Origin of the sequence: Vibrio sp. HENC-03, assembly GCF_000305755.2 — a bacterium.
Lineage (GTDB): Bacteria > Pseudomonadota > Gammaproteobacteria > Enterobacterales > Vibrionaceae > Vibrio > Vibrio owensii.
On the sequence record NZ_JH976049.1, the window covers coordinates 90,204 to 147,874 of the forward strand.

Sequence of the window (57,671 nt, forward strand, 5' to 3'; positions counted from 1 at the left end):
AACCCCGCCGTTATTTTGAATAAAGTAACGGCGGGCTTTTTGTTTAGTCCTGAATCGGATTAGGTCGACACTGTATGTTGGTTAGAGGGACAAACTTGTCGCTCTTTTCGTAATACACACCGCAATCCTCACCACGAAGCTGCAATGTATATTGGTCTGGCATCTCGGTTTCTGCACCGTTCAATGGCATGTTGTAGCTTTCCATGAGTTGCCCCGAAACGATCAACAAATGTGAGTTTGTTTCAAACGTATTGGAGGCAATTTTGGGTGGTACTTGGTTGCCTTGAATCGTTGTGATAGCTTGCTGGATTTCCGTAACGGTATCGCCAGAAGTCTTAATACTTAAAGCATTCACCATATCGTCATTGTGATTTGATGATGAACATCCCATTAGCATCATGCTAAAACCCGCACCGGTAAGTAAGGTCAATGTTTTAGTTAATTTTGACATGAATAGCCTCTTGTCGCAGTGGATCAAGCTGTTGATTTAGTGGAGTACCACCTAGCATAGGCATCGCTCTTGGAGTTGCCGCTACAGCCGGTGCAGGAGGACAAGTTCCTGTGTTCATGTAGTTTAGCGCTGCAGACAGCATGCCTTCAGAGCTGTTACCCAATGGCTTGGTCAAGTCATCTGCTACAACACAGCCTTCCACTTTGTCATCTATACCAATATTAGACGATACTAGACTTTTTGCTGTCGGTGTAAAGCCATCGGCAAAATCACCAAAGCCTTTTGCGTTAGAAGACTTGAACTGAATGGTGTAGTACATGTTGCCGCAGTTTTGTTCTGGAGAGAAGCCGTATGGCTTACCCGTTGTCGTGGTACCAATTTGAACCACTTCAACATCAATACCGCGAAGACCATTGATAAGAAGTTCACTTGAAGACGCGGTGTTGTCCGTAGTCAGAACATAAACACGTTTCGCACTTAATGTCGGAAGAGCCTTGGCAGTCAAGATCCCTTTACCCCAATCAATTTCGGTGTCGACAAAGTGATAAACGTTATTTTCTAGCTCGTCAGAGTTCATGATCTTGTCGTTGTAAATCAGCTCAGCGAAGGTGGCATTAGAATGTGTGCCTGCCAACATATAGCCGACTTGCGCAGACTGCCAAACTAAACCACCACCGTTGTAGCGTAAATCCATCACGATCTCTTCAACGTTTGCCGCTGACAACTGATTAAACGCATCGATAAGCGGCTGTTGCGCAGTCACTTCAAAAGCGTTGTATTGCATGTAGCCGACTTTTGTTCCGTTGTTGTCGATGACTTTTACATTACGAACTGGGCTAGTTGCGACATCTGCTGATGTCAGAGTCACCACCTTCGGAGCGCCATCAACGGTTTCAAACGTGAAGGTGTAGTTTTGACCTAGCGTAGGGGAGAAAAGCGTATTGTTGATGAAATCAATCTCAGAGCTCGAAGATGTATTTACAACATCAACATCATTGATTTTCAATAGCTTGTCACCACGAGCAACGCCGTTTGAAGATGCTGGGGAGTTATCTTCTGTGTAAGAAATGATGATTTCTCGTGGTTCATAGCTTTGAACGAATTTCCAGTTAAAGCCGAAACCAGCAACAAGACCCGCTTGTTGTGATTTCATGAAATCGTCGTAAGAGCGAGTGAAGTGGAAGCGGTCTTTATATTGGCCAGAAGCCGTTCTTTCTGTAGTCACCAGCGAATCAAAATAAGCAGCAACGCTGATGAAGTTGTTTGGATTGATATCTGGGATCTCGTCATACCAAAGATAGGTTTCATTACTGAAGGCACGTAAGAACATTTTTTCGTGCAGAGTTGAGCCAGCTTCATCTGGGTATTCTTTTCCTGTGTAAGGATCTTTACCCGTTCTTGCGATACTACATTTGTTAGCAAAACTGCTAGCAGGGACAGAAAAATCTCCAGATTTCCATGTAACAATATCTGTTGGCGCAGTACTCGTAGGTGTATTGCTGGAACTACCGCCGCCTCCACAGCCTTGTAACAATAGAAGAGGGAGAGTTGCCACCAACGCTGTGTTCTTATACTTCAACATAAATTTCCTTATTTCTGTGACATTTATAGATTTGAATTGTTTTTAATAAATTGCCTATAAGCCACTCGAATGTATAGATCTTGTTCGTTGCTGTGCAAACACTAAGCAAATTAGTGTGATTGGTGTCATATAAATTAGAGTAAAAATTCAGTTTGCTAATTTAGTTAAATCTAAAAATTCATTAATAAATAGCAAGTTAGTGCTATTTTTGACGCGAAAATTCACGATGACACTTCTGTAATTTTAGACGATTGAAAGTGGCTTCAGAAAAGCATTGAACGACAGAAGAATGCTAGGCAAACAGTCCGAGCATGACGAGAGTCGACGCTTTGTGGTCGACGCTTTGTGGTCGACGCTTTGTGGTCGACTCTTTGAGTTTATGGAGTTAAGAAATTTGATCGAGTTGATACTGATACTTTCGCTCTAAGGCTTCATTGCCTGCAGCACGTTCTAGTTCCACCATTAGGCGGAGAGAGGGTTTCTTGACTCCGTACATTTGGTTAAAGCGCATCAAGCGAATACGAGCATCGGTGTAGTTTCCGCTGTCGATCTCTAACTTAGCTAATTGAAGGATAGATTTAGGACGGTGAGGGTCATGGTCGATAGCTCGAGCGAAGTAATACTTTGCCTTTTCAGCTTGATTCGATTTTAGTGCACAAAATCCGGCGTTCTCGTAACTAGCAGGGATAAGGTAATAGTAAGGCTGTTCGATCGCACGATTGAACATTTTATCTGCTTGGCTGTATTCGCCTTGTTTACACAGGAAGGTGCCGTAATTGTTCAGCACATTACCATTTTTAGGATGCTGACGAAGAGAGCGTTTGTACATCTGTGCTGCTTTTGAATCTTCACCTACGGTTTCGTAGTAATGCGCCATCGAAAGTTGAGCTCGATAGTAGCTAGGTGCGTGGGTAAGGGCTTGCTGCAGATTATCGTGTGCTCGGATCATGCTGCCACTCTCTAAATAGCCGAGACCGAGAGCGATTCGTGACTCTGCCATAGAAACCGGATCGGCTTTCACAACTGGACTGTTTCCATCTTCATTGACGGTGACACACCCAACCAAACCTAGTTGGCTTGCTAACACTAATGCACCGAGTTTTCCAAGCTTCATATATATGCCCCACATCCCTGATTCACACAGCATGATATGAATTACGATGCAAAAGCCTATTGGGGAAAAAATACTATGCGATCAGGTTAGCAAACTGATACAAAAAAGCCGCCAGTTGGCGGCTTAGTTCACACTCTAAATTCAGGCAGTTAGTCGTCTTTAGTGAAGGCGTCTTCGCTGAAATGGTCCAGATCGTATGGCGTTTGTTGGTAAACGCAATAGTTCAACCAGTTCGAGAACAGCAAGTGTCCATGGCTGCGCCAACTCGCACAAGGTGGATTGTCTGGGTTGTTGTTCGGGTAGTAATTGATTGGAATGGCAGGTTCCATCCCTTCGCCCAAATCTCGAATGTATTCATTATGGAGTGTGTGAGAGTCATATTCTGGGTGACCAGTGACAAACACATTGCGTTTGTCTTTTGTGGTTGCTAGATAAACACCTGCGACATCGGACGTTGCGAGAATATCGAGGTCCGTATGTTCTTCTAAAAACTCCGGCGAGAAATCTGCATAACGAGAATGTGGTGCTAAGAACGTATCATCGAAACCACGTAGAAGAGGGTGGTACTGATGATGGATAGAGTGATGGTACACGCCCGATAGCTTTTCTTTGCGTGTTTTCTTTGGCAGGTTGTATAGAAGCTTCAAACCCGCTTGTGCAGCCCAGCAAACATAAAGTGTGGACGTGACGTGATCTTTTGCCCACTCCATAATGGTCTTCAAGTGATCCCAATAAATCACATCTTCAAACTGGACCAAACCTAATGGAGCACCAGTAATGATAAGGCCATCGAAGTTCTTGCCTTTTACCATTTCAAATTGACGATAAAATGTGTCTAGGTGCTCCGTTGGTGTGTTCTTACTTGGGCGATTATCGATTCGTAACAGTTCCACGTTCACTTGAAGTGGGCTATTAGAAAGTAGGCGAAGAAACTGAGTTTCTGTCTCAATCTTCTTTGGCATCAAATTGAGAATAAGCACTCGCAATGGACGGATTTCCTGACTCGCCGCTCGACTTTCGCTCATCACAAAGATGTTCTCTGTCCTTAATACATCGCTAGCGGGTAACTGATCTGGAATTCTAATTGGCACGGCTTTCTCTCCCTAAGCTTGACTTTTTAGACGTCTATACTTCTAAAGCTAACGTAATTACTGACGGATGTCGATATGAAATGTGACATAAACACGAAAAAAGCCCAGCGGATGCTGAGCTCTTCTTTGCTTATTGTTGTACTCAATGAATTTATACGATTTGTTCGCTATGCCAGCTGGTCATTACCTTCGATCAAGTAGTGATTGCTGTTTGAACCAGCGGTTCTAGCGTTTAGATGAGGCACATACTCTGGGTCATTCATAAAGTCGAGTGCTGCTTGGCGAGAAGGCCATTCGATGATGATGCGAAGTGCAGGAGCTTCACCATTGCCTTCTAGTCGTTCGTGCACGTTTGTTCGTGCGATGTACTTGCCACCGTGTTTTTCCACCAGTGCGTTCGAGACGCTGACATAAGCAGGTACCCAGTCTTGGGCTGTAGGGGTTACATCTAATACTGAATAGTAAGTCACGGTATGCTCCTTGATTGCACGTTAGCCGATGAAATTTAGCTTAATGCAGTCTGGTCATTTCGATAAGAGAGAGCGGAATCGAAACACTTTTTAGATTCCATTGAAAATCCAAATCGATTCGGGGTTATTGCTCAATTGGTATGAATTGTCGACTCAAACTGACGCTCTGCAATTGTGATTGCGGCAAGATTTCTGAGTACATTTTTGTGTAACGGATACGGTTGCGTTTGAAGAGAATTATGAGATCGAGTTAGTATAAATTTTGAGCCTTAATACCAATAAAGACACTAATTGGCTCGCCAACACGTACTTAAATACGTTGTATGGAAAATCATCGTCAGTGGAGGACATTATGTTCGGTATGTTTAAAAGAAAAGAGACCATTCAGAGCATTGCACATCAAGTTCCTAACGTCTTGCTTAGGGAGTTTGGCGATAAGGACGTTTATCTGCCAGACGAAGTCGACCAAGCGTTGGCCGAACTTGGGCACGACAAGTTGGAAGACATGACGCGTTATCAATACGCTTACGGTATGTTTACCAGTTTGGCGAGCTATGAGCAGTTAGGTTTAACCGAGGAGCTTGGTAATTACGGCCACTTCCAGCGTGAGGTTGGCAAAATGCTTCTCAACACACCAGAACCGATTGATATGCATATCTACTTTGAGCTTTCACAGCAGCATCACTTTAACCATGCCAAAGCGGATGTTGGCAATGAAGCGACTGTGGTCGATAGTGCAGATGGTGGCTATTAATAGTGGCAGAAAGGGCATTCCAAATTCACTTTCTCGCTGACTTCCCCCATGAGTCTGATCTTATTGCACAATGGTACTTTGACGAGTGGGCTTACACTGTTCCTGGTGTGACGCCCACTCAAGTTCGCGAGAAGGTTTTACTCAAAGCCAATAGCCGCCATGCATTTCCACTTTCATTTGTGATTCATGATGAAAACAATGACCTTGTAGCAGTCGCTGAACTCAAGATCCGAGAGAACATTCATTTCCCTGAGTATGAGCACTGGTTAGGTGGAGTCTACGTCGATGCCTCATCACGAGGTAAAGGTTATGCTGCTGCGCTGGTCGTTCGTGCACAAAATCACGTGTTTCAACTTGGCATTCCAAAATTGTTTTTGCAATGCGAGCCGCATAATGAAGCTTTGTATCTGAAATACGGTTTCCGTCCTCTGCATAACGCTTCACACAACGGAGTCCAGACCATCATTATGGTTTGGGAGTCATCCGAGCTAAGTTCTTGATATCTTTCATCCCCCCCATGTTAGTGCAATTTAAATCGCCATTCGCTAAAAAATAATAGGTTATAAGTAACAATATGCATATTTTGACGTTGGTCAAAAATGTGCCACTTTCTCCATCGTTTTTATTCAACTTGTTCAATACTAATTTGAAGTTGGATGTCGAGTTTTGGAATGAAGATCATGGAGAGGGATATGCGAAAGTGGCTAGGCGCACTCACGCTCACTGGGTTATCAGCGTGCAGTTTATCTGATGATATCTACATGGAAGGTCGAACACTTTACTTTAATGGCGAAATAACCGCGGAGAGCGTGCGAGAAGCCATCGAGCTTGCCAATGTTCAACCGCAGGGTGTTGTTGCCTTGATGATAGACAGCGACTCAGGCGAGTATCGACCAGCGATGGAGCTAGGACGTTGGGTTTACAACAATCAGGTTCATTTAATCGTCAATGGAACGTGCGCTTCTGCCTGTGCGAATTATGTTCTAACAGCGGCACCGAGTACTTTGGTTATGAAAGGCTCAGAAGTGCTTTGGTTTGGTGGCGCGATGCAAGATGAATGGGACACCGATGGCTTTGATCAACAAGAACTCGAACAATGGCGCCAATCTTTGAGTTTATGGCGTCAGCATGAAGAAGCCTTTTTTGCGCTGGTGGCGGTAAATCCAAAGATCACCATGTTTGGACACTTGAATAAACGTGAAAAATTACACAAAGCAGGTTGCGATACCAGCAACGCGGTTTGGATGTATCACATTGATGATATGCAAAAGTTGGGGCTGGACAACATCGTTTATGCGGACCCAGATTCGTTACTCACAGCCAGAAATGATACGTCTGCCTGTGTGATCAATTTGGAAGAGACCGACTTCTAACTGCGATTATTACGCTGGTGTAAATGTGAGTTGCATCACTTTTTATAGCGTACTGACGGATTTTGATTATAATGCGCCGCTCAGAGATTCGATATGTCATCGAGTTCAGGTTAATTGAGCGTTGTTTGCCTTATGTTCAAAATGCTTGTTTCTATGCCTCCACTGGTTGCGCTGTCTATTGCTATCGTGTGTGAGGTGATTGCGACTTCTTCTATTCCAAAGACAGAACAGTTTACTAAATTGATGCCGAGCACCGTGGTTATCATCGGTTATGGTATCGCTTTCTTCCTACTGTCTGTGACCGTAAAAAGCATGCCAGTTGGTATTGTATATGCGATCTGGAGCGGGGCGGGGATTGTACTTGTGGCTGCTGTTGGTTACTTCCTATACGGACAAAAACTCGACCTTGCTGCACTCGTTGGTATTGGTTTCATTCTTACTGGCGTTATGATTGTGAACTTGCTGTCTAAGACCGTCGGTCATTAATCCATAGATTTACTAACAAAAAGCCGCGAATAGTTCGCGGCTTTTTGCTATCTGCAGAAACATTTTCTGGCTATGTAAAAGAGACATGGATGCGGCTAATTCGCCATCGCCTCAATCAATTGGCCTTCTCGACGACGCTTACGATTTCGGTACATTACGGCACCAATCGCTGGCAAACTGAAGGCGATAAAGCCAAGAATCAAAGCAGATGCGCCTGTTTGAGCGCTGATACCTGCTGGCACATCGAATGATACGAAGATGGTCACCAGACAGCTAACCAAGCCTAGTGTCGCCACCAACATCATACCGAACTTGCCACCAGGTACGCGGAACGGACGCTGAATATCGGCGTGTTTACGGCGTGAGACCAAGAAGCTAACGAAGATACAGACGTACATTACCATGTAGAGTTGAGTCATCAGAATATTCAACAGCCACATGCCTTGGTTCACGTTTGGCACCAAGATGAACACCAAAGAAAGCACACTTACAATCGCGCCTTGCAGTAACAGAAGTGGAACAGGCGCTTGGTTCTTGTTCTCTTTTGATAATGTCAGCGGCAGGAAATGGTCTTTCGCAGCGACATGTAAGCTCTTAGTTGGTGCAATGATCCAGTTATTCAGGCTCGCCAAGCTACCAAATACAATCGCAAGCGCGATAACTGGTAGCATGAATGACATGTTCAAATCATCGAAGAACGCTTTGAACGCCAGAATAACCCCTTCGCTCAAGCTTGAATGATCGCTCGATACTACGGAAGATATCGAAAGCGAACACGCGGTTAGAGAAACCAGAATCAATGCGGTTGAAGCAATAAGTGCTTTTGGATAAGTCTTTTGTGGGTTATCGACTTCACTCGCGTAAGAGGTAGTGATCTCAAGCCCTGTTAGAGAAAGCACAACCGCGGTAAAGCCAGCGCCAATGCCATCTTGTGAGAAATCAGGTAACCAGTCGGATGCATGACGAAGTGAGATATGTGATTCACTCGGATTAGTATAAGCCCAGTAGCCGCCCAAACCGATGATCAGCAGGATAGGGAAGATAAGCCCAAGCGTACCGAACACATTAGTAATGAGCGAAGACAAACGCAGACCGAAGATATTCACCAAAGTCAGCGCCCAGAAAATCACGTTAATCATGATCAACATAAAGATGTTGTTCTGGGCTAGTTCAGGGAAGAAAGGATACGCACCGGTTGCGACGATAAACGAGATGAGAGGTGGGTAGTACACGATGTTCTCAGCATACTGATACCACACGGTCGCAAAGCCAAAGTTTGGGCCTAACGTCTCTTTACCCCACAAATACACACCGCCTTGTTGCGGGTAGGTGGTACTCAATTCTGCACACACTAATGCCGTAGGGACGAAGAAGCAAAGACCTGCCAGTAAGAAGAAAGAGATGGCGTGACTACCAAATAAGGCGGCACCCGGAATGTTCCTTATGCTGTCGACGGAAGTAACCGTAATCATGATGACAGAAAAGACACTGAGTTTGACGGCGGATTTGGCGATATTGCTCATTCGATACCTTTAATTATTGAGCCACGTGTCTCGGACGGAGAACCCGCGTGCTACAAGTAAGACGGGCGTATTGTAGGGCTGCACGAATCTGCCGGTATATAGCCAAAAATGGTATGTATTTACTCAAAAATGAACCGAAATCTCAGTGGTTTAATCGTAATCAATTTAAACGTTTGCTCTGGTCAAAAAACGCAAGATTGCGTTAAAAAATGCATATTAAGAAATGTGTTTATAGCGAATTATTTATTACCAGAATCCTAGAAATTTGGTCGAAATACGCCATTGTTTGACTCTAACCTTGGGGGAAGGTCTAGATTGAGGGCAGTTAGAGTGATTTAAAAAGTGGAGAAAACCATGGGATGTTGTAATCAAGCGCCAAAAGGTGGCACCGGAAAACTCTCTTATTTGTTGGGATTGGTGGCGGTGCTATTTGTCGGGATCTTAGTATTGGCCGCAGTTTTTGGCTAACAGAACAGTATTAAAAAACACGCCCTAGAGCGTGTTTTTTGTGTCTGTCATTGGGGGTTAAAAACGGGTGTTAGCTAACCCAATACCAAAGAAGATAAACAGCCCACCACTCACGTAGTTCAGCCACTTACTGGTTTTGGAAGAAGTGAGCAGTGCTTTCACTTTGGTGGCAAAGAAGATCACAAACAAAAACCAACTCGCGACGATGCTTGCCTGTAGCGCACCCAACGTCATGCTTTGTTCCAGAATGTGTTCAGGTTGTACAAACTGAGGGAAGATAGATAGGTAAAACAACACAATTTTTGGGTTCAGCAGGTTGGTCAGTAATCCTTTCGCAAAAGCTTGTTTCAGCGTCTGCTCTTCTATCTTGCGGTCGAGCTTTAGCTTTTGGTCTGCCAGCTTAAGGCCACTTTTCAAGTTATTGATTCCCAGCCATACCAAGTAAGCGACACCCATCCACTTTAAAATATTAAATGCTAACGCGGACTGAGAAAGCAGCAGGCTCAAACCTTTCGCCGATACAAACGCATGGATCAGAAAGCCTAACGCCACACCAAGAATATTGGCTATCGCGAAGCGGCGACTCTGCGTCAGAGCGGTAAACAAAATCAGCAAAGCGTTAGGGCCGGGTATCACGGCCAGAAAGAAAACGATGCCGCCAAACGCCAACAAGGTATCGAAGTTCATACTTGTTCCAATTAAAGAGAATGTCTCATAGCTATTATGGCGAGACTTTACACCCGCATGTGTTGAAAAACAAACGATTAGAGTGCGACGTCATCGTCAGTTTTGACCGGATAAAAACGCTTCGATATAAGACTTTTTCTCTCTTATAAAATCGATAAACAGTTGCGACTTCTGCGGTAAGTGTTTTCTGTCCTGATATACCAAGAGCATGGTTTTATCTTGAGGGACCCAATCATCCAAAATCACTGTAAGCTGTTGGGTTTGCAATTCTTGGTAGAGCATAGACTTTGGCAGATAACAAACGCCTGCACCGTCTAAGCAAAGTTGTTTGCTAACAAAGAAATCATCGGTTGTGACACTGCCAGCTTCGGTCACTTCGACCACTTCATCTTTCGAGCTAAACCGCCAAGGTAAAAAGTATCCCTCCACGTGATTGCGGATGCACGGCGCTGCATTCAATTGACGCGGGTGTTCGAACTTGGGGAGAGCGTTAGCCAGAGCATTTGAAATGGCCAAAACATACTTCACGGGAGAGAGAGAAATCGCCACTAAAGAAGAATCGCTCAATGGGCCTAAACGGAAGGCGAAGTCCAAACTCTGTTTCGTCATATCCTGATATCGATTAGACGAAGCAAGGTTGATCTTAATCGTGGGATAGCGTGCTTGAAACTCCGCAAATAGGGAGGCGAGTAGGTTCTGACTGAGTGCACGAGGTGCAGTGATATTGAGTGTGCCAATCGGCTTGCTCGCGGCATCTTCCGCTTCATGATAAAGCTCGCTGACCGTATCTGCGATTAACTGTGCTTTGGGCAAGACTTGTTGCCCGAGTTCAGTGAGTGACAGTGATCGAGTAGAGCGGTTGATTAACTTGCCGCCTAGCTCTGCTTCCAACTGCTGAATTTTCCTACTCACGGTTGTCGTCGGCACATTGAGTTGCCTTGCCGCTTCAGCAAAGCTATTGAGCTCAATGACGCGCGCAAATAAAGGCAAGGCTGATATCTCTTTCATGTTAACCCTATTTTTCTTCATCCCGAATATGGGATAGTGAAGCCCAGATTATCTATCTAGTCAATTTTTACGGGATTAACTAAAGTTACTCCATACCGCAGCGGCATGCTGCAAACACAGAATATACGCTCAACCTCGGTAGGAGAACATCATGGACATTCTAGTTTTAGGCGCAACAGGTAACACAGGCTCAGAAGTGGTTCGTCAACTACAACAAACAGGTGCAAATTTTGGTGTCATGGTAAGAAATGCCAACTCAACAGCAACCATGAATCTTCAGCCAGAACAAGTTCGTGAGGGTGACTTTACCGACGTTGCTGCGATGGAAAAAGCGATGCAAGGTGTAAAACGTATTTACGTTTCTATGCCGATTCATCAAGACAACAAGCTTTGGGTGGAGAACGTTATTGCAGCGGCAAAAGCAGCAAATGTTGAGCACGTTGTTAAGCTATCGGGCATGGGTGCTAAGAGTGATGCGGGCTCAGAAATCATTCGTACCCACGTGGTGACCGATGATTTAGTCAAAGCATCAGGCTTGGCTTGGACCATTATTCAGCCAAACTCTTTTTTCCAGAACCTCTTTGGTAGCTTAGCGACCATCAATGCAATGGGTAAATTCTTCTTACCGCTTGGTGATGCAAAACAAAGCGTGGTGGATATTCGCGATGTAGCGGCAGTGATTGTTGAATCGCTTATCGGAGAAGGTCACGATGGCCAAACTTATTTACTCTCTGGTCCTGAGGCTCTGACTTTTGCACAGCAAGCGGAAGTGATCTCTCAAGCGTCAGGCAAGCCAATCGAATATGTGGCTGTTTCTGAACAAGACGCGGCCGCAGCGATGAAAGAAGCAGGAATGGATGAATGGTTCGCCAATGCATTGGCTGAAATCATGGCTTGGTTCGGGACGGGGGCTTACACAGAAGTGACGGACACCGTTGAGCGAGTGACTGGTAAGCCAGCACGTAACTTCAATGATTTTGCGAACGAATTTGCGCATGCGATTGAGAAATAACATCCTAAGAATTTGATGACAGGGGAGCCAAGTGCTCCCTTTGTCGTTTTTTGAATGTGAGATTTCAAACAACCTTATCTCTTCTAAAGCTTTATAATCATCAAGAGATTATCAAATAGGATTAGATAATATGTTGCTTGAAGATCTTCAAGTAGTGCTCAAAGTCGCTGAGTTTCGTAGCATTACAGGAGCCGCGACCGCATTAGATATGAGAACCGCCACGGCCAGCGCGGCGGTAAAAAGAGTCGAAGCTTCTTTAGGGGCTGAGTTGTTTGTGCGAACAACGCGCCATTTGCGTTTATCCAGTGCGGGTGAGCGTTATCTTCCTCAGTGTGAAAAAGCACTCGAACTGTTAGAACACGCGAAACAAAACATGCGTGAAGATCTCGACATTATTGATGGGGAAGTGCGAGTCGCGCTTTCTTCCGATTTAGGACGAAACTTAGTTACTCCTTGGCTCGATGAGTTTATGGACAGTTATCCGCAGGTGACGCTAAGAAGCAACATCAGTGATAGCAACGTGGACTTCTATCGAGACTCTGTCGATATGGCCCTGCGTTACGGTGCACCGACAGATTCCAGCATGTACGGGTTTAAAATCTGCAATGTGCCAAGGTTATTATGCGCAACACCAGAATATCTTGCGGAACATGGAACGCCTAAGCACCCACAAGACTTAAGCGAACATAATGGTTTGTTGTATCAACTCCACGATACGTTGCAGGATGTTTGGGGATTCAGTGATGGTGATAGCGAACACAAGGTCAAACTCAAAGGCAATCGAGCTTCCAATGATGGCGATTTAGTCCGACGTTGGTGTGTCTCTGGAAAGGGCTTGGCTATCAAATCGTGTTTGGATATGTCGCAAGATTTGCTCAAAGGCAACGTAGTGAATGTCATGAGTGAATACAAGCCGACACCAACGGAACTGTGGCTGATTTGTCCGAGCAGACAATCAATTACGCCAACCGTAAGATTGTTGCGCGATCTGTTCAGAGAAAAAACTAAAGTCATTCTTACTGATCTGGTTGAAGGTGGTTTATTGGAACAAAGCGTACTTAAAAACTGACTCAACAAGGGGGCCTTTTGCTCCCTTTTTCCTTTTATTGGGCGATAGACGAGAAGGGCACTCTCGGGACACTCACTCTTTCAAATTCATATCTCGAAACGCAATTACTCGCTGCGGCGGAACTATCGCTTATCGTCAGTACAGTAAGCCGCATTTTTATGACAATTCGACGAAAATCACGGCATTTTTCTTAGATTTGATAAAGTCGCCCACAATCTCCGAAAGTTCTTATTGTGTAGTGTGTCAAAGAGGCCTACACTCCGCGCGCTTTAGTTTTTAATAAGCACAGTCAATGATAATAACTTTTCGTATTTATCGTTGTTTTTAAGGATTTTTATAGACGAATTCGTCTGATGACACACTCATGAACAAGCACAAAGCACCAAAATTCAAGGCAGAATTTTTGGCACCTCGCTACTGGGGCACATTGATCATAATTAGCATCATGTACCTTCTTAGCCTCCTTCCATTTCGTGTACAACTCGCGCTCGGAAGCGGAATTGGTCGCATAGCGATGCGATTAATGAAAAAACGACAAGTCACGATAAAACGTAATTTAGAGCTGTGTTTTCCAGACATGAGCGACCAAGAGCGTGAGGCGATAATAAAAGAAAACATCGACAACGCGGGTATCGCACTGTTTGAAACCGCGATGGCGTGGTTTTGGTCAGATAAACGTGTCAGCAAGCATGTCAACATTGAGGGGATGGAACATATCGAAGCGTTAGAACAACAAGGTAAAGGTGTTCTGATGTTAGCGGTGCATTCCATGAATCTAGAACTTGGTGCGCGAGCATTTGGGATCCAAAAGTCGGGTTCTGGTGTTTACCGCCCAAACAACAACCCATGTTTTGACTACTTCCAATACAAAGGACGTTCTCGCTCCAATCGTACTTTGATTGATCGTAAAAATGTAAAGGGCATGTTGGAAGCACTGAAAACAGGCCAGCGTGTTTGGTACGCACCTGATCACGACTATGGTACACGTCGTTCGACGTTTGCGCCTTTGTTTGCGGTAAAGCGTGCCTGTACAACAACGGGAACCAGCTTGCTGGTGGATGCTACGGATTGTGCCATTGTGCCATTTACTATGGTTCGTGAAAGCAATGGGCAATACACTTTAACCATTAGCGCGCCAGTTGAAGGCTTCCCTAAAAACGATCCAGTCCAAGCGGCAGCGTTTGTAAATAAGATTGTCGAGAAGTCGATCATGGCATGCCCTGGGCAGTACATGTGGCTGCATCGTCGCTTTAAAACTCGTCCGGATGGGGAATGTTGTTTGTATAAACCCCAACTTGTACCTGTGATGTAACCTACGAGCCCAGACATTTGTTCTGGGCTTTTTTTTATCTGTCGATTCAATTCTGCTTGGTTGTTTGCCACAATGGCGATGTTGGATGACCAAGGATGAACCATGTTGACAGGATTGAACCACATTACGATAGCGGTGAGTGATTTAGAACGCTCGCTCGATTTCTATATCAACGCGCTCGGTTTTAAGGGACACGTGAAGTGGAAACAAGGCGCGTATCTTTCTTTGGGTGATCTCTGGCTTTGTTTATCGGTTGATAAGCCAGACGAGAAGAGTGATTACTCCCACATCGCTTTTTCTATCTCACAGCAAGACTTCACGGACTTTTCTCACAAGCTTATTCAGCTCGATATTGCTCAATGGAAAGAGAACAAGAGTGAAGGGGATTCGTTGTATCTTCTAGATCCTGATGGGCACAAATTAGAAATCCACAGGGGTGATTTGTACTCGCGATTAGAGAGCATAAAGCATCAACCTTATGAAGGTTTAGAGTGGTTGTAGGAGCGTTTAGATGAGATTATTTTTCGCCCTCACGTTTGATCAACGCAGTAAGTCACAGCTCAAGCAGATTCAAGACAAGCTTCAACAGCAAGGGATAGAAGGGCGCTACACTTACGAAGATAATTTTCATATCACGCTAGCTTTTATCGGTGAATCGACAGAAGAACAAACGCAGCGTCTTATTGATATTCTTCATCAACTTAGCTGCCGTTGTGAACAGATGACGGTCGATCACCTAGGTTCATTTCGCCAAAGTGGCAGGCAACTGGCTTGGTTAGGGATTAAAGATAATTTAGCGGTTACAACACTGCAAAACGAACTCATAGAGGCATTAGAACTGCATGGCTTTGTGACGGAGTCACGTGACTATGTTCCTCACATCACACTTGCTCGACACGTCGATAAACAAGCACCACTTGATGCTGTTGAGATATCACCTTTACCACTCCCTATTTACTCAATCTCTTTAATGGAAAGCAAAACGGTTGATGGGAAGCTCGTTTATCACGCGCTAAAAGAAGTAGTTTGCTAGCACTTTCTATACATTAGTTCAGCCAGTAATCAATAATGGCTGAACTGATTTCTAAATGATTACCATTTTTTAGCTTGGCTTTTTCGACAGGTTTTCTGCCAGTTTCCCAGCGACAAGTTGGAACGCTTCTAGCTCTTCCTCAGACACATTGAACGTCATCTTTTGAAAGATCTCAGCATCGACGGCTTTGATCTTCGCCAACACCTCATTGCCTTTTTCGGTGGTCAACAAACACTGGCTGCGTTTATCTTCTGGATTCGGTCTCTTCTCAATAAAGCCTTCTTCAATCAATGTCTTAATTAAGCGTGTGACTTGTGCTTTATCTCGGTTTAAGAAGTTCACCACATCCATTGCCGTACATGGTGACTGTTTGCTAATGATTTTTATCACCCGTACATGCATAGGCGCGATAGGGAGTTCTAGTTGCTCAATTTGCTCGTGCAATTGACGCTTTAAGACGTGCACAAGATGGAACAGATTATCCAGCGATTTTGGATTCGACATGTAACACTCCAAATAAAAGTGGTTGACATTATCAACTAAATAACTATAGTTGACATTATCAACTTAATTGAGCGTAACTTCAAGAGCGAGAATTGAGTGACAGAATCCTTAGCAATGGTGTTGATGACCATTACATCCATGACCATCAAACCAAAGATTGAACGCTTTCTAAAAAGCGAGTGAATATTGATTGGAGAAATGAGATGAGAAAAGACAACCACTACCGCATTACTATCGAAGAAGTAAACGTAGAAGAAGGCCGTGAAGCAAAAAGCTTGAGCTTTGAAGTCCAAGATCGCGAAGACATGTTGAATATCGTAGATAAGATCGGCCAAAGCAGCGGATTAGAACCTGCAGATGCGACACGCGTTGGTGTTGCCCTTCGTCTACTTGGTCCTGTGATGATGAAAGATCGCAAGCATCCTTTGTTCGTTGATTTCATGCCGCACTTCAGAAACTTCATGCAAAACATGAAGAGTACGGTGAAACGTAATCTAGCTTAATTATAAGCTTCTGGGCGCTTTGAGTAGACTCTAGCGCAAATAAAAAAGGCTGGTATTAAACCAGCCTTTTTTCGTGTAATGACTTGGCGAAAGTTATTTACCCAAGTATCGGCTTTCTAGGTGTGCTTTGAAGTGTTTCGCGTTCAACACTTCGCCTGTTGCTTGCGTCACCAAGTCATCGGTCGAGAACAAGCTGCCTTTGCTCCAGATGTTGTCAGATAACCAAGTAAAGATTGGCGACAGATCGCCAGAGCGAATCGCGGCATCTACGTCCACGGTTTTCTGCATCGCTGCCATAAATTGCGCCGCGTACATCGCGCCAAGCGTGTATGATGGGAAGTAACCAAAGGCGCCATCTGTCCAGTGGATATCCTGCATACAACCGTTCTTGAAGTTGCCTTCTGTTGACAGACCTAAGTAAGCCTTCATTTTTTCATTCCAAAGCTCTGGAACGTCAGTGTGCTTGATCACGCCGTTCATTAGGTCGCGTTCAATCTCGTAACGTAAGATAACGTGAGCAGGGTATGTCAGTTCGTCAGCGTCAACGCGGATAAAGCCTTTTTCTACGTGCGTGTAGATTTTCGACAAGTTGTCTTGAGCGAACTCAGGACCTTCAAAGTGGTTAGAAGCCAGACGAGCAAGGTGCTCAACAAAGGCTTGGCTGCGACCCACTTGCATCTCGAAGAACAGAGATTGAGATTCGTGGATGCCCATTGAACGAGCTTGGCCAGCCATTGTGCCTGCTAACGACTTTGGAAGACCTTGCTCATAACGCGCGTGACCTGTTTCATGCACGATGCCCATCAATGATTGCACGAACTCTTTTTCGTCGTAGCGAGTGGTAATACGAACGTCGGTAGGAACGCCACCACAGAATGGGTGAACGCTTTCATCAAGGCGACCATGTTCGAAGTCGAATTGCAGCAGTTTCATGACTTCCAGTCCCAGTGCTTTTTGTTTTTCAGCAGGGTAATGGCCGTTCGGAAGCAGGATGTTGTTGGCTTTTTGCTTTTCGATAGCTTCATCAATCATTGATGGTAACCAGGTTTTCACATCCGCAAATAGCACGTCTAGAGACGCTGACGTTGTACCTGGTTCGTACAGTTCTAGCATTGCATCGTAAGGTGACGTGCCAGCCGCTTCTGCGCGAATTTGAGCTTCTTCTTGAGAAAGCTTAACCACTTCAGCCCAGTTCTTTTCGAAGCCAACCCAATCGTCATTGCCACGTTGGGTACGCCAAGCATGCTCACACTTAGAGCCTGCTAATGACTGTGCTTGCACCAAAGATTCAGGCAGTAGGTTTGCTTGTTGCCAATCGCGTTTCATTTCACGCAGTACGGCTTGATCTTGCGTTGATAATGACTCTTCTTCTGCTTGTGCAAACAGGTCACCTAAATGAGGTTGAGTCATAAGAGAGTGCATATGCACCTCTAGTTCAGCCATCGCGTTAGAGCGGGCTTCCGCACCCCCTGCTGGCATGACGGCAGCTTGATCCCAACCTACGATTGCAGATAGGTGACCAAAGTTAGAGACTTTTTTTGAATGTTCGACGAGTTTTTGAAATGCGCTCATGTGACTACTCTTTGTTATGTTCTTTCCTTAAACGCCCCAAATGGGGTCCTTGAACGTACGTTCGTATCTCTCGACACCGATGCAGAGAAAAAGGCAGCATCAAGACAATGCCGATAGAGAAGTGTGTCTAATTTACTATTTATTAACAAATAATGCAGGTCTATTGTGCACAAATTCAGTCACTTGTACACCTAATCGAAGGGAATGTTGAGAAACAAGACTAGAGTCAGCGATGGCTAATGTTCTTGAGTTTCTTGCTTAAGAGGACGGCTGAATTTTTGAATGGCTTCTTTGCGACAACTCACATTGAGTTTCTTGTAGAGTTTGTAAACATGAGTTTTAACTGTGCTTTCCGCAACAAATAGAGCGTCAGCAATTTCTAAATTTGATTGTCCTTGAACGATACGATCGAGGATTTGCTTTTCTCTTTTCGTTAGCGTGTTGCTGATTTCTTGAGAACTGATGGCATAAGGACGGAAATGAATCAGCATTTTTGCCATCAGTTTTCGAGGCAACCACAATTCACCACTTAACACGGTATCGATACAGCGAGTTAAATGCTCTATCGGTGCATCTTCATACAGTACACCTTTGAGGTTGAGGCAAGAAAAAAGCCGAAGGTCGGAGCTAGTTTTAGGCACATCATAAACCACTAAGTCGGTGTTTTTTGTTTTTGGTGAGATATAGTCAGAGTGCGGTCTTTCTTCTAACAGATAGTTAGAAATCAGAACAACATTATAATTAGACAATTGAATTTCATCGCCCAAGCAATGGATGCTTTTACGGGTAAGTTTGTTTTGGGGATTCTTTTCTAACTCCCTGCGAATAAACTGGTTTTGAATACAGTTTTCACCAATAAGAAGGATGTTAGATTCTAATTCTTTCCTATGCGTCCCCATATTCATAACTAGCCCCTATATAATAGCTTTGTACTAACAATATTGATAATGTAATCACATTAGTCGAGGGGTATTGCGCTTGCCACTTTTCTCTGTTTCAACTTTGCGACTGTCTAAGGTTGTTGTGAAAGCTTCGGTTCAATTGAGATCTGGAGCACATCATTGTAGGTACCACCTGGCTTATTTAGCGTATCCCCGATGATAAACTTCATGCTGTTCGCGTGTCCCTTCGATGGCGTGTTTTCGCTGAGTCTAGCACTCGCCTGATCTAGGTTAATTTGCTTAGAATCCAGATACATGTCGTAGTTAATGTCCCATTGGGTGTCCGCAGATTCGTGTCGGAGCACACCTCGGTTCGTTGATTCAAAAACCAAGCTGTATCCGGCGTTACTTTGAATCCAAAGCTTGGGGGCGGATGTGACCATTTTATTGGATTGAAGTATCCCCATATCCAATTCGTAATGCTGTTGAGTCAAACCATAAAACTGTATTTTTGCCATCGGCAAAACAGAGACTGCGATATTTGTCACCGCAGGCAAAATATATTCGTTATTGAGCAGCTGTTCGGTTAATACTGTCGCTTCGAGCTTGCCTTGATAAATACCTGAAGTGAGCCATTGCTGAGCCGGATAACGTAATTGAAAAGTAATATCAACGTTATTTTCCGTTAAGACAACATGCCATTGATTGCCTTTTTGGTAACCGTTCCCGCCTTGCCATTCGAAAGTCAATTGGGCATTGGCATCTCCTTTTAAAAAAGAATCACCATCATCAATCTCTAACTTGACCGGAATTTGGCATTGTTCTCCTTCAATGTTGGCGCGCAATCGAAATGTTGAAATAAGTGCGTATGCGCCAGAGGCAAACACATCATAGCGTGCTTGTGTGGAAGCGGGTTCAACGCTTAAATTGCTCATTGAACAAAGAGAACCTGCTAAAGTTGGGGGAGCAAGCAGTATTAAGGTGACAAAAGGTTTAATCCACATAAAGCTCTCCTAATCTGATTAAAACATTGCTGCGTTCATCTAAAGTGATCACCACAGTCTGTTTTTCTTTTGTGTCGAGTGTGAGTTGGTATTGACCGGGACGTAAGCCGGAGATTGCAAACAATCCGTTTCGATTGGTAAAGAATTCGATGGGCTGTTGGGTTTCGCTACCCAAGTAAGTTGCTACGCCAGCAATAAGTGGGATAGGACTTCCGCTCTCCCGATCGAGTAAAGTCCCCATCACGGTTAACACTGAATCTGAACCAATCTCGAGCTGGTAACCGCGCTTATAGCCAGGCTTCAGCCAAAATGCACCATCACCTAAATCGTAACCAGGCGGTAAGTTTTCTACTTCATAGCTGATCAATTGAGGAGTGTAGGCAACAAGGTCTGGAATCAATACATTGGACGCGCTATGGCTGTATACGCGAGCGCTTTCTCCGTCCAGTGTTGGATCGATATCAATATTGTTTTCTTCTAAGCTTGGGTGCTTGGACACAACCGCAAAAGCTTCACGAACGGGACGGCCCACTGTGATTGAGGAACCTGCAAAGGCAATCGCGCTACTGACTTCTAAACGTGTACTGTGGTTTCTTATATCTTCGTTCAAACTCTCCATACGCGTAGCGTGGTCAGCGATAACTTGAAAGCGGTTGGCAGAATAGTTAACGCCAAGGTCAACGTCTGCGTCGCTGTCTCTACTGGTAACAACAGAAGCATAACCAGACATGCCCCCGGTATTACCCACGTTATTTTGATAGGTGAGATCCAGAGCTGCTTGATCGATTTCGCTGTTGTAGCGGCTAACCAATCGTGTGGAATCACTTAATGGCCAGCTTAACGTGAGAGACGTATTCCATTCATCTGAACCTACGTCGTTGTTCTGATAGTTGACCCTTGCGCTCCATGTCGCTGGTGTCGAGAAGAAGGAACCGGACAGGCTAGGGCTAACTGACCAATAATTCGCAGTATCTTCAGTGCCAGATCGGTAATTGACCGTCATGGCTGCACGTAAATCGTCATTAATATAGAACGCGCCAAACGCAGATGCATAGTGAGTGGTTTGGTTGAGAGGAGAGTCGATGGTGTTGTAGCTTTCTACACCTGCAAAGTTTTCCGATTGGTATTCATAGAAAACACTTAATTGTGGTTGCCAAGGGTTGTTATCATCAAATTCTGCATCGAAAGCGACGCGAAATGCTTGCCCAGAATCGAGAGTGGGATGATGGCTTTGAGAGGCAGACAATTCGGTGACACCTAGTGAGCTTGCAATCAAAGCCGTTCCACCATATTGGTACAGGTCTTCCCGTTTTTGACCATTTAGGCCTAACGTAAGCCATGGCAATACGCCGACATCAAGATAACCATGTATCAATTTTTGATCGGTTTGATAATCGAGCTCGTTATTATTGACCTCTGACGGCACGCCAGCCATCAAGCTGTACTCAAACTCTCCGCTGTTAAGAAGGTCATTCCCCGTTGCGACAGAAAATTGAATTCGTTCGGTTTGTCCAGAAGAGTCGGTGATTACCAATTCGACATCGTTAGTGCCTTGTGCGAGTGGGATATCACTCAAGTTATAGCTGCCTGCACCCAGTGTCAGCCGCTGAACGACAATGCCATCAATAACAACGTCGACATTCGAGGTGCGTTGCAATGTAAAAGACTGATTGGCTTTAGGGCGCACGTTACGAGTCGGAATCAAAGTAAAGTCACGTGTGATGCCGATTCCTAGGATGTCGGTACCATCTTGAAAGCTTTTGCCAACGTTAAACATATCACCCAATACAAGGCGCGTTCCTTGTGAAGGAAAGTCGTAGTTTAAGCGCGTGCCTTGGCGGTAATAATCTGAGTCTTGAGACGAGCCATTTTCAAAAGTGGCCTCATATTCAAGGTTTGCAGAACCTGCGTTTAAGCCCGATTCAAATCTTGTACTGTAAATACTTTGTCGGTCGTTTTGATCTGCTATGGTCTGAGTTTCATTCGCCGATGCGGTGACATTGACATAACCACTGAAAAAGCTGGGTTCAGAATAATTAAAATGTTCATTGTCTTCAGCTAACGATATTTGCCGCGTGACGCTCAATTCGTTAGGAACTGAAATGATGCATTCTAGGCTGGATAAATCAAAGGTAAGCCCAAGCCCCGCACGTTGAAAGTCTTCTTGAGACAAGGTCTCTGAACTAGCGTCTTGTAACTTTTCTAGGGCTGATTCGGCAACAGACGACGAAAGTAGGGCGATGGTACTGTCTTTCGGTAAGCGAATCTCGTCATCGGCGGTAATGGTGACTTGTGCCTGACCCAATACGCTGTCACTTATTTTTAAAAGAGAGGATAGCTCGATATCTCGACCTGTTGGATTAAGCACAACCTCGCGTGCCCAACTGATGTTGATTTGAGCGATACATAAAATCGTTAATAAAATGAATAGGAGCCAAACAGCACTGCTCCGACGCTCATTGCTCTCTTCCATGATATTTTCCTACTGGGATTGCTTTCCGTGAACGCAGGGTGAAGGTAGAAAATGGTGGCAAAAATTGGTCACCGACTTGTTGTTGGAGCGAGTAATTTTCTGTCGCTGTTAACGGCTCAAAATACAGTAGTCGAGAGTAGGTAAAGCGTTCGCCAGTATTACGAATAACCAGTTGCCCTGCATCAGACACTTCCAAGGTGACGTCAGGCTGCTGGTTGTTGGAGTACACATGAAGCAGCGCGTTATAATGCACTTTAATTTTGACCCCACTCAGTTGCCCAGATAACGTGACGGTGTGACTGTCACCATTTGCCAAGTGAGCTTGCGTAAATCGTATAAAGTAGCTGGAGGATGCCTTTTGTACAGAAGGCTCAAGCCATTGAATACGAAATACTTGCTTTGAGTTCGGTGCTAACATTGCTGCTGGTGGAAAAACCAAAAGTGCGTCGCTATTTAATGCTTTGGTTTCATATTGACCATTTTTCTTAAATACTAGCTGATGAATACTTACTTCTAGCGGCATTTTTTCTGTTGAATTATTTGTCACTATGATCTGTGATGTTGTATTTCTATCTGTGTTCAATTCAAATACAGTTGGTGAAATAATGATTGCATTACAAAAACCACTAAATAATAACAAGATTAGACATGTTATAGATTGATAGAACATGTTATTTATCCTGTTCTATTTCTATCGACAAATCTGACACGTCAAACCCTTTCAATGGTTTCATTTCAAAAAATCGTGTTGAATGAGGAAGGACAAGTGTGCCTGCGATCAATTTACTAATATCTAATCCTTTTAGGTATTTAGAATTGCTACCATCGGATAAATGCCAGTTAGTATTCGTCAACCTACCATAACTGCTTCCATTATTCTCTACTTCTACAATCCATTTGTTCCCTTTCTGTTTGACGCTTTTAATATCCAAGTTTGCCGATGTGTTTTTTGGCTTAACATTAATTAATGTATTGAATTGAAGTAATAACCCCATCTTAGCGCTTTGTTCTTCGCCACGGGTTACTTCCACCTGTTTAATAGAGACACGATATGCTTTTGACTCTGAGATGGAAGGGTCACCTAAATAACGAATCATGACCGATTGAGAGCGACCGGGCTCTATAATAGCGGTTACCGGAATAACCAGTAATTCATCGTCTGCGGGTTTTGTGGTTTCTACACCTTGCTCATCCATGGTCATTGAAAAAGGATAGAGCTCAACAGTTAGGGGTACTCGGGATGTATTGTCGATACGCATCGACATTTGGGCTCGATTACCTATGGGTTCAATCTCAGCAACCATAGGCTCTACCTTGTAGGCGTTAGCGTAAGAACAAAATAAAAATGTTGCGACTAGGATAATCCATCGAGTCATGTTGAGCTCCATCAATGTCAGCTTGGTATGGCCGTATAGAAAGGGAGGCCATACGTTCAGCCTCCCAGAGGGGATTAGTTAGAAGTTACATTAACGGTTAGCGTATCTGAGTAGCCACCTGCCCATGTTGCGACTTCTGTTGTTTGTACAGTCAATGTCGCATCAACACCCATTGCCAAGCCTGAAGAGCCAGGGTATGACAGTTCGCTAGAGACATCGTTTAAACCCGGACCACCAGGTGCGTTTAGATCAAATGATGGAAGACCTGTAGGCGCAAAAGTTGCGGTATAAGTTAGCGCGAAATCTTCGTCATCATCTGATTCAAGACCACCTTCAGAACTGGTTAACGATACGGTTGCACCATCGACGTCATTACATTTCATATCCAGATCGATAGAAACGGTTTGTTGTTGTGTTACATCACCAAAGTCGAGCAACTGAGTAGCAAGCCCTGATACTTCACATACTGGAGAAACATAACCCACTAATTGAACATCACCCGGACCTGCGTGAACTTGCGAACCGAAAATTGCCGTAACAGCCGCTGCACAAATCGTAAGTTTTTTCATAAAAAGATTCCTTTAACTTGAGAGATAACATACATGTTTAGCCCAAATCCCACCGAGCTAGCCTTTCTCTGTATTGAATACAGAACTCCTAGTTGATGACGCTGTTAATTGAGGGGAATACATCAATTTCGATCACGTCTTCGTAATAGCCTGCATATAGCAAGCGATCTTCTAGCGTTATTCTTATTTCTCCTAATGCTGAAAACGGAATAACACCTGAACTGTCAAAGCGCTTTTCAGAGAGTAAGTCGATACTTTTTACTTCTTCATGAATATTGGCTTTGCTAACGTTAATTTCAAATAAATACTCGAATGGAGGAATGTCATCTCGATTATCCAGTTTTAGTCCGCCATTCTTTGAAAACACACTTACACCAAGTGGTTGATTGCAATATATATCCAATGGTAATGTCTCGATATTGCTATCGGACAAGTCTATTTTCTGACCCGACGTGAAGTTTATCTCACACCGATCTTCTAATTTGCCCACAAGATTCATCGTTAAGGTATTTGCATTACTAAATAGTGGTGCAAAAACAAATAACCACATTGCGATCATCAGGCAGCAATGAAAAAGAATGATATATCCCATTTGCACACCAACTTTCGTTTATTTTGTGTTGTTGAGATAAACTATAATTCCTGATGAAAATAGAGGAGTAGTAAACGAGGTTGATCGTTTTTATAAAAGTTGTAGAAATAGTTGTAACTCTCTTTATATAAGAAAAATCTTATGTTTATTAAGTGCCTTTATGCGTATCGCATTGTACGTTATGTGAGTTTCAACGATGACGATCACAAAAGTTGCTTGCGCATTGTGTGGATTGACGGTATTGATGGGTGATACACAACAACTTATTAAAAGAATATGGATATTTTGAATTTTGAGGCATTTCTTATTGCCATTACGATTTTGACGCTCACGCCGGGATTGGACACCGCATTGGTGATTCGCAATACAAGCCGCGCAGGACTTAAAGACGGTTGTACAACCAGTTTGGGGATCTGTTTCGGGCTATTTGTTCATGCGCTGTTTTCTGCCGTGGGTATTTCTGCCGTTCTTGCTCAATCTGCGGAACTGTTCCAAATGGTGAAAATGGTGGGCGCCGCTTACCTAATTTGGCTTGGTTTGAGCAGCCTACGTGCACTGATGAAGACAAATGGCGGCATTGCGGTTTCTGAACAAGCGCATCAAGTTTACAGTGGCAAACGCTCATTCCGCGAAGGTTTCCTTTCTAATGTATTAAACCCAAAAACCGCCGTGTTTTATCTCGCTTTCTTGCCTCAGTTTGTTAACCCGGAAGGTTCTCCGTTGTTGCAATCAATGCTGATGGCTTCAATCCACTTTATTATTGCGATGGTATGGCAATGTGGTTTGGCTGGTGCCTTGAACTCAGCAAAAACACTCCTGAAAAACGCGAGCTTCATGAAGTGGATGGAAGGGGCAACGGGTGCTGTGCTTGTGGCGCTTGGTATTAAACTACTTGTAGAAAAGCCAGCCTAATGCGTGTTCTTATTCGAATGGTCATCGCTTTAGTGCTTTTCATCGTCGTCTTAGTAGGAGTCGTCGCATGGAAGACGGTTCCCCAGTTGAATTTCGCCGAGAAAGGAATGAGGTGGGATTGGCACTGGGCTTACTTTGAGCCGTTTTCCAATGGCATCCAAGCCACGCGCACGCAAGATACTAAACAGCTGTTGTTACGCCGCGTTTACCTAAAAGAGTCAACCGCAGTATTTGTCGGAACCACACTAGACAACAAATTTGAGATTGATGTGGTTAACCAAGAAGCGTGTAAGCCTGAGAGCAGCAAGTGGGTATCTGTTTCGGTGAATGGTCAGCCGATGTCGCATGTTCCTATGCTTTGTGAAGATTCGGGAGAGAGCTACATTTATCGCTTTGTTGGCAGCAAGCTAAGAAGCCTAGAGTTTGGTATTGAGGATGACTTCATTCGCGAAGACTTCAGCCAATGGCCGATTTCAGAGATAAAAGCGGATCAGTTCAAGCAGCAACACTCTTCTTTCTTTAACAAGCGAGGTGATGGTGAAGAGCACCAATGGTTGCGAGATTAAGTTTCTGGTTAAACGTTGAATAGATAAAAAAGAGACAAGCACCGATGCTTGTCTCTTTTTATTTGTCTGGAGGTTGAGTGCTAGATAGTGATGAAGCTTGTTACTCTAACCACTTAATCACGTTATCCCACAGGATTGGGTCTACGTTCCTTGCATCGACTAACTCTTTGTCCATGAAAGGTTGTTGATACACTTCGGACTCGCTCATGATGCCTAGTGTTTTGAACTGGCGGAAGAAGCGCAAAAGACGCATAACGCGATCGAGCCTTTCGTCTTGGTGCACACATCGATTGATGACAAAACCAATTTTGATTTGGCGAGACTTAAAGATGTGTTTCTCAATCAGCGTATTGATGAATGGCAACGATGCATGCAAATCAATAGGTGACGGTTGCATTGGTATGACTATGTAATCGACGTATCTAAGGTAACGCACTAAGTCGCTCTCTGAGAAGTTTGCTGGAGAGTCGATCACCACATAGTCTGTCGCATTACTGACCTTAAGCGTGACAGCGATATTAGACAAACTGCGAAGGGAAGGATTATAGCTCTGATTCGGTAGTGCATCGATGCCATCGGCCCAACGGTTGGTAGATTGCTGTTTATCGAAATCTATCAATTCTACCGTATGTCCATTTCCGATGAGTTTGCTGGCCAAACTGGCAGAGAAAGTCGACTTTCCCACACCACCTTTGAGATTTAAGACGATGATCTTTTTCGCTTTTGAGTAAGCGATACTGGTTTGGCGTTGTTTTACAAGCGGCAGCAAACTGTTTTCCCCAAATTACTAAATCAGGGCATTATGTACAAATTGTTAACTTAATTGGTTGGCATCCCATAAAATCATTCCTTGCTAATGCTTATTCTGAAGCTCGTTTTCTCTTATTTCATCAGTGCTCAAAGCAAGGAGTGCTCTGAAATGAGTAAAAAAGCCCGCGATGGGGAGTCGCGGGCAAGTTGTTGGTGATTCGTTGTAATTATTATTGAGGGTTATTTTGCTGCCTGAACGGTCATCTCTGCACCTTCAAACCCAAGTGCGCTTAGCTCATCAGCATCAAAGTTGGTGGTAACTTCCACATCGCCCACGCGCTGAGTGGTACCTTGTGGCAAATCGTTCGCTGAGCGCGTGCGGATTCCAAGTGGACTCGCTTGGCCAATTTCAATGGTGCCTGCGTATTGAGACTCTGCATAAAAATCACCGGATACGTAAGAGTAGAAAGGTCGTAAGCTCGCGCCAGTGGCGTATTGCATACTACTCAATCCTGCTTCTTTGATTGCCCAACTCCAATCCCACCATTTCACTTCACCCGGAATATAGCGGTGATCCCATTGGTAACGGATATCTGCCGATTTATCGCTGCCGCGGCCCATGGTAAAGGTGTGGCTTCGGTATGGACGATTGTCTGGGTGTGTGTGCCATGCGTTGCCACTCCAACGAAGGAATCCGTAAAAGTTTACGTCATAGCTGATGTCGGCGTTGAATCGGTATGGGTAAGAGATGGTAGAACGGTACAACTCAACACGCACTGGCAACTCAGAGTTCGCAGGCACCATTGGGCGAGCTTGCAGCGTAACTTGTTCGCTGGTGGATGCGCCGTTTGAGTTTGAGAAGCTTTGGTTTGCTTCAAGCGTAATACTCAGCTTGGTATTACCAACCAATGGCCATTTGAACTCGTTCTCTGTCTTCACTTGCTGGGCAAAGCCGTAACTGTTGGTTTTAGACCAGTTGGTAGACTCGTCCAATTTCAAATCCACCACGATTTGCTGCGGCGTGTTACTGTAGTTTCTCGCCATTGCCGTGATGGTTTTAACAAGCTCGCGATCCGATTCAACCACATCACCATGCCAGAAGTTTTTGTCGTTGAGGGTGTAGGTAAAGTTGTCTACGGTGATTTTGGTTTTTTCACCACAACGGTAACCACTGCAAGAGCCACTGTTGTTACCTTGAATCACCCAGCGGTCACCCACGCGGTCAACTTTCATGTCTTCACCCACGTATTGGCTATTGTTGCCGCCAACCCATGCGTAACCAAGATTATGCGCAAGATAACTTAATGGGCGAACAAAGGCAGAGCGATCGGTGACTAACTCATATTGAACATCGATTTCATCGCCTTCTGGAATCGCACGAGCTGGGTAGTTCGGGATTTCTGATTGTGCTTCGTCCGGGTAACAGAAGGTTTTGCCATTCGGAGTATCACGTTTAATTAATCCATGATAACCCGGTCCCATGATCACCCAATCGCCTTTGAGGCCCGTGATCTGCCATTGACCCATACGAGCAAGTAGGGCACTTTTTTGCTCTTCAGCTTCATATCGGTCAAGTGGACGATAACCTGCTCGGCAGACATCTTCACCTAACTGGTCGAAGACGATTTGGTCTGGATATATCTTTGCATTTACACCACTTGCGAATGTAGACAGGATGGCGGCGGACAATAAACTAATGTTGATGTTTCGCATGAACGTTCCCTCATGGCTGTATTTTTATTTGTTTTATGTGCCCCGATCTCGAGGACAGGTTTACTGTTCCATGCTGATAGGATTGATAGTACTGAAAATAGTTGAAATATTATTACTGTAACGAATCAGTGGGTTGTATTATTGCATCTGTCATTTTCAACTAATGAAATCGATTGCCTTTAGAAAATAAGAACAATAACTGGAAGGCATGTTCATAAAGGTCAACGTAGAATATTTACTCAGTGAAGAAGTTGAATATTGTCAGAATGAGCTAGAAATTGGTTTATACGATTTTAACGAAACTTACAACTCAATTTATATAAGCGGAATCTAATAAATAAGTTTTTAAATTTAATAGTACAGACTTAAACATTAGTAATAATTAAATTTACTCATACTTAATTAGAAATAAATGAAGTAATAGGGATTGAAGCCTTGTAATGAGTGACTTTTAAGCGAATAAAACTCACTCATTACAAGGCGAATATCAAGAGGGTTATTTCAGCCGAAAAGCTTATCGCTTAGCCAACAGTTTAGTGCGGCCAGTTTGTTTATCTCGGATAAGAGAGAAGGTTTCCGTTTGAAGCAGTACTTCGATATCAAAATAGATAGGGTCATCGTTTAACACGAGATAGGGCGAAAGAAACGAATCATTTAACGCAGGGCGAATTTCTTGCACCGATAACAGGTTCATTTTGCCCGATACTGACAAGCTCGTATCCGAATAAGGACGCGATTTACCCTTAAAGCTAAGGATGATGGGGTTCGACATTGATTCGTCTTGTAACGAAGCGATATGAGTAATAACGCGGTGATTAACCCGGGTTAAGCCATCAATCCGAACAGTGTGCTCATGAGGGAGAATATCGACCACACTGTGGTGATAGCGTTTATCTTCGGTATCGTGATAGCAAGGTAGCTTCCAAGCGCCGAAAAAGACCACGCAAGAGAGTGCGACGGCAATATACGCCTTCATTGGCTTTCCTCCGCAATAAACTGACCGATCGCTTGAGAGGCTTGTTCGAACTGACCTGCCGTGTAGAACACATTGATGGATTTTCGCGTGTGCTTATTCAGCCAAGACAACTCAGAGAACTGCTCGTTTTCCTCGATATAAACCACGCAATGACACTGATGTTGAGCCAGTAACTGTTCGAGGTGCGTTGATAACTGCGTATTGGGATCGGTGTATACCTCTAGTGTCCCAACAGTGTGTTCATTTAAGGCTTTGTTGCGTTGAGGGTGACTGTATTTGCTATGAAACTTACTCGCACTTACTAGGCTGGCCGCAAATAGAATGCCCAGTGAAACGATATAGCACGCTAAGTTTTTATAGTTGGTTTCATGTTTGTTCGGCAGTGGTGGTGTTGGCTGCTGCACTGATTTCTGTTGTACTTTTTCATCTGGTGGAGTCGCAGCGACAAGGCATTCGTTCAGCAAGACGCCTTCAACTAAACGATACCCGACTTTAGGGACAGTAACGATAGGGGATTCTTTCATTCCCACTTTGGTAAAGGTCTGCCTGAGAACACTGATGCTCTTCGCCAACGAAGTTTCACCAATGTATTCGTTACCCCACGCAAATTGCACAATGTCTCGCTTTTCAACAACTGCAGGGGAATGTTCGAGAAGCAAAGTGAGGATTTGTGATTCACGATACCCAATTTTTACCGTTTTATTGCTGTTAGAAAGCGTGTTTTTAATAGGGTTATATAAGATCATACGATTATTTTTGTTTTTATTATAAAGCGAAAGAGACGAGTAGAAAGGAACCACTCATCTCTGTTATATGAATAAAGATTAAAATTAGGTCAATTTTATTTTGATGGTTTTAATAGTTAGCTACCTATTGATAGAAGAAACCATAATCATAGTAAAACATCAACTTTGTGCCATGTTAATCTTTCATTTAGTGATATAGCTTCAATGAAAGAACCAAAATAATCACACAGCAATAATATGGTTTAGGGTTTACTAAATAACAGTGATGCTGACATTTAATTTAATATTGTCACACATGTCATTATAAGTTTAATTATTTGATAACTTGGTGGGAATTATTAGCCGAGTGGAAAATAAAAAGTGAAGAGTTAAATAGAATGAAAGGAATAACGAGAAAGGGGTATATAAAAAAGCCCGCTGAGTCAGCGGGCTTAAAGTTTCTAGCTTGGATTATGCTTTCACTGCATCAAAATCATCCGATTGAGATGACGGCTTGAAGAACAGTTTTGTTTCTTCCAACACCACATGGCGTAGAGCAATCAAACCGATCAGGTTAGGAATTGCCATCAGACCGTTTACGATATCAGCCAGTAGCCAAATCATATCTAGGTGAAGGAACGCACCAGATGCTACCAAACCAACGAAAATCAGTTTGTATGGAAGCACAGCTTTGGTACCGAATAGGAACACAACGCAACGCTCACCGTAGTAGTTCCAACCAAGAATGGTGGTAAACGCGAAGAACATAAGACCGATAGACACCAGCATTGGGCCTAATGTCTCTGCGTTCAAACCAACGGCAAATGCGTGTGTTGTCATCGCTGCACCTGCAAGGTCACTTTGCCATGCTCCCGTAAGGATCAAAGCAAGGCCTGTCATGGTACAAATGATGATGGTATCGAAGAAGGTACCCGTCATTGAAATCAGACCTTGTTTAACACAAGAATCCGTTTTCGCTGCTGCGGCTGCCATTGGCGCACTACCCAAACCTGATTCGTTTGAGAATACACCACGTGCGATACCAGATTGGATTGCTAGCATAATGCTTGCACCCAAGAAACCACCAGTTGCTGCGGTTGAAGTGAATGCAGACACCAACACCAACTCAACTGCGTTTAGCAATTGGTCCGCGTTCATGATGATCACACTCAAACACGCCAACACATAAAATAGCGCCATTGCTGGAACCACTTTACCTGCTACGCTCGCAATCGACTTGATACCACCCAATGTAACGAATGCCACTAGCAGTGTCAGGATGAAAGCCGACAGCTCACGGTTTACACCAAGAGAAATCTCGCTTGCATCAAGAATCGCATTCACTTGTGGGAAGGTACCGATACCAAAACAGGCAACGCCCAATGCAAATACCGCGAACATGATAGCCAGCGCTTTCGAGCCAACACCATATTGTAGGTAGTACATAGGACCACCAATCATTTGGCCTTTGTCGTCAACACGACGGTATTTCACCGCAAGAAGACACTCAGCGTATTTGGTTGCCATACCGAATAGGGCAGCAAGCCACATCCAGAATAGGGCACCAGGGCCACCAAGTTTGATTGCGGTAGCAACACCAACGATGTTACCTGTACCAATGGTTGCAGACAGCGCAGTACATAGCGCTGCAAAACTAGAAACGTCACCCTGTTTATCAGATGACTTATCTTTACTGAATACCATCGCTAACGCAGTTGGTAGGTGCTTAAATTGGATCAAGCCTAGGCTAAAAGTGAAGTAAACACCGGTACCCACGAGCAAAAGCAGCAGTGGTGGACCCCAGACAAAGTTATCAATGGTTTGAAGTAAAGATTGTAGGTCGTTCATGATTTCCCCTTAATAAAACAACTAATAAGGAGAAGAGGGAAAGGACGAGATCAATGATCTCGAATAGCCATGCTATTCAAAATAAGGCGGGAACGCCAAATAGTTAGGTTGTTACTTTCCACTCCTCTGTCCTTTTGCCTGAGAGTTTCACCCCGCACACATGTGCAGGACTTGCTCCTTCGGCGACCGATTTAACGGTTCTCTCCAGAGGTTCCTCCAACTACAGTCCCCGCTACCAAGGTAGCACCTGAAATAGTTAATTCTTCGGCGAGTTACTCTAACCAAATGTTAAAATTTGGTTAATAACCACTCTCCTGCAGTCTTCATCGGAACATTTACTCAATTAAATGAGTAAAGGTTAGTTAATGATGCTGGTCACCATTAACGTGTGAACTCTATCATGTTTTGTTACCATTTCAACACCCAAATGAAGATTTATTTTCAACACATTATGCGGGTTTTGTTGTCTTAGTTTCATAGACTTGCTGATTAATTGAACAAATAACTCTCTATGTCGGTCATTCTTGGTATGTATGGAAGGGAAGAGACCAATCGCAGGATTTGATGAGAGTTCTCTAGGCTGGTGATAAGTTGTTCAGTTTAGAACAGAAAATTGATCAAAACGGGAGCAATCGCTTCAAAATCTACGCTAAGTTGACCGTAAGCTACGTAGAAATAGGTTACAATGATTCCTTGCGCAACTGTCTATGGAATCGGATAAGTTCTTATTATTGGACAAGGAGACGGTATGACCAGATTGTTAGCCATAGCGGTATTGATTGGAGTAGCGTTTGTGCTATTTCGTTATCGTACCAATGAAAAAGTCCAAAAGGCGACCGTGATTACCTTGATCGGCGCATTCTTAATTTATACCGCGTCAATCATGATTGCGGAACTCACTCGCTAGCAAACCAGTAGAGTCCTTGGAGTAAGATACGGTGACTTCTCAAAATAATATTGAAGACCAAGACGAAGTAGTTGTCATTGAGGAGCGCGATAAGCGTACTCACATATATATCGCGATTGCGGCCGTGTTAGGTTTAGCGTTCGGTGGTTTGGCTGGTTCTGCAATGACAGCAAGCAAGTGGGAGTCGACCTATCAAGTGCTGGAAGAAAAGTACCAAGCACTGGCACAAGACAAAACGAACTTGGTCTCTCAAGTAAAAACACGTGAAGCGGGCTTAGATAAAGAGATCGACGCTAAAGTCGCGACGCTGTTGGCTGAGAAAGAAGAAGCACACAAAGCGGAACTCAAAGCACTTCAAGAACAACTGACTGAAGTGGAGAAAGTGAACTTGTCGCTTGAGTCTCAAGTGAAAGAACAGAAAGCAACGTTGAACACGACCAAGAGCGAGAACGACAAACTTAACCGTCAAGCAGACATGCAAGCGACAATGTTTGAACGTTCACGTGAAGTGTTCCGTAAAGAACTGCAAATCTCAAAAGAGCTTGAGTCATTAGAGAAAGAACGCCAAGCGCTGTTACCGAAAATCGAAACGCTGAAGAAAGAGTGTGATGTTTTCTTAGAAGGTAAGTCTTGGGATGTGAAATCTGACGCCTGTGACAAACACGATGAAGCGAATTCACGACTCAGCCAAGTTGACCAGCTCATCGAAGTTCACAAGATGGACTTGAAACAGATTAAAGAAATCACTGAAGACATGGGGCTGTAGCATCAAAGCATATAGCGATTAAGATCTTCAAAGATTTAGAAACAATAAAGGAGCTCAATGAGCTCCTTTTTTATGCGCGATGTTTCGCTAGAACTGTTTGTCGTTGGGGCAATTGCTAGGGATCAGATGCGAGACGCGTCGTAGCCAGAAGCCAACAGCAATTCACGCTCGTGCTTGATCAGCTGAGCACGATCCTCAATCAGTTCGTTAAGTGCTTGAGAAGGTTTCCCTGCCAGCGTTTTAAATGCATCAAACGTCTCAGCACTGTCAATTTCATCAATCATGCTGCTGATGACGTTACGCGCTTCGCAAGGGTTATCATCGGTGGTGAAGTACTCTACTTGTTTTGCCGCAGACTTCATTTCGGTTAGCAGTTCTAACGGGCTACTTTCTTTTGCCACTGCCATGTAATTATCAAGTACACGCTTCGCATACAACAATTCTTTTAGTGGGATATCTCGGCCACTTACAATCAGCGATTCATTAAGGATCATACTTGAGCTCATTGGCATTCCTTTTTTATCAATAATTCAAACTTCTTGGGCATTGGTTTGAGTCTAATTTATTGAAGTCTGAATGGGAATGCCTAAAAAGCACATTATTAAACGATTTTTCTGATTATTTACGCTTTAGCAGTGAGTAAGTACGCAAACTGCATGTTTATTAGAATCTTCATAAGATAGGTCAGTCAGGCAAGCCGCATGTTCGATTGTTTTCAGAGTGCATCAAATGTGGCGTTATCGGTTCTCAATATTCAACACTAATTCATGAAGAAGCGACCCGGCGTCACCCCAAAGCTTTGTTTGAATAGATGATTAAAAGCACTCACGCTGGTAAAACCACACTCCAATGCAACGGTGGTGACCGGTAGGTTTTGCGCCAACAACGTCAGAGAATGGAACAACCTTGCTTGTTGACGATACTCGATGAAAGACATGCCAACTTCATTGCGAAACAAGCGGCTCAAAGTACGGCTGCTAACGTTAATTTCTTCTGCCCACTGTTTTAATGAACGATTATCCGCAGGCTCATCCAACAGTGAGTTACAAACCTGTCCAAGCTTGGCATTGTTGGGAAGAGGGATCTGAATGGACGCTTGTGGCGCGACTTTTAACTGATCCAACAAAACCTGAACAATACGCCAATACGCCTTTGTGCTTGCTTGATCGGCCGGTTGCTCAGAAAGATGAATGATCATCTCACGCAGCATTGGCGACACGTTGAGAACATCACTCTGGCTTGGCAGCTCAGTGTCGATGCTCGGCAATAAGTAGACGTTTTTCATTGCCGCATCGCCATACATGTACACCTTGTGGCTTTCATGCGCAGGGATCCACACCGCTCTTTGAGGCGGAACGACCCATAACTTAGATTCTGTCTCGACCGACATCACACCGCTGCTGGCGTACACCAATTGGTTGTGCTGATGGCAATGCCAATCAATGACGTGTCCATTGGGGTAGTGCTTGGGAATGACCACCGCTTCTAAGCGATTGATGCTGGCGTCCAAACTGATGGCTTTGACGTTTTGGCTCATTTGAGCAATAACCTGTCTTGATCGAATCTATACGCCAAATGCTAGCCAGATAAACTGAGCTTGTCATTAATTAGCTATCCGTTATTTGGTTTGGAGTCGAGATGAACCGTTCCTTTCACGCAGGTGTCCTCAATGTGGGGCATGCGCTTAATCATTACTTCTTGCTCATTTTTCCTTCTGTCGTACTAACGCTGCATAAAGAATGGGGCATGAGTTACGCAGATCTGCTCCAAGTGGGGAGCGCAGCCATGTTGGTTTATGGTGTGATGTCTCTGCCTGCAGGTTGGCTGGCGGATCGTTGGAGCCGAAAAGGCATGATGATCGTGTTCTACTTTGGAATGGGCACCTCTGCGTTACTTACCGCTCTCTCCCAAACACCATGGCAAATGGGATTGGGGCTTTGTGTCATAGCCTTGTTTGCCGCGATTTATCATCCAGTCGGTATCGCACTTATCTTCAGCTCTGCAAAGAAAACTGGCAGGGCTATCGCAGTAAATGGACTAGCAGGTAACTTAGGTTTGGCGTTTGCGGCAATTGGAACCGCTTTGTTGTGTCAATGGTTCGCTTGGCAAGCCGCATTTTATATTCCAGGTCTTGTGTGTTTATTAACTGGCGTCGTGTACTGGTTTGCATCGAAAGGTGTTACTGATATAGAGCATGCGAAAAATATAAGTGACAACGTAGCAATACCTTCGCGACAACTCAAAGTGCTGTTCGCTTGCGCAGCGGTGGTTGTCTTCTTTGGTGGTTTGGTTTTTCAATCTACGACGACCTCGTTACCTAAAATCATGGATGCACAATTTAGCCAATCATTGAGCCTTTCAAGCACGTTAACAACATCGATTTTTGTTTGTGCTGCGTTTATTCAGCTTGTTGTGGGTGAGTTGCTCGATCGCGTTGATATCAAGAAGCTGCTCGCCTGTATTGCTGGTGGGCAACTGTTATTCCTCCTATTAGCGACGGTTACTCATGAATGGTCATTGGTTCTCGTGTTCGTTGGTTTGATGCTGTGTACATACGCGCAAATACCAGTGAACGATTGGCTTATTGGCCGCTATTCCGATGTGAAATGGCGCTCAAGAATCTATGCCGCTAAGTACACATTAAGCTTTAGTACTGGACCTATCGCGTATTGGCTTATCGCCGCGACTTATGCTCATACACAAGAGTTTGTATTGATGTATTTCATCCTTGCTGGTGGGATGGGGCTTGCATCACTGAGCGCAATGATGATGCCCTCGTCAAGCAAAAGAAAAACGGCTAGCACCATGCTAGTGAAACATTGACGCAAAAAGGAGCGCGTTGGGCGCTCCTTATCATGAGTCGTGCTTACACGAATAGTAAGACCGAAAACACAGTCTGAAAGAATGAACTCAGTCTAGACTGTTTGGTTTTTACTGGTTCTGGTTTTGGTGTGTTTCGATGGCGCTCGGCACTTAATGTATAGTAAGAGTAGTAAATGGTATTCATATTGACCTCCTGTATGACTTTGGAGATAGTATGAAAGTCTAATTGGGAACAAATAACGAACACATGAATATGGATAGTTCATCTTTTAAATCTACCTCGCATTTGAGCCGCTTACGTCAATTGAGTCGGCATTATCAAACTCAGGAGAGAACGCCAGTCACCATCGCATCATTAGCAGGACAGCTGCAATGTAGCGATCGAAATGTCAGTAAATTAATGGTGGCAATGGAATCATATGGTTGGGTGACTTGGGCTCCGGGTAAGGGGCGGGGAAACGTGTCCACGCTCACACTACTTGTGACGTTTGAAGAGGCGTTAAAGCAGGCATTAGAAGAGTGGGTGAAAGCTGGGAAAATCAACCAAGCACACCAACTAGCAGAACAGTTTGATGGCGAATTGGCGTTTCGAGAAAATTTGCCTCTGTGGTTGGGCGATGCGCAAACTGAACTGAACAAGCAAAATACCTTGGTTTATATCGCACCTTACCAATTACCAGAATGGCGACCGCATCAAGCGCAGTCTGTGCGTTCAGTTATGCTGATAGATAGCATTTACAATACATTGCTGCGTTTTGACCCTCACTCTCAAAGCATCTTGCCCGAACTTGCGCACGCATTTGAAAATAAGGGGGACCACGTTCGAATTCGCTTGCGTAGTGATGTGACTTTCCACAATGGCAAGCGATTGAGTGGCACTGATATTAAGGCGAACTTTGAGCGAAGATTAAACGAGGAACATCCATTTTCGGTGCTGTTTCGCCACCTTGAGTCTATCAACGTCGAAGGGCAATGGGTGACGTTTTATCTGCGTCAAAATGACCCTGTATTCCTCAATTTATTGTGTGACAAACACTCGGCAATTATGGATTGTGAACAACCACATAAGCCTATTGGAACAGGTCCCTATTATGCGGAGCGATTGGAGAGTCACCATTGGACACTTAAAAGAAACCCTCGGTATTTTGGCATTGGAGGGTTGATTGATATGGCTGAATTTTGGTCATTGTCACCCTGCAGCAAAGTTGGCCATGCACACATTCAGCAAATGCAGCGCGCGATTCATCTTGATAATGTCGGAGATGACCACAGTAAGCAAAATGGTTGTTCTGTCCTTCATTTTTTCTACCACAAAAACCAATTGAGCAAGCAAGAGCGTGCTTGGATTGTTCATCATTTTAGAAAGCATGCAGATCAGCGTGTAGAGTTGGCAAATAGTCTGATGAACGAGCACCAAGACAAAGGTTTTCACCTGTTTGAAAGCCAAATGACAAAGCCAAAGCGTCCAATGGTGATCGAAATTCGTGAGAACTTAAAACCAGAGCTTGATCCACTCATTGAGATACTTTCCGAGCTTGGTGTCGAGTGGACGATTCAAAGCCCAAACGACGAGAAACGTGCGATTGCGGATGTCGGTTATGGTTGTTATGTATTTGGCGATGACCGTGCTTATCAGTATTACGAGTGGATGCTTGCCAGTGACGCGTTTACTCGATGTTTGAGCGAGAAAGAGCAAAACAGTTTAGTGCAGTTCGTTGATGGATTGATGCGTGAAAGTGGAGACAGTTATGGATTGTTAGAAAAGCTATTCCGAGCGGAGGACTGGTTGATACAGAACTACCATTATGCGCCGCTTTGGAGAGAGCACATTGTCTACTCTCAATCCGAAGAACTGCATGGGGCTGAAACAGACCGAATGGGTGTGATGTCTTTGAAAAACATGTGGCTTGAATAGGGACTACAGACACCAAGAATACAAAAAAGTGAGAAAACAAAAGGAGCGCATTGAGCGCTCCTTTGTTGTTTTTATTGTATTGCTTTTGAATTGTACCAATCGTTTTGGTAAGCCTTAGAGGCAAACAAAGCGTTAGCCTTAGCGCGTTCAACGATTGCCGGATCCACTTCAATAGGCTTCATGGTTTGGTTATCGAAGTTGTACTGCATGGTCGATACCTTTTCGCCCGGCGAAAACACAACGAGGTTATCTCGGGTTAAGTAACCAAAGTTCTTGTCGTATTGCATCATGGCACGTTCGTCTTTGCGTGCGAGAGGTTTTGTTAGGTCACGGCCAATCATCGGCGTTTTTGCATCCACACCAATCAAAGAAAGTAACGTAGGTGGCATATCTAGGTTATTGGCAATACGGTCGTCTTTACGTGGCTTAATGTCTTTACCAAGAATCAATGCTGGGATGTGGAAGTGCTTCACTGGCACTAAGTTAGCTCCGGATACACGGGCATCGTGGTCAGCAATGATGATGAAGACCGTGTCGTCCCAGTAAGATGATTTTTTCGCTTTATCAAAGAAAGTACCAATCGCGTAATCGGAATATTTCACCGCATTATTACGCGTCATGTATTCAGAGTCGTAAGGTTCAATCTTGCCTTGTGGGTATTCGTAAGGGCTGTGGTTACTCGAACTGAATACCAAGCTAAAGAAAGGTTTGCCGGTTTTTGATAGACGTTCGAACTCTTGATCCGCCTTGGTGTAGAGATCTTCATCACTCACACCCCAAGAAGCAACAAACGATGGGTTTTCGTAGTCTTTCTCTTCGATGATTTGGTCAAAGCCATTGCCAAAGAAGAAGGTCTTCATGTTGTCGAAATTCGCTTCACCACCATAAATGAATTCTGTGTGATAGCCATTGGCTTTCAGAAGATCTGCAATCGTAAAGAAGTTGGTTTGACTCTTACTCAGCTTTACAACCGCACGGGATGGCGATGGTGGGAAACCCGTTGTCACCGCTTCAATACCGCGAACAGAGCGAGTACCGGTTGCGTATAGCTGCGTAAAGCTCCAGCCTTCCGCCATTAGCTTGTCGACATTTGGAGTGAGTGGTAGTCCGCCTAGTGAACCCACGAACTGCGCACCTAAACTTTCTTGCAGCAAGATAACCAAGTTCTTTGGCTTGCCTTGATAGGTTGCTTCGTTGCTGTTCATGGTTGGCAGAACTGACGGATCAAAATTCGACTTAGCAGAAGAAGCACGAACGAGGTCTAGCATCTTCTGGCTATCCATTTTTCCGTAGAACTCTTCCGCGCTCTTTTCTGATTTCATATTGTTTACAGCAAACAACAGAGAGTAAGAGGAGTTTAGTGCCAAATCATTCATCAGTGGGTCGTTAGAAAATGCCACCATTGCAGGGTTTAAAGGGCGATGTCCCAAAGAAGAACGTGCACCTGCAACACCAATTAGAACCACTAAAATGGCAAGAACAGGACGCCATTTCCAGTTTACTTGTTGTGCGTTGTCGGTGAGCTTTTTACTCCATTTCCAACCAAGGAAAAGGGTAAGCGCCGTGCCTACGGCACCGATAAAGAGCTCTAGTTTGTAACCAGTCCAAAGCATGCTGAACACTTCTTTTGGATAAATCAGGTATTCAACAAACAAGCGGTTTGGACGTAGGTCGTATTCTTGAATAAACGGAGCCGTGGCCAGTTCCATGTAAACCAAGATCCACAAACCTGCGACCATCCAACAACGTAGAACCCATTTCCAGCATTCGCCTACCTTACCTTGAACAGGCAATAGAGCAGAAAGTAAGCCCGGAAGAATGAACAGCCAGCAGATAGTGGCAAAGTCTACGCGTAGGCCCTGACCTAAAATATAGATAAGGTCGTTAAAAGATTCGATTCGGTCAGAGAGCCAAATGGCGAGTAAAATCCGCGAAACGGAAAGAAAAGCAAGCGAAAATAGCGCAAATACAGCAATAGGCTGCAAAGGCCCAAATGCGGGCTTCTTCATAAATATTCCCTAATTTACTGATGTAACTGATTTTTATGGCGTGTCTTTTATCAAAGAAAACGTGAAACAAACGTGAAATATAAGGCTTATTTATAAATTTAATTGTAATGATTAGTACGGCTTTGTAAGGGGGAGTAATGCCATACAGCATGCGCCGTTCAGTTTGTCGCCACGAAACGCGTGAAAATCGTAGGGTTGATTTCTATAGATTTCTTATTTAGGGTGTTGGGTATGAACTATTTAGCTATTTCTATCTCGACTAACTGTTGTTGTTGCACCTCCCAAGACGTGCGGCGGCTTTCGCGTAGCTATTAGTTAGCAAAAGATCATACAGACATATTAAAGGCCGCCGATGTTTTCATCCGCGGCCTTTTTGCATTTAAAGGAATAACAATATGAGTCAGTCAAAATTACAACTATTCAATACACTGGGGCGCACCCTTGAGCCGTTCAACACCATCGAATCCGGTAAAGTTGGTTTGTACGCTTGTGGTCCTACGGTGTACGACTACGCGCATGCAGGCAACTTAAGAACCTACCTTTTTGTGGATGTGCTCAGGCGCACGCTAGAGCTCAACGGCTACGACGTAAACCACGTTATGAACATCACGGATGTTGGTCACTTGGTGTCTGATGCCGATACAGGTGAAGATAAAATGGAGAAGGGCGCGAGAAAGCAGAACAAGTCTGCTTGGGAGATCGCAAAGTATTTTGAAGACGCGTTTTTGGATGACCTTACTAGCCTCAACATCACTAAGCCTTCCATCATTTGTCGCGCTACCGAGCACATTCAAGAACAGATTGAATTCGTCCAAGAGCTTGAACAAAAGGGCTTTACCTATCAAACCTCCGATGGCGTTTATTTTGATTCGGCCAAACTTCCAGATTACGGAAAACTTGCCAAACTAGACCGCGAGGGGTTAGAAGCGGGCATTCGTGTCGAAATGGCAGAGAAAAAGAGTCCAACCGATTTCGCACTCTGGAAGTTTAGCGGCGACACACCAAGACAAATGGAATGGGAAAGCCCTTGGGGAGTGGGTTTTCCGGGGTGGCACATCGAATGTTCAGCGATGGCAGAGAAGTACCTTGGGGAAGTGTTCGATATTCATGTTGGTGGGGAAGACCATATCCCAGTTCACCACACTAACGAAATTGCCCAATGCCAAGCAAAGAACGGCCACGTACAAGCGAATTACTGGTTGCATGGCTTCTTCCTTCAATTGAACAAAGAGAAGATTTCTAAGTCCGGTACGTCACTTCGTCTTGATGCCTTAATTGAGAAAGGCTATGACCCGCTGGCTTACCGTTACTTGGTGCTGACCAGCCATTATCGCAGTCATTTGAGCTTTACGTGGGAGAGCTTGGATGCCGCACAAACGGCTCTAAAGCGCCTAAAAGCGAAAGTGTCGGCACTACCAGAAGGTGGCAAAGTCGACCAAACGTATGTTGAGCGTTTTATGTCACTCATCAACAACGATTTAGCCATGCCACAAGCGATCGCTTTGATGTGGGAGTTGCTTGGAAGTGCATTAAACGATGCAGATAAAAAAGCAACGGCGCGCTATTTTGACCGTGTGTTTGGTTTGGAGCTTGATAAGGTAGAAGAAGAGGAAATTCCTCGTGAGATCTTGGAATTGGTAGAGTTGCGCTTGCAAATGAAAAAGCAGAAGGAATACCAACAAGCTGACAAAATCCGCCAGAAAGTTGCCGAACTCGGGTATAGAATCAATGATGCTGGCGATAGCTCAACAGTAAGTAAACAAGGCTAGCAAGCTGGAAAACAAAAAGGCTCACTGCGATAGTGAGCCTTTCTTATTGAAACGATAAACGCCTCGTCGCTATGGAATCGCTAACTCAGGTTGCGAAGCTGTATTCACTTCTGCGGTTTGATTGTATTTCTTAATCACCAGCGTCAAGCGAATCAGCATTGCAATTGCTGCGGTGGTTAAGCCGGTCACAATACCAATCCAGAAGCCTTCTTCGCCCATTGCAGGAACGATTTCATCCGTGATGCCCAGTAACATACCCAGTGGAAGCGCCAAGCCCCAGTAAGCAAGAATCGCCAGAATCATCGGAACTTTAGTATCTTTATAGCCACGCAGAGCGCCGTTCGCAGATGTCTGTAGCGCGTCGCTGAATTGGTACATTGCAGTAAACATCAACAGAGTAGCCGCCGTTGCGGAAACTACAGGATCTGTGGTGTACAAACGAATGATCCACTCTGGGAACAGCAGGAAGAAACCGACTGAAATCAGCGACAGTAGTGCTGCGGTAATAATACCCACCAAGCTGCGGTGAGAAGCTGTTTCAAGCTTTTGTTCACCCAACGCATGACCAACACGAATCGTGATACCAAAGGAAAGGCTCATTGGGATCATGTACGTCATGCTCGAGATGTTCAGGGCAATTTGTGCTGCGGCAACGTTCTCTGCACCAATACGACCAATCAATAGCGCAATCACTGCAAAGATGCTGCCACAAACCGCGATGTTCAAACCAATCGGCATACCGAGTTTGAACAGCTGTTTGATCTCTTGCCATACCGGTTTTAACTCAGCGAAGTGCAGAATGTTTTTGTAGTGATGATGGCGTTTGATGTAGCTAAACAGTAGGGCAGACATCAGCCAGTAAACCAAACTCGTAGCCCAACCACAGCCAACGGCACCCAATGCAGGCATGCCGAATTTGCCGTAAATCAGAATGTAGTTAACAGGGATGTTTACCAACAAACCAATCACAGAAATCAGCATTGGTGCACGAGTGTTGTTCATACCTTCGCAGAAGCCATTCAAGGTGTAGAAAAGCGCAATGCCGGGAACACCAAATGCCAATGCAACCACGTAATCACTAGCGATAGGAATGATCTCAGGCGCAACGCCTAAGCCAATCAAAATGCTTTCACCAAGCAGCAAGTAAACAATCAAAATTGCGCTGACGAATGCAGACAACCAAAGCATTTGAATAAACGCGATACGCACGTTATCCAAACTTTGTGCGCCGCGGTGGTAAGCCACGACAGGCGTTAATGCCATGATGATGCCGCGAAGCAATAGCGAAACGGGTAGCCATAAACTGGTGCCAAGTGCGATCGCAGCGAGGTCGGCAGCACTCACTTGGCCTGCCATTGTGGTATCAATAAAGCCCATCGACTGAGTGGCAAGCTGCATCAGAATGATAGGGATCGATAGGTGTAACAAAGCGCCCGATTCTTTAAAAAAGCGAGAAAAAGAGGAAGGTTTGTTTTGCATGGATGTAATTAAACACCAATATCAATGCACCAGTGGAAGCAGGATGGCGTTGTGCATTGTAGGGTGTGCCGCGTAGGCACGCGCAATATACGGATTTTTGTTATGAGGTTCAATGTGTAATTTAGATCACAAGAAAACGATTGCTTTGGCTTTTCAAAGAGTTATTGAGCTTGTGAATGTATTGTGTTTCTCACTGCTCGTTTTTGGATGAAAACAAACGATTTTCGACACGCTCGTTTCAATAATAATCAGTCATTATTCCGCTTTTCGATGGTTACAAATCTTTTTATCTGACGTCTCGATTTATTTATTGTGTGATTATTTTCTTGGTGATATTTATCGCCTTAGTTTAGGCAATGCATGGAATAAAGAATGGAAGCCGAGCAATTAGAAGTACTCAATTTCATTAGCCAATACCCACCTTTTGATGACTTACCGGAAGAGCATCTAAAAAACATCGCAATGAATGCCGAAGTCGCGTATTACCGCGCAGGGACGGACATTCTCAAGAAAGGTGATGACATTCGTGATTTGTACATGATCCGCAGTGGTGTCGTGGAAATCTTCCGCCGCAAAGGCGAGTTGTACAACCGTATCGACGCTGGTGGCTTGTTTGGACAAATGGGGTTGTTGATGAACAACCGTGTCCGTATGCCAGCCAAAGCGATAGAAGACACCTTGGTTTACTGCATTCCAGAGAAGATCTTCACTGAGCTATGTGACGAGTTTGAGAACTTCGCCGATTTCATGGAGTTGGAAGACAGCGCGAGGCTGCGCACTGCGGTATCAAACCACTCAGATGGGAATGACTTCACCACCGCAAAAGCGCGCAAGATCTTAAGCCGTGAACCAGTAACGCTAGAAGCCAGTGCTACGGTGCGTGAGGCTGCCATTTTGATGGCAGAAGAGGGCGTCACTGCGCTTTTGATTGTCCGCGCACAAGAAGACATTACTGAAGACGACGATGACCAATTGCTTGGTATCTTGACCGAGAAAGATCTGTGCGTACGCGTCTTAGCTGAAGGACGAGACAGCGACATTCCTGTGAGTGAAGTGATGAGCTACGACGTTGTGTCGCTCGATTACAGCGCTTACGTGTTTGAAGCCATGCTGACAATGCTGCGTTACAACGTCCATCATCTGCCAATCTTAAAAGACAAAAAGCCGATTGGTGTGATCAGCATGACGGATATCGTCCGTTATGAATCGCAGAACAGCTTGTTGCTTGTGAGTTCTATCTTCCAACAAAACTCAGTCGAAGACCTCAAAGCCGTTTCTAAACAAGTGAAGGACTGCTTTGTCCGAATGGTGAGTGAAGACGCAAACGCCCACATGGTTGGACGGGCAATGTCGGTGATCGGCAGCAGCTTCAAACAAAGGCTGGCAGAGTTAGCAGAGCAAGAATTAGGTCCTGCGCCAATCCCTTATTGCTTATTGGCGATGGGCTCGATGGCGCGTGATGAACAACTTATCGTAACAGACCAAGACAACGCGCTGATTCTGGATAACAGCTACGACCCAGCACTGCATGGTGAGTACTTTGCTCAGCTCGCAAAATTCATCTGTGATGGATTAGCCGAATGCGGGTACACCTACTGTACTGGCGACATCATGGCGACCAACCCAGAATGGCGCAAAACGCGTTCAGAATGGGAAGAGTGCTTTGCGAACTGGATTGATGATCCAACGCCTGAAAGACTTCTGAACAGCAGTATTTTCTTCGACTTACTTGGTGTACATGGACGTGTGAAATGGGCAGAGCAATTGAGCGGCTTCATTGTACGTCGTGCTAAGAAGAACAATCGATTCTTGGCTTGTATGGCTTACAACGCGATTCGTCGCACACCGCCGCTTGGTTTCTTCAAAGACTTTGTAATGGAGAAAGATGGTCGTCACCGTAATTCCATCAACTTGAAACGTCGAGGCACTGCGCCTATGGCGGATCTGATTCGTGTGCATGCTTTGGCTATTGGCTCACGTTCGCAAAACTCGTTTGAACGTCTGGATGACATCAACAATGCGGGCATCTTACCGAAAGGCCGTGGCATGGATTTAAAAGATGCGATGGAGTTGATCTACATGGTCCGAATCCGACATCAAGCATTGGATATCGAAAACGGGGAAGAGCCGGATAACAATATCGAGCCAGAAGAAATGTCGGAGTTTGAGCGTCGCAACTTAAAAGCCGCATTCCAAATCCTAAGCAACGCGCAGAACTACATTAAGTTCCGTTATCAGAGAAGTGGCAAATGATGTGGTTTTCAAAACAAAAGCAAGATATCACCGATTTGCTTGATACCAGCCAGACACCCGATTGGCCAATCTTCTTCGATCAACTTGCCGAGCAAGCGAACGATACTCGATTAAAACGTTATTACTCTACGCCTATTGTGAATGGTGATACGCCATTAAAAGAGGTACCGTTTGTCTCCGTCGATTTTGAGACCACGGGTTTAAACGCCGAGGAAGATGCCATTCTCACCATAGGTTTGGTGCCATTTACGCTAGGGCGAGTGCAGTGCAGCGGCTCTCGTCATTGGGTGGTGAATCCAAATCGAGAACTGAATGAAGAATCAGTGGTGATCCACGGTATTACCGATTCCGAAGTGAAGAATGCGCCGCAACTTGAACAAATTCTGGATGCCATTCTTGATGAGTTAGCCGGAAAGATTGTGGTGGTGCACTACAAAAATATCGAGCGTCAATTCTTCAATAATGCGTTGTTAAACAGTGTGGGTGAGGGGATTCAATTTCCAGTCGTTGATACGTTGGACATTGAATACGCGATTCAACGTCGTGAGTGTGAAGGTTGGTTAAACAAGCTCAAGGGTAAAAAGCCGGGTTCTGTGCGACTCGGCCACGCGCGTGAGCGCTACCATTTGCCTGCTTATCAGCCACACCATGCGCTGACCGACGCTCTTGCTACCGCTGAGTTGCTTCAAGCCCAACTGCAGTATCACTTTGATGGTGACATGCCACTGTCCGTAATATGGCAATAACTCATCCATATCGTCTATGAATTGGCGATAAATTTTATTAGTCGTCCTGATAACAAAATGCAATGCGATATCAGGACGATTAACGCTAAAATTACAAAGTAGAGCAACCCTTCTAAAAGCGACGTAACGATCGCAAATAAGCTTTGCAGCAAGTGACGCAAGAAAGCCATCACTCAAAGTCCTACACAGATTTTAATTTGGTCACGTATTTTAAGGAGATAAATCGTGAGCACCGACAACAATGGCGGTATCCAACGCCCCGACGGTAAAGTGAACCCGATCGATACTGATTACCAGATCGGTCAGGATAACGTCGCGCTAAAAGTAGGTCCTTTTGGACTTGATATTCACAACCGTGTGTTCGCTATTTCAGGTATGTCGATCATCCTGTTCGTAGTGTTAACACTGACATTCAGACAACAAGTTGAGCCGTTCTTCGCGGGTCTACGTGGTTGGCTTGTTTCTAACCTTGATTGGTTCTTTCTATCTGCGGGCAACGTGTTTGTCGTAGTGTGTTTGATCCTGATCGTAACGCCACTTGGTCGCGTTCGTATCGGCGGTACAGAAGCAACTCCGGATTACACTTACGCAGGTTGGCTAGCGATGCTGTTCGCGGCTGGTATGGGTATCGGTCTGGTATTCTTCGGCGTATCTGAGCCTATGTCTCACTTCAGTGCTGCTCTTGGCGGTGTGAACGTTGAGAATGGTGTTCGTACTGACTGGGCTCCACTAGGCGCAGCAGAAGGTGATACATCAGCGGCGTCTGCACTTGGTATGGCTGCAACGATTTACCACTGGGCACTTCACCCTTGGTCAATCTACGCACTATTGGCACTTGGCTTGGCGATCTTCTCGTTCAACAAGGGCTTACCTCTAACGATGCGTTCTATTTTCTATCCTCTTTTTGGCGAGCGCGTTTGGGGTTGGACCGGTCACATTATTGATATCTTAGCGGTAGTCGCGACGGTATTCGGTCTTGCGACGTCTCTTGGTTACGGTGCATCACAAGCAGCAACAGGTCTAAACTTCCTGTTTGGTGTACCAATGACAGATATGACGCAAGTTGTGATTATCGTGATCATCACAGCACTTGCTTTGATCTCGGTAGTCGCTGGTCTGGATAGCGGTGTAAAACGCCTGTCTGAAATCAACATGGGTTTAGCGGCGCTATTGCTTTTGTTCGTGATCGTTGTAGGTCCAACACTTGCAATCATGACCGGCTTCTTCGAGAACATCATGTCTTACCTAGCGAACGTTCCAGCGCTTTCAATGCCATTCGGTCGTGAAGACGTGAACTACTCTCAAGGTTGGACTGCGTTCTACTGGGCTTGGTGGATTTCATGGTCACCATTCGTAGGTATGTTTATCGCGCGTGTATCTCGTGGTCGTTCAGTTCGTGAGTTCATCGTGTGTGTAATCCTGATCCCATCAACCGTGTGTGTATTATGGATGACGGCATTCGGTGGTACGGCGATCAGCCAATACGTGAACGACGGTTACCAAGCGGTATTTGACGCAGAGCTTCCACTTAAACTGTTCGCGATGCTAGATGTGATGCCTCTTTCTCAAATCACGTCTATCGTAGGTATTATTCTGGTTGTGGTGTTCTTCATCACGTCAGCGGACTCTGGCTCTCTTGTAATCGATACGATTGCAGCGGGCGGTAAAGTAGATGCACCAACACCTCAACGCGTGTTCTGGTGTACGTTCGAAGGCTTAGTTGCAATCGCGCTAATGCTTGGTGGTGGTCTAGCGGCTGCACAAGCGATGGCGGTAACAACCGGTCTGCCATTCACTATCGTATTGTTGGTTGCAACGGTATCTCTAGTGAAAGGTTTGATGGATGAGCCTCGCCCAACATCAAAATCAATGAAGAAAGCGAAAGCGTAATTTAAGCTTCCTTCATAACAACAAAAAACGGCATGCTTCGGCGTGCCGTTTTCTTATCTGAATTCTTCATCTTTAGCCATCAATCTACTGCAACTTTCTTCCTGCTCGAAACAATTTCCCAGTGCGAAATTGACGATGTTTTGCTCATTTGGCTTCAATTTATTTTTTACCCTATAAATACATTAGAGCTCAAACTATTTTTAAAGTCATGTTCATTTGGTCTTAGTGCGACACAGATCAAATAAGTAGGGTTTTTAAGCGGCTTTGTTTGATTTCTATGCACAATCAGTGTGCATAATAAAAAGGAAATTTAATTAGTGTACGAAGGATATGTATCTACACATGATTACCTCAGCCCCTTGGGTTATGTATCCAGAGATTGGAGAAGACCCAAGCAAAAAATGGATTTTTCGTGAACCTGTCGTGTCTGATGGCGACGATATTTATGGTTTGATCGCAGATTGTCCTCCGCTCGATATGAACTCTTCATATTGTAATTTTCTTCAATCTAGTCATTTCAGCAAAACTTGTATTTTGGTCGAGCACAAAGGCGAGATTGCAGGGTTTGTTTCTGGCTATCAGAAGCCGGATGAGCCTAACGTGCTGTTCATTTGGCAAGTTGCGGTTGCCCCTCGTTTCAGAGGAAACGGCTTGGCGTCTCAAATGCTTGAACGCTTACTAAAGCGAGAAGGGCTCGAAGACATCAACGCAATCGAAACCACAATCACTAAATCCAATGATGCATCTTGGGCGTTATTTAAAAAGCTCGATGCACAACATGGAAACGCTGGCGAAGTGACGACTTTCTTGGATGAAAAGGATCATTTCAAAGGCAAACACGATACCGAGTATCTGTATCGTATTCCCCTCAAGTAATCCCCACAAAATAGGAATCAAATAACGGTCTTATCATGGATATTTTCAAAAAGCAGGAATCCAACGTACGTTCATACTCGAACAGTTTTCCAGTCGTCTTTCGTAAAGCAAAAGGTACCTGGTTAGAAACAGAACAAGGCGAACGCTACCTCGATTTCCTTGCTGGAGCGGGATCTCTAAATTACGGTCATAACAATCCAGTACTTAAGCAAGCGCTCCTTGAGTACATTGAAATGGATGGCATTACACACGGCTTGGACATGCATTCAGAAGCCAAAGCCGCTTTTCTTGAAGCACTAAATCAATACATTCTTGAACCAAGAGGGCTGGATTACAAAGTTCAGTTCACAGGCCCAACCGGTACCAATGCCGTAGAAGCTGCAATCAAGTTGGCAAAAAAAGTGAAGGGGCGCAGCAGTATCGTTGCCTTCACAAACGGTTTTCATGGCTGTACGGCTGGCGCTTTAGCTGCAACGGGCAACCAACATCATCGCCAAGGAGCGGGTTCTAGCTTAAACAATGTTACTCGTATTCCTTTCGAAGGTTATGCAGATATTGATGGCCTCAAATTGTTTGAAACCATGTTGTCAGATAATTCGGCAGGCATGGACAAACCGGCTGCAGTTTTATTAGAGACGGTACAAGGTGAAGGTGGCCTTAACGTTGCGTCTAACCAATGGTTGCAGCGTCTCAGCAAGCTTTGCAAAGCACACGATATCTTATTGATTGTTGACGATATTCAAGCAGGCTGCGGTCGCACAGGTACTTTCTTTAGCTTCGAGCCATCGGGCATTAAGCCAGACATGGTAACGCTGTCAAAATCGATTGGCGGCTATGGTCTGCCAATGGCCATCGTTCTATTAAAACCTGAGTTGGATAAATGGAAACCAGGCGAACATAACGGCACATTCCGTGGCAACAATCATGCGTTTGTGACAGCAGCGAAAGCAATCGAAACATACTGGTCAAATGACCGTTTTGAAGCGCACATCAAACGTTGTTCGAAAATGGTTGATGAAGTCATTCAACGATCGGTAAAACGATTCCCAGAGATGTTTATACAGCGCAAAGGTCGCGGGATGATGATTGGTATTGAATGTAAGAACGGTGAAATCTCTGGTGATATTGCAAAAGCGTGTTTTGAGAACGGAATGGTGATTGAAACCGCAGGACCAAATGATGAAGTGGTGAAGTTCTTTTGCCCATTGACCATTTCTGAATCCGAACTTACCCAAGGGCTTAATATCTTCGAGGGCTCGGTAGAAGCCATCGCAAGCAAACTTTTCAAACAAGCATCATAGCAAGGAAAGAATTATGATCGTTAGAACACTCGATGAGTGTCGCAATAGCGAAAGACGAGTTGTGTCTGATAACTGGGAAAGTGTCCGTATGTTATTGAAAGACGACAACATGGGCTTTTCATTCCATATCACGACGATATACGAAGGAACCGAAACACACATTCATTATCAGAACCATTTGGAATCTGTATTTTGCATGAGTGGAGAAGGGGAAATTGAAGTCGTTGGCGGTGAAACTTACCCAATCAAACCGGGTACGTTGTACATCCTAGATAAGCATGACGAGCATTACTTACGCGCCTATAAAAACAAAGAAATGGTCATGGCGTGTGTGTTCAATCCCCCAATCACGGGTGCGGAAGTTCACGACGAAAATGGTGTTTATCCTCTGGTGGACTAGCCCACTGATGTTTTAGAGGGGTGATGTTTCACCCCTTTTTCTTATCCATTCTTTTAAATTACCAATCATTAAGGCCCCCTCATGACATTTACCGTAGAAAAAATCGGCGGTACATCTATGACAGCATTCGATGCTGTACTCGACAACATTCTTCTTCGCCCACAAAACCCATATAACCGAATTTTTGTTGTTTCCGCGTATGGTGGTATGACAGACGCTCTATTGGAATGTAAAAAAACCAGTAAGCCAGGTGTCTATCAGCTTATCGCTAAACGAGATGAAACTTGGCAAGACGCACTCGCCTATGTTGAAAGCCGTATGCTGCTGACAAACGAACATATTTTTGCCGATCCGATGAATCGTATGCGCGCGGACAAGTTCATTCGTTCTCGCATTTCAGAAGCAAAAATATGCGTAACCAATATCCTAGAAACTTGCCAATACGGGCAGTTTTCTCTGCGCCAGTACTTACCGCAAATTCGTGAGTTTCTTTCATCAATTGGCGAAGTGCACAGTGCTTACAACACCGCCTTAAAGCTAAAGAACATGGGTATCAACTCGACGTTTGTTGATCTATCCGGTTGGGATAACCAACAACCTCGTAGTTTAGATGAGACAATACGTGAAGCGTTTGAAGAAATAGATGTGACCCAAGAGCTGCCAATCGTGACGGGTTATGCGTATTGCAAAGAAGGGCTGATGCACACTTATGATCGAGGCTATAGCGAAATGACTTTTAGCCGAATTGCTGCAACAACCAAAGCCGATTTGGCGATAATTCATAAGGAGTACCATTTAAGCTCTGCCGACCCAAGGGTTGTTGGTGTTGAGCGTGTCAATCCAATTGGAACGACCAATTATGATGTGGCCGATCAGTTGGCGAATCTGGGTATGGAAGCGATTCACCCAAATGCGGCGGCAGGACTGCGCGAAAGTGGGATTGAATTGCAGATCAAAAATACGTTTGAACCAGAGCATAAAGGGACACTGATCTCTGCAGATTATCGTCCGGAGAGTGATCGCATTGAAATCATTGCCGGTAAGCAGAAAGTATTTGCGCTTCACCTATTTGATCAAACCATTGTTGGAAAGGTGGACAACGTCAGCTATGAGTTGATGGAGATAATCGCTGATGCTCGCGTCAATCTCATAGGGAAGGAGATGAACGCAAACTCTATCACCTATTATCTAGGCGGCAGTGCGGAGAGCTTAAACAAGGTGCGCTACAAAGTAGAGAAACACTACCCACAAGCCTCGATTAATGGACGCATGGTAGCGCTCATCTCTGCAATCGGTTCTCAAATCGATACCAATAAAACGTTAGCTAAAGGCGTTTTTGCACTGATGAATCGCGACGTGACACCCATTGCTCTTCACTCATCAATGAGAAACGTTAACGTGCAGTTTGTTGTGAGTGACGACGAGTATAAAGAAGCGATTTGTGCGTTACATGAAGAGTTCTTTGAACAAGACAGCGATACAGGTAAGTCGGCGAATGTGGCTTGAAGTTGATTGGCGGCAGTTAACTGTTAGACAAAGGTTAGCGGCTAATTGAAAAGAAGGGGCGTGGTTTATGTCCCTTTTTTGTGTCCGTCAACAAAGTTCAAGACACTTGAACATATAGGGTTAGGTAGATAGAATTTTCGCTCCTCAGTATTTACCTCAACTAACACATGAAACTTATTCGCTGACGACACTTGCCTGATTTTTCAAACTTCACGTTCTACTCTGATATTCGGAGGGAACAAACTCGAATTAAATTAGGTAAACATCATGAATAAGAATCAAACCATTCAATCAGGTCATTACCACCTTAAAACTATCGTTCGTGGCAGCTGTATCCCTTTAATTATTATCGGCAGCGCAGATTACTATTTGCGTGTCATGCCAGCTGCATTGTTCGACCATTTCCAATGTGTTTTTGTCGACCATCGTGGCTTTGCTGAGTGCGACGTTATTCCAAATGCAACTGACGCAACGTTAGAAGCCATCAGTGCTGATACTAAATTGGTCATGGATAAGCTTGGCATCGAAAAAGCGTGGATGTTTGGTCATTCTGGGCATGCATTAATGGCAACCCATTTTGCTGTGACGTTTCCTCAATATGTTGAAGGTTTAGTGCTTGCGAACATCTCACCCAATTTGTCACCAGAAATGCAGGCGCTCCAATTTCAACGTTGGGAACAAGAAGCGGATGAGGAGAGAAAGCAATTTTTCGAACGTAATTTCTCATTGCTTGCACGCGACATTGAGCAAAATCCGGAGCGAAAATTCGTTCACTTGTGTCATCGGTTAGGCGCAATGCGTTGGTATGATCCGGAGTTTAATGAACTGCCGTTGTGGGAAGGGTTTCCAACCCATACTGCTTTGTTAGATAAGCTTTGGGGAGAAGTGTTTGCTGAATTTGATACGGCGATTTATCAGCAACTTCCCGCTGTACAGGTATTAGTGATCAGCGGAGAAAAAGATTTCAGCATTGCGCCAGTTTCATCATGGGATCAGATTGATTTTGGAGAGGCAGATATGAAGATCGAAATCATTGCAGAATCGGCTCATACACCAATGTTAGAGCAGTCAGAACGATTTGTGAAAGCGATGAGCCAATTAGTCGCAACGAGTTAATTCACATCACGTCTATCTATACCGGCAAACCAAAGCAAAGGAGCCAAAGCCGGCTCCTTTGTAGTTTATGTACGACCGAGTTAGATATTTGGACGTGCCGTCTCGTTAGTTGACGGTGGCAGATGAGGTAGCGTCACCTCTGGTTGATCACCCGTTAATGAGCGTAAGAACTCAGTGATTTTGACCGACTCTTCTTTCGTCAGTTTCTGTCCAAGCTGGAGATCAGCCATCATGGCGACCGCTTCTTCTAGATCCCAAATCGAACCGTCGTGGAAGTACGGGTAGGTGAGTTCGATGTTACGCAGTGTCGGTACTTTAAAGACAAACTTATCGAAATCATTACCCGTGATCGCTTTACGCCCAACATCTGGGTTATCCGTTGCAAACGGCTTCACTAAGCCCATCTTTTGGTACATTTGACCACCGGCGAGAGGGCCGCTGTGACACGCTGTACAACCTTTCGCTTTAAACAAGTTGTAACCTTCGACCTGCGCTGTTGTTAAGGCGTTATCGTCGCCCTTCAACCAAAGATCGAACGGTGCGTTTGGTGTACGTAAGGTTTGCTCAAAGGTCGCAATTGCATCAGTCACGTTATCAATGGTGATCGTCTCACTGCCGTAGGCTTGTTTAAACCACTCGCGGTATTGAGGAATCGACTTGAGCGTGTCGAGCGCAAGCTGGTGGCTAAAGGCCATCTCAAGTGGGTTTTCAATAGGGCCAGCCGCTTGTTCTTGCAAATCTTTTGCGCGTCCATTCCAGAACTGAACAAAGTTCAAATCCGAGTTAAACACCGTTGGTGAGTTGATAGGGCCAATTGCCCATTTATGACCAATGGAGCTTGGTAAGTTATCGACGCCACCTTTTGCGATGTTATGGCAAGAGTTACAAGAAATGGTGTTGGAGGCGGATAAACGAGGCTCAAACCACAACGTTTTACCCAGCTCTACTTTCTTCGCATCAAGTCCAGCAACCGGTTCGATCACCTTGATGGGCTCTGCGGATTGGCGCTCTGCGTAGGCACCGAAAGATAGGACTGACAAGACGCTCACTGCTATAAGAGTTTTCATAATAACTTCCTTTTTAAGTGATTTTTCACTCTCACTAGGGCGGCGTACTTCTTATTGGTACGCTCTAGAAGTCACGGTATAGCAATCGTTTTTATCTATAAAATGCAAAAAATCGATGGTTTTTATGGCAAAAAACGATGTTAAAAACGCCCAAACTTTGCACGATTTGATTTTGCTAGCTTCCCAAGCAGTTGGTCACCTTTCATTTACAAATATGCAAAGAATATAAACGACAGGTTCGTTGATTTAGGTCAATTATGCAATCAAGTGAAGCTTGGTAGGCGAAAAACCTAAGATATAAGAGAAGCTAGGTTTTTATTGCGTAAATTATCGGTAAGGGGAGGGTATATAACAGGCAATAAGTCAGGTGTGTAGAATTATTCTATTTTAGGGATTTTGCTCTAAGTCTAAATGAATCTTTGCATTTCAATTTCAATAAAGCTTGGTTATTGATCATGTTTCTGAGTATGTGAATTATTATCAATTATGCATATGGTTGCTCATTGTCTAGTTTGATTTGTGTAACGTCACTGCAGCACGTATTGAGCGTACTACGCTGATTGTCTGTGTTTTCGTGTTGACAGTTTGGTACTAGGTAAAATTCAACAAGACTATGATTTCAAGGAACATTTTATGTTAAAGAAACTACTAAGTTGTTGTATCACCTCGGCACTCTGTTTTCATTCTTCTATCGCTTTTTCGCAATCTAATGAGATTGCGGACAGTGCAGAGTTACAACAAACTCCCGACGCATTGCCTGCCACTTTGATGCTTGCTCCGGACGACATCGCCATTGCAGATCGCTACATAGTGGTATTTCAACAACCGCAAATGATGGCGAGCAACTCACCGGAATTCGAGCAATTCACGCAACAGTCTGTAGACCGCATGTCCGGTTTGTATTCGATACAAGTGGAGTCGGTTTTTGACCACTCGATCAGCGGATTTGTCGCTAACTTGAGTCCTGAGCAACTAAAAGATCTGCGTTCTGATCCTCGTGTGGATTACATCGAGCAGGACAGAATCCTATCGCTTGACCCAATAGTCTCGGCAGACGCAAATCAAACCAATGCCATTTGGGGGCTAGACCGAATCGACCAACGTAACTTACCACTCGATAACAACTACAGTGCCAACTTTGATGGGACTGGGGTAACGGCTTATGTTATCGATACTGGTGTGAACAACGCCCATGTTGAGTTTGGTGGGCGCTCGGTTTCTGGGTATGACTTTGTCGACAACGATGCAGATGCAAGTGACTGTAATGGACACGGTACACACGTTGCGGGCACCATTGGCGGCAGCTTGTATGGTGTTGCGAAAAACGTCAACCTTGTCGGCGTGAGAGTATTGAGCTGTAGCGGTTCGGGTTCTACATCTGGTGTTATCGCCGGTGTGGATTGGGTGGCTGCGAATGCTTCCGGACCTTCAGTTGCCAACATGAGTTTAGGTGGCGGTCAATCTGTCGCTCTCGATAGTGCGGTGCAAAGTGCGGTTCAATCGGGTGTCAGCTTTATGCTTGCAGCAGGTAATTCCAACGCCGATGCATGTAACTACTCTCCAGCGCGCGTTGCTACTGGTGTCACTGTCGGCTCGACCACTAGCACGGATGCACGTTCGAGTTTTTCAAACTGGGGCAGTTGTGTGGACGTATTTGCGCCAGGCTCACAAATCAAATCTGCATGGTATGACGGTGGCTACAAAACCATTAGTGGTACATCGATGGCGACACCACATGTAGCGGGTGTAGCAGCACTGTATCTTCAAGAAAACAGTGCGTTGTCACCAAGCCAAGTGGAAGCCTTGATCGTTAGCCGCGCAACAAGCGGAAAGGTGACGGACACAAGAGGTAGCGTGAACAAGCTACTTTATAGCTTAACCGATGCTGATTGTGGACAAGACTGTGGTGGTCCAGATCCAGCACCGGACCCAGAAGGCAAGTTAACTTCGGGTGTGCCAGTGAGTGGTTTAAGTGGCTCAACCGGTCAAGTAGCGTATTACTATGTTGATGTAGAAGCCGGGCAGCGCCTAACCGTACAAATGTATGGTGGCAGCGGTGATGCGGATTTGTATCTCCGTTTTGGTGCAAAACCAGCATTGAATGCTTGGGACTGCCGACCTTTCAAATACGGTAACAATGAGACATGTACGGTCAGCGTAACACAAAGTGGTCGCTACCACGTTATGATTCAAGGTTACTCAAACTATAGCGGTGTCAGCATTCAAGCGAGCTACTAATCGTTATTCTCGTTATTAGAAGATAACAAAGCCCACTTTCCGGTGGGCTTTTCTTTTGGGAATACTGTGCTTAGGGATTACTGAGTTTCATAGGAGACGTTCGACGTTATTCAAACGCATCAGTTTTTTGCTTCAAGAACTCAATGAGAGTGCGAACTCGAAGCGGCATCAAGGCTTTCTCTTGGTACACCGCATAAATCGGGATCTCTAAGT

At 44.6% G+C, this 57,671-nt stretch carries 54 protein-coding genes and 1 riboswitch (1 of these 55 only partly in view); of the genes, 26 read left to right on the top strand and 28 right to left on the bottom strand.

Going from position 1 to position 57,671, the window contains the following annotated elements; all coding sequences use genetic code 11:
* Positions 1 to 43 precede the first annotated feature (43 nt).
* The 5 genes from VCHENC03_RS23930 to VCHENC03_RS23910 form a co-directional block, all read right to left on the bottom strand.
* On the bottom strand, positions 44 to 451 hold the full coding sequence (locus VCHENC03_RS23930) for a hypothetical protein (RefSeq protein WP_009704278.1): 408 nt from the start codon (positions 449 to 451) through the stop codon (positions 44 to 46).
* Positions 435 to 2,033, bottom strand: a complete 1,599-nt coding sequence (locus VCHENC03_RS23925) for a S41 family peptidase (protein WP_009704279.1) — start codon at positions 2,031 to 2,033, stop codon at positions 435 to 437. The genes VCHENC03_RS23930 and VCHENC03_RS23925 overlap by 17 nt, the downstream gene beginning before the upstream one ends.
* Positions 2,034 to 2,418: 385 nt before the next feature.
* Positions 2,419 to 3,147: a type IV pilus biogenesis/stability protein PilW gene (gene pilW / locus VCHENC03_RS23920; RefSeq protein ID WP_032801970.1), complete on the bottom strand. Its 729-nt coding sequence runs from the start codon at positions 3,145 to 3,147 to the stop codon at positions 2,419 to 2,421.
* Between the two features lie 149 nt (positions 3,148 to 3,296).
* Entirely contained in the window at positions 3,297 to 4,238 is a 942-nt protein-coding gene (metA, locus tag VCHENC03_RS23915; RefSeq protein WP_005442735.1) for a homoserine O-acetyltransferase MetA, read from the bottom strand.
* A 167-nt stretch (positions 4,239 to 4,405) separates the two neighbouring features.
* The gene (locus tag VCHENC03_RS23910) at positions 4,406 to 4,708 is read right to left on the bottom strand and encodes a DUF1330 domain-containing protein (RefSeq protein ID WP_009704282.1); all 303 of its coding nucleotides are present in this window, start codon (positions 4,706 to 4,708) and stop codon (positions 4,406 to 4,408) included.
* A 352-nt stretch (positions 4,709 to 5,060) separates the two neighbouring features.
* On the opposite strand from VCHENC03_RS23910, the gene VCHENC03_RS23905 reads away from it, so the two are divergent.
* The 4 genes from VCHENC03_RS23905 to VCHENC03_RS23890 all read left to right on the top strand — a co-directional run bounded on the left by VCHENC03_RS23905 (position 5,061) and on the right by VCHENC03_RS23890 (position 7,321).
* On the top strand, positions 5,061 to 5,462 hold the full coding sequence (locus tag VCHENC03_RS23905; RefSeq protein WP_009704283.1) for a hypothetical protein: 402 nt from the start codon (positions 5,061 to 5,063) through the stop codon (positions 5,460 to 5,462).
* Positions 5,463 to 5,464: 2 nt separating this feature from the next.
* Positions 5,465 to 5,962 carry a GNAT family N-acetyltransferase gene (locus VCHENC03_RS23900; RefSeq protein ID WP_009704284.1) on the top strand — a complete coding sequence of 166 codons (498 nt, stop codon included), beginning with the start codon at positions 5,465 to 5,467 and terminating at the stop codon, positions 5,960 to 5,962.
* Between the two features lie 192 nt (positions 5,963 to 6,154).
* Entirely contained in the window at positions 6,155 to 6,835 is a 681-nt protein-coding gene (locus VCHENC03_RS23895) for a hypothetical protein (protein ID WP_009704285.1), read from the top strand.
* A gap of 153 nt (positions 6,836 to 6,988) precedes the next feature.
* Positions 6,989 to 7,321 carry a DMT family transporter gene (locus tag VCHENC03_RS23890; protein WP_005442747.1) on the top strand — a complete coding sequence of 111 codons (333 nt, stop codon included), beginning with the start codon at positions 6,989 to 6,991 and terminating at the stop codon, positions 7,319 to 7,321.
* Between the two features lie 95 nt (positions 7,322 to 7,416).
* Here VCHENC03_RS23890 and VCHENC03_RS23885 read toward each other — a convergent pair whose 3' ends face one another.
* The 3 genes from VCHENC03_RS23885 to VCHENC03_RS23875 form a co-directional block, all read right to left on the bottom strand.
* Positions 7,417 to 8,844: an APC family permease gene (locus tag VCHENC03_RS23885; protein WP_009704287.1), complete on the bottom strand. Its 1,428-nt coding sequence runs from the start codon at positions 8,842 to 8,844 to the stop codon at positions 7,417 to 7,419.
* 525 nt (positions 8,845 to 9,369) lie between these two features.
* On the bottom strand, positions 9,370 to 9,999 hold the full coding sequence (locus VCHENC03_RS23880) for a LysE family translocator (RefSeq protein WP_009704289.1): 630 nt from the start codon (positions 9,997 to 9,999) through the stop codon (positions 9,370 to 9,372).
* A 96-nt stretch (positions 10,000 to 10,095) separates the two neighbouring features.
* Positions 10,096 to 11,007 (bottom strand): LysR family transcriptional regulator, encoded by a 912-nt coding sequence (locus VCHENC03_RS23875; protein ID WP_009704290.1) that lies wholly within the window; start codon positions 11,005 to 11,007, stop codon positions 10,096 to 10,098.
* Between the two features lie 151 nt (positions 11,008 to 11,158).
* Between VCHENC03_RS23875 and VCHENC03_RS23870 the strand changes: the two genes are divergently transcribed.
* From VCHENC03_RS23870 to thpR, 5 genes are all read left to right on the top strand, one after another.
* Positions 11,159 to 12,019 (top strand): SDR family oxidoreductase, encoded by an 861-nt coding sequence (locus tag VCHENC03_RS23870; protein ID WP_009704291.1) that lies wholly within the window; start codon positions 11,159 to 11,161, stop codon positions 12,017 to 12,019.
* A gap of 130 nt (positions 12,020 to 12,149) precedes the next feature.
* Positions 12,150 to 13,088, top strand: coding sequence for a LysR family transcriptional regulator (locus VCHENC03_RS23865; protein WP_009704292.1), 939 nt, complete (start codon positions 12,150 to 12,152; stop codon positions 13,086 to 13,088).
* Positions 13,089 to 13,452: 364 nt separating this feature from the next.
* Positions 13,453 to 14,400 carry an LpxL/LpxP family Kdo(2)-lipid IV(A) lauroyl/palmitoleoyl acyltransferase gene (locus tag VCHENC03_RS23860; RefSeq protein WP_032801972.1) on the top strand — a complete coding sequence of 316 codons (948 nt, stop codon included), beginning with the start codon at positions 13,453 to 13,455 and terminating at the stop codon, positions 14,398 to 14,400.
* 102 nt (positions 14,401 to 14,502) lie between these two features.
* Positions 14,503 to 14,901, top strand: a complete 399-nt coding sequence (gene fos, locus VCHENC03_RS23855; protein WP_009704294.1) for a fosfomycin resistance glutathione transferase — start codon at positions 14,503 to 14,505, stop codon at positions 14,899 to 14,901.
* 10 nt (positions 14,902 to 14,911) lie between these two features.
* Entirely contained in the window at positions 14,912 to 15,433 is a 522-nt protein-coding gene (gene thpR / locus VCHENC03_RS23850; protein ID WP_009704295.1) for an RNA 2',3'-cyclic phosphodiesterase, read from the top strand.
* A gap of 69 nt (positions 15,434 to 15,502) precedes the next feature.
* Here thpR and VCHENC03_RS23845 read toward each other — a convergent pair whose 3' ends face one another.
* A complete protein-coding gene (locus VCHENC03_RS23845) occupies positions 15,503 to 15,937 on the bottom strand; it encodes a MarR family winged helix-turn-helix transcriptional regulator (RefSeq protein ID WP_009704296.1) in 435 nt (144 codons plus the stop codon).
* Between the two features lie 203 nt (positions 15,938 to 16,140).
* On the opposite strand from VCHENC03_RS23845, the gene VCHENC03_RS23840 reads away from it, so the two are divergent.
* On the top strand, positions 16,141 to 16,440 hold the full coding sequence (locus VCHENC03_RS23840; RefSeq protein WP_009704297.1) for a DUF3861 domain-containing protein: 300 nt from the start codon (positions 16,141 to 16,143) through the stop codon (positions 16,438 to 16,440).
* A gap of 93 nt (positions 16,441 to 16,533) precedes the next feature.
* Here VCHENC03_RS23840 and VCHENC03_RS23835 read toward each other — a convergent pair whose 3' ends face one another.
* From VCHENC03_RS23835 to VCHENC03_RS0125255, 8 genes are all read right to left on the bottom strand, one after another.
* The gene (locus tag VCHENC03_RS23835; RefSeq protein ID WP_009704298.1) at positions 16,534 to 18,012 is read right to left on the bottom strand and encodes a carboxypeptidase M32; all 1,479 of its coding nucleotides are present in this window, start codon (positions 18,010 to 18,012) and stop codon (positions 16,534 to 16,536) included.
* A gap of 236 nt (positions 18,013 to 18,248) precedes the next feature.
* Positions 18,249 to 18,917 carry a response regulator transcription factor gene (locus VCHENC03_RS23830; RefSeq protein WP_009704299.1) on the bottom strand — a complete coding sequence of 223 codons (669 nt, stop codon included), beginning with the start codon at positions 18,915 to 18,917 and terminating at the stop codon, positions 18,249 to 18,251.
* A gap of 107 nt (positions 18,918 to 19,024) precedes the next feature.
* Complete coding sequence (locus tag VCHENC03_RS23825; protein WP_009704300.1) at positions 19,025 to 19,897, bottom strand: hypothetical protein; 873 nt, start codon at positions 19,895 to 19,897, stop codon at positions 19,025 to 19,027.
* A complete protein-coding gene (locus VCHENC03_RS23820) occupies positions 19,887 to 22,370 on the bottom strand; it encodes a fimbria/pilus outer membrane usher protein (RefSeq protein ID WP_009704301.1) in 2,484 nt (827 codons plus the stop codon). The genes VCHENC03_RS23825 and VCHENC03_RS23820 overlap by 11 nt, the downstream gene beginning before the upstream one ends.
* Positions 22,354 to 23,040, bottom strand: coding sequence for a fimbria/pilus periplasmic chaperone (locus VCHENC03_RS23815; protein WP_009704302.1), 687 nt, complete (start codon positions 23,038 to 23,040; stop codon positions 22,354 to 22,356). Before VCHENC03_RS23815 ends, VCHENC03_RS23820 begins: the two co-directional genes overlap by 17 nt.
* Before the next feature lies 1 nt (position 23,041).
* Positions 23,042 to 23,746: a molecular chaperone gene (locus VCHENC03_RS23810; protein ID WP_009704303.1), complete on the bottom strand. Its 705-nt coding sequence runs from the start codon at positions 23,744 to 23,746 to the stop codon at positions 23,042 to 23,044.
* Positions 23,747 to 23,820: 74 nt separating this feature from the next.
* Entirely contained in the window at positions 23,821 to 24,315 is a 495-nt protein-coding gene (locus VCHENC03_RS23805) for a hypothetical protein (RefSeq protein ID WP_005443513.1), read from the bottom strand.
* A gap of 88 nt (positions 24,316 to 24,403) precedes the next feature.
* A complete protein-coding gene (locus VCHENC03_RS0125255; RefSeq protein ID WP_232310305.1) occupies positions 24,404 to 24,907 on the bottom strand; it encodes a hypothetical protein in 504 nt (167 codons plus the stop codon).
* A gap of 276 nt (positions 24,908 to 25,183) precedes the next feature.
* Between VCHENC03_RS0125255 and VCHENC03_RS23800 the strand changes: the two genes are divergently transcribed.
* Together VCHENC03_RS23800 and VCHENC03_RS23795 are read left to right on the top strand one after the other, a co-directional pair.
* Entirely contained in the window at positions 25,184 to 25,819 is a 636-nt protein-coding gene (locus tag VCHENC03_RS23800; protein WP_009704305.1) for a LysE family translocator, read from the top strand.
* Positions 25,819 to 26,385 (top strand): hypothetical protein, encoded by a 567-nt coding sequence (locus VCHENC03_RS23795; RefSeq protein WP_009704306.1) that lies wholly within the window; start codon positions 25,819 to 25,821, stop codon positions 26,383 to 26,385. The genes VCHENC03_RS23800 and VCHENC03_RS23795 overlap by 1 nt, the downstream gene beginning before the upstream one ends.
* A gap of 100 nt (positions 26,386 to 26,485) precedes the next feature.
* Here VCHENC03_RS23795 and VCHENC03_RS23790 read toward each other — a convergent pair whose 3' ends face one another.
* The 5 genes from VCHENC03_RS23790 to VCHENC03_RS23770 form a co-directional block, all read right to left on the bottom strand.
* Positions 26,486 to 27,154 (bottom strand): ParA family protein, encoded by a 669-nt coding sequence (locus VCHENC03_RS23790; protein ID WP_009704307.1) that lies wholly within the window; start codon positions 27,152 to 27,154, stop codon positions 26,486 to 26,488.
* A gap of 221 nt (positions 27,155 to 27,375) precedes the next feature.
* Positions 27,376 to 28,848, bottom strand: a complete 1,473-nt coding sequence (locus VCHENC03_RS23785) for an aerolysin family beta-barrel pore-forming toxin (RefSeq protein ID WP_009704308.1) — start codon at positions 28,846 to 28,848, stop codon at positions 27,376 to 27,378.
* A gap of 514 nt (positions 28,849 to 29,362) precedes the next feature.
* The gene (locus tag VCHENC03_RS23780) at positions 29,363 to 29,824 is read right to left on the bottom strand and encodes a hypothetical protein (RefSeq protein ID WP_005443522.1); all 462 of its coding nucleotides are present in this window, start codon (positions 29,822 to 29,824) and stop codon (positions 29,363 to 29,365) included.
* The gene (locus VCHENC03_RS23775; protein WP_009704309.1) at positions 29,821 to 30,570 is read right to left on the bottom strand and encodes a winged helix-turn-helix domain-containing protein; all 750 of its coding nucleotides are present in this window, start codon (positions 30,568 to 30,570) and stop codon (positions 29,821 to 29,823) included. The genes VCHENC03_RS23780 and VCHENC03_RS23775 overlap by 4 nt, the downstream gene beginning before the upstream one ends.
* 450 nt (positions 30,571 to 31,020) lie before the next feature.
* On the bottom strand, positions 31,021 to 32,397 hold the full coding sequence (locus tag VCHENC03_RS23770; protein WP_005446084.1) for an alanine/glycine:cation symporter family protein: 1,377 nt from the start codon (positions 32,395 to 32,397) through the stop codon (positions 31,021 to 31,023).
* Positions 32,398 to 32,513: 116 nt separating this feature from the next.
* Positions 32,514 to 32,615: riboswitch (glycine riboswitch) on the bottom strand.
* A gap of 530 nt (positions 32,616 to 33,145) precedes the next feature.
* Between VCHENC03_RS23770 and VCHENC03_RS27180 the strand changes: the two genes are divergently transcribed.
* Both VCHENC03_RS27180 and VCHENC03_RS23760 read left to right on the top strand, forming a co-directional pair.
* Positions 33,146 to 33,304: a hypothetical protein gene (locus VCHENC03_RS27180; protein WP_005434065.1), complete on the top strand. Its 159-nt coding sequence runs from the start codon at positions 33,146 to 33,148 to the stop codon at positions 33,302 to 33,304.
* Between the two features lie 31 nt (positions 33,305 to 33,335).
* Complete coding sequence (locus VCHENC03_RS23760) at positions 33,336 to 34,070, top strand: chromosome segregation ATPase (protein WP_009704310.1); 735 nt, start codon at positions 33,336 to 33,338, stop codon at positions 34,068 to 34,070.
* A 122-nt stretch (positions 34,071 to 34,192) separates the two neighbouring features.
* On the opposite strand, the gene VCHENC03_RS23755 is transcribed toward VCHENC03_RS23760, so the two are convergent.
* Both VCHENC03_RS23755 and VCHENC03_RS23750 read right to left on the bottom strand, forming a co-directional pair.
* A complete protein-coding gene (locus VCHENC03_RS23755; RefSeq protein WP_009704311.1) occupies positions 34,193 to 34,576 on the bottom strand; it encodes a hypothetical protein in 384 nt (127 codons plus the stop codon).
* 254 nt (positions 34,577 to 34,830) lie between these two features.
* The gene (locus VCHENC03_RS23750; RefSeq protein ID WP_009704312.1) at positions 34,831 to 35,607 is read right to left on the bottom strand and encodes an AraC family transcriptional regulator; all 777 of its coding nucleotides are present in this window, start codon (positions 35,605 to 35,607) and stop codon (positions 34,831 to 34,833) included.
* Between the two features lie 101 nt (positions 35,608 to 35,708).
* Here VCHENC03_RS23750 and VCHENC03_RS23745 point away from each other — a divergent pair, with 101 nt between their 5' ends.
* Together VCHENC03_RS23745 and VCHENC03_RS23740 are read left to right on the top strand one after the other, a co-directional pair.
* Positions 35,709 to 36,893 (top strand): MFS transporter, encoded by a 1,185-nt coding sequence (locus tag VCHENC03_RS23745; protein ID WP_009704313.1) that lies wholly within the window; start codon positions 35,709 to 35,711, stop codon positions 36,891 to 36,893.
* A gap of 253 nt (positions 36,894 to 37,146) precedes the next feature.
* Positions 37,147 to 38,808 carry an SgrR family transcriptional regulator gene (locus VCHENC03_RS23740; protein WP_032801973.1) on the top strand — a complete coding sequence of 554 codons (1,662 nt, stop codon included), beginning with the start codon at positions 37,147 to 37,149 and terminating at the stop codon, positions 38,806 to 38,808.
* Positions 38,809 to 38,879: 71 nt separating this feature from the next.
* Here VCHENC03_RS23740 and VCHENC03_RS23735 read toward each other — a convergent pair whose 3' ends face one another.
* Complete coding sequence (locus VCHENC03_RS23735; RefSeq protein ID WP_009704315.1) at positions 38,880 to 40,817, bottom strand: LTA synthase family protein; 1,938 nt, start codon at positions 40,815 to 40,817, stop codon at positions 38,880 to 38,882.
* A 395-nt stretch (positions 40,818 to 41,212) separates the two neighbouring features.
* On the opposite strand from VCHENC03_RS23735, the gene cysS reads away from it, so the two are divergent.
* Positions 41,213 to 42,586 carry a cysteine--tRNA ligase gene (gene cysS, locus VCHENC03_RS23730; protein ID WP_009704316.1) on the top strand — a complete coding sequence of 458 codons (1,374 nt, stop codon included), beginning with the start codon at positions 41,213 to 41,215 and terminating at the stop codon, positions 42,584 to 42,586.
* A gap of 69 nt (positions 42,587 to 42,655) precedes the next feature.
* Here the strand turns inward: cysS and VCHENC03_RS23725 are convergent, their stop codons facing one another.
* A complete protein-coding gene (locus tag VCHENC03_RS23725) occupies positions 42,656 to 44,065 on the bottom strand; it encodes an MATE family efflux transporter (protein ID WP_009704317.1) in 1,410 nt (469 codons plus the stop codon).
* A 372-nt stretch (positions 44,066 to 44,437) separates the two neighbouring features.
* Here VCHENC03_RS23725 and VCHENC03_RS23720 point away from each other — a divergent pair, with 372 nt between their 5' ends.
* The 8 genes from VCHENC03_RS23720 (at position 44,438) to VCHENC03_RS23685 (ending at position 54,153) form a co-directional block, all read left to right on the top strand.
* A complete protein-coding gene (locus VCHENC03_RS23720) occupies positions 44,438 to 46,318 on the top strand; it encodes a DUF294 nucleotidyltransferase-like domain-containing protein (RefSeq protein WP_009704318.1) in 1,881 nt (626 codons plus the stop codon).
* The gene (locus tag VCHENC03_RS23715; protein ID WP_032801974.1) at positions 46,315 to 47,064 is read left to right on the top strand and encodes a 3'-5' exonuclease; all 750 of its coding nucleotides are present in this window, start codon (positions 46,315 to 46,317) and stop codon (positions 47,062 to 47,064) included. Before VCHENC03_RS23720 ends, VCHENC03_RS23715 begins: the two co-directional genes overlap by 4 nt.
* 225 nt (positions 47,065 to 47,289) lie before the next feature.
* A complete protein-coding gene (locus VCHENC03_RS23710) occupies positions 47,290 to 48,954 on the top strand; it encodes a BCCT family transporter (protein WP_009704320.1) in 1,665 nt (554 codons plus the stop codon).
* A gap of 342 nt (positions 48,955 to 49,296) precedes the next feature.
* Entirely contained in the window at positions 49,297 to 49,830 is a 534-nt protein-coding gene (gene ectA / locus VCHENC03_RS23705) for a diaminobutyrate acetyltransferase (RefSeq protein WP_009704321.1), read from the top strand.
* A gap of 35 nt (positions 49,831 to 49,865) precedes the next feature.
* The gene (gene ectB, locus VCHENC03_RS23700; RefSeq protein ID WP_009704322.1) at positions 49,866 to 51,131 is read left to right on the top strand and encodes a diaminobutyrate--2-oxoglutarate transaminase; all 1,266 of its coding nucleotides are present in this window, start codon (positions 49,866 to 49,868) and stop codon (positions 51,129 to 51,131) included.
* A gap of 13 nt (positions 51,132 to 51,144) precedes the next feature.
* Entirely contained in the window at positions 51,145 to 51,531 is a 387-nt protein-coding gene (locus VCHENC03_RS23695; RefSeq protein ID WP_005393369.1) for an ectoine synthase, read from the top strand.
* An 81-nt stretch (positions 51,532 to 51,612) separates the two neighbouring features.
* Positions 51,613 to 53,037: an aspartate kinase gene (locus VCHENC03_RS23690; RefSeq protein WP_009704323.1), complete on the top strand. Its 1,425-nt coding sequence runs from the start codon at positions 51,613 to 51,615 to the stop codon at positions 53,035 to 53,037.
* Positions 53,038 to 53,304: 267 nt separating this feature from the next.
* A complete protein-coding gene (locus tag VCHENC03_RS23685) occupies positions 53,305 to 54,153 on the top strand; it encodes an alpha/beta fold hydrolase (RefSeq protein ID WP_009704324.1) in 849 nt (282 codons plus the stop codon).
* 80 nt (positions 54,154 to 54,233) lie between these two features.
* Here VCHENC03_RS23685 and VCHENC03_RS23680 read toward each other — a convergent pair whose 3' ends face one another.
* Positions 54,234 to 55,220 (bottom strand): cytochrome-c peroxidase, encoded by a 987-nt coding sequence (locus VCHENC03_RS23680; protein ID WP_009704325.1) that lies wholly within the window; start codon positions 55,218 to 55,220, stop codon positions 54,234 to 54,236.
* Positions 55,221 to 55,853: 633 nt separating this feature from the next.
* Here VCHENC03_RS23680 and VCHENC03_RS23675 point away from each other — a divergent pair.
* Positions 55,854 to 57,458 carry a S8 family peptidase gene (locus VCHENC03_RS23675; protein WP_009704326.1) on the top strand — a complete coding sequence of 535 codons (1,605 nt, stop codon included), beginning with the start codon at positions 55,854 to 55,856 and terminating at the stop codon, positions 57,456 to 57,458.
* Positions 57,459 to 57,564: 106 nt separating this feature from the next.
* On the opposite strand, the gene VCHENC03_RS23670 is transcribed toward VCHENC03_RS23675, so the two are convergent.
* Positions 57,565 to 57,671 carry the 3' portion of a LysR family transcriptional regulator gene (locus tag VCHENC03_RS23670; RefSeq protein WP_009704327.1) on the bottom strand. 778 nt of this gene lie beyond the right edge of the window, so the window shows 107 of its 885 coding nt (coding positions 779-885); its start codon lies off the right edge, out of view — the gene reads right to left on this strand; its stop codon occupies positions 57,565 to 57,567.

Coding starts and splice junctions, on each gene's coding strand:
- VCHENC03_RS23930 (WP_009704278.1), bottom strand. CDS start 451: ATGTCAAAATTAACTAAAACATTGACCTTACTTACCGGTGCGGGTTTT.
- VCHENC03_RS23925 (WP_009704279.1), bottom strand. CDS start 2,033: ATGTTGAAGTATAAGAACACAGCGTTGGTGGCAACTCTCCCTCTTCTA.
- pilW (WP_032801970.1), bottom strand. CDS start 3,147: ATGAAGCTTGGAAAACTCGGTGCATTAGTGTTAGCAAGCCAACTAGGT.
- VCHENC03_RS23905 (WP_009704283.1), top strand. CDS start 5,061: ATGTTCGGTATGTTTAAAAGAAAAGAGACCATTCAGAGCATTGCACAT.
- VCHENC03_RS23895 (WP_009704285.1), top strand. CDS start 6,155: ATGCGAAAGTGGCTAGGCGCACTCACGCTCACTGGGTTATCAGCGTGC.
- VCHENC03_RS23890 (WP_005442747.1), top strand. CDS start 6,989: ATGCCTCCACTGGTTGCGCTGTCTATTGCTATCGTGTGTGAGGTGATT.
- VCHENC03_RS23885 (WP_009704287.1), bottom strand. CDS start 8,844: ATGAGCAATATCGCCAAATCCGCCGTCAAACTCAGTGTCTTTTCTGTC.
- VCHENC03_RS23880 (WP_009704289.1), bottom strand. CDS start 9,999: ATGAACTTCGATACCTTGTTGGCGTTTGGCGGCATCGTTTTCTTTCTG.
- VCHENC03_RS23875 (WP_009704290.1), bottom strand. CDS start 11,007: ATGAAAGAGATATCAGCCTTGCCTTTATTTGCGCGCGTCATTGAGCTC.
- VCHENC03_RS23870 (WP_009704291.1), top strand. CDS start 11,159: ATGGACATTCTAGTTTTAGGCGCAACAGGTAACACAGGCTCAGAAGTG.
- VCHENC03_RS23865 (WP_009704292.1), top strand. CDS start 12,150: ATGTTGCTTGAAGATCTTCAAGTAGTGCTCAAAGTCGCTGAGTTTCGT.
- VCHENC03_RS23860 (WP_032801972.1), top strand. CDS start 13,453: ATGAACAAGCACAAAGCACCAAAATTCAAGGCAGAATTTTTGGCACCT.
- fos (WP_009704294.1), top strand. CDS start 14,503: ATGTTGACAGGATTGAACCACATTACGATAGCGGTGAGTGATTTAGAA.
- thpR (WP_009704295.1), top strand. CDS start 14,912: ATGAGATTATTTTTCGCCCTCACGTTTGATCAACGCAGTAAGTCACAG.
- VCHENC03_RS23845 (WP_009704296.1), bottom strand. CDS start 15,937: ATGTCGAATCCAAAATCGCTGGATAATCTGTTCCATCTTGTGCACGTC.
- VCHENC03_RS23840 (WP_009704297.1), top strand. CDS start 16,141: ATGAGAAAAGACAACCACTACCGCATTACTATCGAAGAAGTAAACGTA.
- VCHENC03_RS23835 (WP_009704298.1), bottom strand. CDS start 18,012: ATGAGCGCATTTCAAAAACTCGTCGAACATTCAAAAAAAGTCTCTAAC.
- VCHENC03_RS23830 (WP_009704299.1), bottom strand. CDS start 18,917: ATGAATATGGGGACGCATAGGAAAGAATTAGAATCTAACATCCTTCTT.
- VCHENC03_RS23825 (WP_009704300.1), bottom strand. CDS start 19,897: ATGTGGATTAAACCTTTTGTCACCTTAATACTGCTTGCTCCCCCAACT.
- VCHENC03_RS23820 (WP_009704301.1), bottom strand. CDS start 22,370: ATGGAAGAGAGCAATGAGCGTCGGAGCAGTGCTGTTTGGCTCCTATTC.
- VCHENC03_RS23815 (WP_009704302.1), bottom strand. CDS start 23,040: ATGTTCTATCAATCTATAACATGTCTAATCTTGTTATTATTTAGTGGT.
- VCHENC03_RS23810 (WP_009704303.1), bottom strand. CDS start 23,746: ATGACTCGATGGATTATCCTAGTCGCAACATTTTTATTTTGTTCTTAC.
- VCHENC03_RS23805 (WP_005443513.1), bottom strand. CDS start 24,315: ATGAAAAAACTTACGATTTGTGCAGCGGCTGTTACGGCAATTTTCGGT.
- VCHENC03_RS0125255 (WP_232310305.1), bottom strand. CDS start 24,907: ATGGGATATATCATTCTTTTTCATTGCTGCCTGATGATCGCAATGTGG.
- VCHENC03_RS23800 (WP_009704305.1), top strand. CDS start 25,184: ATGGATATTTTGAATTTTGAGGCATTTCTTATTGCCATTACGATTTTG.
- VCHENC03_RS23795 (WP_009704306.1), top strand. CDS start 25,819: ATGCGTGTTCTTATTCGAATGGTCATCGCTTTAGTGCTTTTCATCGTC.
- VCHENC03_RS23785 (WP_009704308.1), bottom strand. CDS start 28,848: ATGCGAAACATCAACATTAGTTTATTGTCCGCCGCCATCCTGTCTACA.
- VCHENC03_RS23780 (WP_005443522.1), bottom strand. CDS start 29,824: ATGAAGGCGTATATTGCCGTCGCACTCTCTTGCGTGGTCTTTTTCGGC.
- VCHENC03_RS23775 (WP_009704309.1), bottom strand. CDS start 30,570: ATGATCTTATATAACCCTATTAAAAACACGCTTTCTAACAGCAATAAA.
- VCHENC03_RS23770 (WP_005446084.1), bottom strand. CDS start 32,397: ATGAACGACCTACAATCTTTACTTCAAACCATTGATAACTTTGTCTGG.
- VCHENC03_RS27180 (WP_005434065.1), top strand. CDS start 33,146: ATGACCAGATTGTTAGCCATAGCGGTATTGATTGGAGTAGCGTTTGTG.
- VCHENC03_RS23755 (WP_009704311.1), bottom strand. CDS start 34,576: ATGAGCTCAAGTATGATCCTTAATGAATCGCTGATTGTAAGTGGCCGA.
- VCHENC03_RS23750 (WP_009704312.1), bottom strand. CDS start 35,607: ATGAGCCAAAACGTCAAAGCCATCAGTTTGGACGCCAGCATCAATCGC.
- VCHENC03_RS23745 (WP_009704313.1), top strand. CDS start 35,709: ATGAACCGTTCCTTTCACGCAGGTGTCCTCAATGTGGGGCATGCGCTT.
- VCHENC03_RS23740 (WP_032801973.1), top strand. CDS start 37,147: ATGGATAGTTCATCTTTTAAATCTACCTCGCATTTGAGCCGCTTACGT.
- VCHENC03_RS23735 (WP_009704315.1), bottom strand. CDS start 40,817: ATGAAGAAGCCCGCATTTGGGCCTTTGCAGCCTATTGCTGTATTTGCG.
- cysS (WP_009704316.1), top strand. CDS start 41,213: ATGAGTCAGTCAAAATTACAACTATTCAATACACTGGGGCGCACCCTT.
- VCHENC03_RS23725 (WP_009704317.1), bottom strand. CDS start 44,065: ATGCAAAACAAACCTTCCTCTTTTTCTCGCTTTTTTAAAGAATCGGGC.
- VCHENC03_RS23720 (WP_009704318.1), top strand. CDS start 44,438: ATGGAAGCCGAGCAATTAGAAGTACTCAATTTCATTAGCCAATACCCA.
- VCHENC03_RS23715 (WP_032801974.1), top strand. CDS start 46,315: ATGATGTGGTTTTCAAAACAAAAGCAAGATATCACCGATTTGCTTGAT.
- ectA (WP_009704321.1), top strand. CDS start 49,297: ATGATTACCTCAGCCCCTTGGGTTATGTATCCAGAGATTGGAGAAGAC.
- ectB (WP_009704322.1), top strand. CDS start 49,866: ATGGATATTTTCAAAAAGCAGGAATCCAACGTACGTTCATACTCGAAC.
- VCHENC03_RS23695 (WP_005393369.1), top strand. CDS start 51,145: ATGATCGTTAGAACACTCGATGAGTGTCGCAATAGCGAAAGACGAGTT.
- VCHENC03_RS23690 (WP_009704323.1), top strand. CDS start 51,613: ATGACATTTACCGTAGAAAAAATCGGCGGTACATCTATGACAGCATTC.
- VCHENC03_RS23685 (WP_009704324.1), top strand. CDS start 53,305: ATGAATAAGAATCAAACCATTCAATCAGGTCATTACCACCTTAAAACT.
- VCHENC03_RS23680 (WP_009704325.1), bottom strand. CDS start 55,220: ATGAAAACTCTTATAGCAGTGAGCGTCTTGTCAGTCCTATCTTTCGGT.
- VCHENC03_RS23675 (WP_009704326.1), top strand. CDS start 55,854: ATGTTAAAGAAACTACTAAGTTGTTGTATCACCTCGGCACTCTGTTTT.